The organism is Halalkalibacter sp. HAAS-P014, assembly GCF_056619965.1.
This window is the reverse complement of record NZ_JBWQTV010000029.1, coordinates 1-55,563: the sequence shown is the minus strand read 5'-3', so window position 1 is coordinate 55,563 and position 55,563 is coordinate 1. Positions and strand designations below refer to the sequence as shown.

48 protein-coding genes, 2 tRNA genes, 1 riboswitch and 2 other annotated features are annotated in these 55,563 nt (G+C 38.6%); of the genes, 5 read left to right on the top strand and 45 right to left on the bottom strand.

Going from position 1 to position 55,563, the window contains the following annotated elements; all coding sequences use genetic code 11:
- Window positions 1-164: 164 nt before the first annotated feature.
- Window positions 165-2,807 (bottom strand): valine--tRNA ligase, encoded by a 2,643-nt coding sequence (locus AC1FXZ_RS20720; protein ID WP_480057214.1) that lies wholly within the window; start codon window positions 2,805-2,807, stop codon window positions 165-167.
- Window positions 2,808-2,853: 46 nt separating this feature from the next.
- Window positions 2,854-3,097: a binding site (T-box leader), on the bottom strand.
- A gap of 222 nt (window positions 3,098-3,319) precedes the next feature.
- On the opposite strand from AC1FXZ_RS20720, the gene AC1FXZ_RS20715 reads away from it, so the two are divergent.
- Window positions 3,320-3,532 carry a hypothetical protein gene (locus AC1FXZ_RS20715; RefSeq protein ID WP_480057212.1) on the top strand — a complete coding sequence of 71 codons (213 nt, stop codon included), beginning with the start codon at window positions 3,320-3,322 and terminating at the stop codon, window positions 3,530-3,532.
- A 90-nt stretch (window positions 3,533-3,622) separates the two neighbouring features.
- On the opposite strand, the gene ysxE is transcribed toward AC1FXZ_RS20715, so the two are convergent.
- From ysxE to hemA, 9 genes are all read right to left on the bottom strand, one after another.
- On the bottom strand, window positions 3,623-4,642 hold the full coding sequence (gene ysxE / locus AC1FXZ_RS20710; protein WP_480057210.1) for a spore coat protein YsxE: 1,020 nt from the start codon (window positions 4,640-4,642) through the stop codon (window positions 3,623-3,625).
- On the bottom strand, window positions 4,639-5,547 hold the full coding sequence (locus AC1FXZ_RS20705) for a hypothetical protein (protein WP_480057208.1): 909 nt from the start codon (window positions 5,545-5,547) through the stop codon (window positions 4,639-4,641). Before AC1FXZ_RS20705 ends, ysxE begins: the two co-directional genes overlap by 4 nt.
- A gap of 16 nt (window positions 5,548-5,563) precedes the next feature.
- A complete protein-coding gene (spoVID, locus tag AC1FXZ_RS20700; RefSeq protein WP_480057206.1) occupies window positions 5,564-7,006 on the bottom strand; it encodes a stage VI sporulation protein D in 1,443 nt (480 codons plus the stop codon).
- 227 nt (window positions 7,007-7,233) lie between these two features.
- A complete protein-coding gene (gene hemL / locus AC1FXZ_RS20695; protein WP_480057204.1) occupies window positions 7,234-8,520 on the bottom strand; it encodes a glutamate-1-semialdehyde 2,1-aminomutase in 1,287 nt (428 codons plus the stop codon).
- Between the two features lie 14 nt (window positions 8,521-8,534).
- Entirely contained in the window at window positions 8,535-9,518 is a 984-nt protein-coding gene (gene hemB / locus AC1FXZ_RS20690; protein WP_480057202.1) for a porphobilinogen synthase, read from the bottom strand.
- Window positions 9,518-10,306: a uroporphyrinogen-III synthase gene (locus AC1FXZ_RS20685; RefSeq protein ID WP_480057200.1), complete on the bottom strand. Its 789-nt coding sequence runs from the start codon at window positions 10,304-10,306 to the stop codon at window positions 9,518-9,520. Before AC1FXZ_RS20685 ends, hemB begins: the two co-directional genes overlap by 1 nt.
- Window positions 10,303-11,238 carry a hydroxymethylbilane synthase gene (gene hemC, locus AC1FXZ_RS20680; RefSeq protein WP_480057198.1) on the bottom strand — a complete coding sequence of 312 codons (936 nt, stop codon included), beginning with the start codon at window positions 11,236-11,238 and terminating at the stop codon, window positions 10,303-10,305. Before hemC ends, AC1FXZ_RS20685 begins: the two co-directional genes overlap by 4 nt.
- A 270-nt stretch (window positions 11,239-11,508) precedes the next feature.
- The gene (locus tag AC1FXZ_RS20675; RefSeq protein WP_480057196.1) at window positions 11,509-12,324 is read right to left on the bottom strand and encodes a cytochrome C assembly family protein; all 816 of its coding nucleotides are present in this window, start codon (window positions 12,322-12,324) and stop codon (window positions 11,509-11,511) included.
- An 18-nt stretch (window positions 12,325-12,342) separates the two neighbouring features.
- Entirely contained in the window at window positions 12,343-13,722 is a 1,380-nt protein-coding gene (hemA, locus tag AC1FXZ_RS20670; RefSeq protein ID WP_480057194.1) for a glutamyl-tRNA reductase, read from the bottom strand.
- Between the two features lie 320 nt (window positions 13,723-14,042).
- Here hemA and AC1FXZ_RS20665 point away from each other — a divergent pair, with 320 nt between their 5' ends.
- Entirely contained in the window at window positions 14,043-14,519 is a 477-nt protein-coding gene (locus tag AC1FXZ_RS20665; RefSeq protein WP_480057192.1) for a LiaF transmembrane domain-containing protein, read from the top strand.
- Window positions 14,520-14,590: 71 nt separating this feature from the next.
- Here AC1FXZ_RS20665 and yihA read toward each other — a convergent pair whose 3' ends face one another.
- The 15 genes from yihA to ilvE form a co-directional block, all read right to left on the bottom strand.
- Complete coding sequence (gene yihA, locus AC1FXZ_RS20660) at window positions 14,591-15,196, bottom strand: ribosome biogenesis GTP-binding protein YihA/YsxC (protein WP_480057190.1); 606 nt, start codon at window positions 15,194-15,196, stop codon at window positions 14,591-14,593.
- 1 nt (window position 15,197) lies between these two features.
- Window positions 15,198-17,519, bottom strand: a complete 2,322-nt coding sequence (gene lon, locus AC1FXZ_RS20655) for an endopeptidase La (RefSeq protein ID WP_480057188.1) — start codon at window positions 17,517-17,519, stop codon at window positions 15,198-15,200.
- 123 nt (window positions 17,520-17,642) lie between these two features.
- Window positions 17,643-19,307 (bottom strand): ATP-dependent protease LonB, encoded by a 1,665-nt coding sequence (gene lonB / locus AC1FXZ_RS20650; protein WP_480057186.1) that lies wholly within the window; start codon window positions 19,305-19,307, stop codon window positions 17,643-17,645.
- 179 nt (window positions 19,308-19,486) lie between these two features.
- Window positions 19,487-20,761, bottom strand: a complete 1,275-nt coding sequence (clpX, locus tag AC1FXZ_RS20645) for an ATP-dependent protease ATP-binding subunit ClpX (RefSeq protein WP_480057184.1) — start codon at window positions 20,759-20,761, stop codon at window positions 19,487-19,489.
- 586 nt (window positions 20,762-21,347) lie between these two features.
- Window positions 21,348-22,640 carry a trigger factor gene (gene tig, locus AC1FXZ_RS20640; protein ID WP_480057182.1) on the bottom strand — a complete coding sequence of 431 codons (1,293 nt, stop codon included), beginning with the start codon at window positions 22,638-22,640 and terminating at the stop codon, window positions 21,348-21,350.
- 124 nt (window positions 22,641-22,764) lie between these two features.
- The gene (locus AC1FXZ_RS20635) at window positions 22,765-23,823 is read right to left on the bottom strand and encodes a tetratricopeptide repeat protein (RefSeq protein WP_480057180.1); all 1,059 of its coding nucleotides are present in this window, start codon (window positions 23,821-23,823) and stop codon (window positions 22,765-22,767) included.
- 359 nt (window positions 23,824-24,182) lie between these two features.
- Entirely contained in the window at window positions 24,183-24,761 is a 579-nt protein-coding gene (leuD, locus tag AC1FXZ_RS20630; RefSeq protein WP_480057178.1) for a 3-isopropylmalate dehydratase small subunit, read from the bottom strand.
- An 11-nt stretch (window positions 24,762-24,772) separates the two neighbouring features.
- Window positions 24,773-26,191 carry a 3-isopropylmalate dehydratase large subunit gene (gene leuC, locus AC1FXZ_RS20625; RefSeq protein ID WP_480057176.1) on the bottom strand — a complete coding sequence of 473 codons (1,419 nt, stop codon included), beginning with the start codon at window positions 26,189-26,191 and terminating at the stop codon, window positions 24,773-24,775.
- 163 nt (window positions 26,192-26,354) lie between these two features.
- Entirely contained in the window at window positions 26,355-27,446 is a 1,092-nt protein-coding gene (gene leuB, locus AC1FXZ_RS20620; protein ID WP_480057174.1) for a 3-isopropylmalate dehydrogenase, read from the bottom strand.
- A gap of 13 nt (window positions 27,447-27,459) precedes the next feature.
- Window positions 27,460-29,007, bottom strand: a complete 1,548-nt coding sequence (locus AC1FXZ_RS20615; RefSeq protein ID WP_480057172.1) for a 2-isopropylmalate synthase — start codon at window positions 29,005-29,007, stop codon at window positions 27,460-27,462.
- 12 nt (window positions 29,008-29,019) lie between these two features.
- Complete coding sequence (gene ilvC / locus AC1FXZ_RS20610; protein ID WP_480057170.1) at window positions 29,020-30,021, bottom strand: ketol-acid reductoisomerase; 1,002 nt, start codon at window positions 30,019-30,021, stop codon at window positions 29,020-29,022.
- 57 nt (window positions 30,022-30,078) lie between these two features.
- Complete coding sequence (ilvN, locus tag AC1FXZ_RS20605; RefSeq protein ID WP_480057168.1) at window positions 30,079-30,600, bottom strand: acetolactate synthase small subunit; 522 nt, start codon at window positions 30,598-30,600, stop codon at window positions 30,079-30,081.
- Window positions 30,597-32,327 carry an acetolactate synthase large subunit gene (ilvB, locus tag AC1FXZ_RS20600; protein WP_480057166.1) on the bottom strand — a complete coding sequence of 577 codons (1,731 nt, stop codon included), beginning with the start codon at window positions 32,325-32,327 and terminating at the stop codon, window positions 30,597-30,599. Before ilvB ends, ilvN begins: the two co-directional genes overlap by 4 nt.
- Before the next feature lie 114 nt (window positions 32,328-32,441).
- Window positions 32,442-32,681: a binding site (T-box leader), on the bottom strand.
- Window positions 32,682-32,684: 3 nt separating this feature from the next.
- Window positions 32,685-34,352 carry a dihydroxy-acid dehydratase gene (gene ilvD, locus AC1FXZ_RS20595; RefSeq protein ID WP_480057164.1) on the bottom strand — a complete coding sequence of 556 codons (1,668 nt, stop codon included), beginning with the start codon at window positions 34,350-34,352 and terminating at the stop codon, window positions 32,685-32,687.
- Between the two features lie 67 nt (window positions 34,353-34,419).
- Window positions 34,420-35,310, bottom strand: a complete 891-nt coding sequence (ilvE, locus tag AC1FXZ_RS20590; protein WP_480057162.1) for a branched-chain-amino-acid transaminase — start codon at window positions 35,308-35,310, stop codon at window positions 34,420-34,422.
- A gap of 298 nt (window positions 35,311-35,608) precedes the next feature.
- On the opposite strand from ilvE, the gene AC1FXZ_RS20585 reads away from it, so the two are divergent.
- The gene (locus AC1FXZ_RS20585) at window positions 35,609-36,019 is read left to right on the top strand and encodes a hypothetical protein (RefSeq protein ID WP_480057160.1); all 411 of its coding nucleotides are present in this window, start codon (window positions 35,609-35,611) and stop codon (window positions 36,017-36,019) included.
- 28 nt (window positions 36,020-36,047) lie between these two features.
- Here AC1FXZ_RS20585 and AC1FXZ_RS20580 read toward each other — a convergent pair.
- From AC1FXZ_RS20580 to AC1FXZ_RS20535, 10 genes are all read right to left on the bottom strand, one after another.
- Window positions 36,048-36,124 (bottom strand) — tRNA-Arg (locus tag AC1FXZ_RS20580).
- A 3-nt stretch (window positions 36,125-36,127) separates the two neighbouring features.
- A tRNA-Gly gene (locus tag AC1FXZ_RS20575) sits at window positions 36,128-36,198 on the bottom strand.
- A 150-nt stretch (window positions 36,199-36,348) separates the two neighbouring features.
- Window positions 36,349-36,861, bottom strand: a complete 513-nt coding sequence (locus AC1FXZ_RS20570; RefSeq protein WP_480057158.1) for a metallophosphoesterase family protein — start codon at window positions 36,859-36,861, stop codon at window positions 36,349-36,351.
- A 12-nt stretch (window positions 36,862-36,873) separates the two neighbouring features.
- Window positions 36,874-37,470 carry an XTP/dITP diphosphatase gene (locus AC1FXZ_RS20565; RefSeq protein WP_480057156.1) on the bottom strand — a complete coding sequence of 199 codons (597 nt, stop codon included), beginning with the start codon at window positions 37,468-37,470 and terminating at the stop codon, window positions 36,874-36,876.
- A gap of 11 nt (window positions 37,471-37,481) precedes the next feature.
- Window positions 37,482-38,231: a ribonuclease PH gene (gene rph / locus AC1FXZ_RS20560; RefSeq protein WP_480057154.1), complete on the bottom strand. Its 750-nt coding sequence runs from the start codon at window positions 38,229-38,231 to the stop codon at window positions 37,482-37,484.
- A gap of 158 nt (window positions 38,232-38,389) precedes the next feature.
- Window positions 38,390-39,481 carry a GerMN domain-containing protein gene (locus AC1FXZ_RS20555; protein ID WP_480057152.1) on the bottom strand — a complete coding sequence of 364 codons (1,092 nt, stop codon included), beginning with the start codon at window positions 39,479-39,481 and terminating at the stop codon, window positions 38,390-38,392.
- Between the two features lie 157 nt (window positions 39,482-39,638).
- Window positions 39,639-40,442 (bottom strand): glutamate racemase, encoded by an 804-nt coding sequence (gene racE / locus AC1FXZ_RS20550; protein ID WP_480057150.1) that lies wholly within the window; start codon window positions 40,440-40,442, stop codon window positions 39,639-39,641.
- A gap of 34 nt (window positions 40,443-40,476) precedes the next feature.
- Window positions 40,477-40,917 carry a MarR family winged helix-turn-helix transcriptional regulator gene (locus AC1FXZ_RS20545; RefSeq protein ID WP_480057148.1) on the bottom strand — a complete coding sequence of 147 codons (441 nt, stop codon included), beginning with the start codon at window positions 40,915-40,917 and terminating at the stop codon, window positions 40,477-40,479.
- 149 nt (window positions 40,918-41,066) lie between these two features.
- A complete protein-coding gene (gene ptsP, locus AC1FXZ_RS20540) occupies window positions 41,067-42,782 on the bottom strand; it encodes a phosphoenolpyruvate--protein phosphotransferase (RefSeq protein WP_480057146.1) in 1,716 nt (571 codons plus the stop codon).
- Window positions 42,782-43,045 carry a phosphocarrier protein HPr gene (locus tag AC1FXZ_RS20535; RefSeq protein ID WP_480057144.1) on the bottom strand — a complete coding sequence of 88 codons (264 nt, stop codon included), beginning with the start codon at window positions 43,043-43,045 and terminating at the stop codon, window positions 42,782-42,784. The genes ptsP and AC1FXZ_RS20535 overlap by 1 nt, the downstream gene beginning before the upstream one ends.
- A 551-nt stretch (window positions 43,046-43,596) precedes the next feature.
- Here AC1FXZ_RS20535 and AC1FXZ_RS20530 point away from each other — a divergent pair.
- Complete coding sequence (locus AC1FXZ_RS20530; RefSeq protein ID WP_480057143.1) at window positions 43,597-43,821, top strand: helix-turn-helix domain-containing protein; 225 nt, start codon at window positions 43,597-43,599, stop codon at window positions 43,819-43,821.
- Between the two features lie 120 nt (window positions 43,822-43,941).
- Here AC1FXZ_RS20530 and AC1FXZ_RS20525 read toward each other — a convergent pair whose 3' ends face one another.
- The 5 genes from AC1FXZ_RS20525 to AC1FXZ_RS20505 all read right to left on the bottom strand — a co-directional run bounded on the left by AC1FXZ_RS20525 (window position 43,942) and on the right by AC1FXZ_RS20505 (window position 49,257).
- Window positions 43,942-44,388, bottom strand: a complete 447-nt coding sequence (locus tag AC1FXZ_RS20525; protein WP_480057141.1) for an acyl-CoA thioesterase — start codon at window positions 44,386-44,388, stop codon at window positions 43,942-43,944.
- Window positions 44,389-44,454: 66 nt separating this feature from the next.
- Window positions 44,455-45,204, bottom strand: coding sequence for a succinate dehydrogenase iron-sulfur subunit (sdhB, locus tag AC1FXZ_RS20520; protein WP_480057139.1), 750 nt, complete (start codon window positions 45,202-45,204; stop codon window positions 44,455-44,457).
- The gene (sdhA, locus tag AC1FXZ_RS20515; RefSeq protein WP_480057137.1) at window positions 45,201-46,970 is read right to left on the bottom strand and encodes a succinate dehydrogenase flavoprotein subunit; all 1,770 of its coding nucleotides are present in this window, start codon (window positions 46,968-46,970) and stop codon (window positions 45,201-45,203) included. The genes sdhB and sdhA overlap by 4 nt, the downstream gene beginning before the upstream one ends.
- 14 nt (window positions 46,971-46,984) lie before the next feature.
- The gene (locus tag AC1FXZ_RS20510; RefSeq protein ID WP_480057135.1) at window positions 46,985-47,614 is read right to left on the bottom strand and encodes a succinate dehydrogenase cytochrome b558 subunit; all 630 of its coding nucleotides are present in this window, start codon (window positions 47,612-47,614) and stop codon (window positions 46,985-46,987) included.
- Between the two features lie 293 nt (window positions 47,615-47,907).
- A complete protein-coding gene (locus AC1FXZ_RS20505) occupies window positions 47,908-49,257 on the bottom strand; it encodes a TrkH family potassium uptake protein (RefSeq protein WP_480057133.1) in 1,350 nt (449 codons plus the stop codon).
- A gap of 269 nt (window positions 49,258-49,526) precedes the next feature.
- Here AC1FXZ_RS20505 and AC1FXZ_RS20500 point away from each other — a divergent pair, with 269 nt between their 5' ends.
- Window positions 49,527-49,931: a YslB family protein gene (locus AC1FXZ_RS20500; RefSeq protein ID WP_480057131.1), complete on the top strand. Its 405-nt coding sequence runs from the start codon at window positions 49,527-49,529 to the stop codon at window positions 49,929-49,931.
- Window positions 49,932-50,030: 99 nt separating this feature from the next.
- Here the strand turns inward: AC1FXZ_RS20500 and AC1FXZ_RS20495 are convergent, their stop codons facing one another.
- The 5 genes from AC1FXZ_RS20495 to AC1FXZ_RS20475 all read right to left on the bottom strand — a co-directional run.
- The gene (locus AC1FXZ_RS20495) at window positions 50,031-51,272 is read right to left on the bottom strand and encodes an aspartate kinase (RefSeq protein WP_480057129.1); all 1,242 of its coding nucleotides are present in this window, start codon (window positions 51,270-51,272) and stop codon (window positions 50,031-50,033) included.
- 119 nt (window positions 51,273-51,391) lie between these two features.
- Window positions 51,392-51,580: riboswitch (Lysine riboswitch) on the bottom strand.
- Between the two features lie 257 nt (window positions 51,581-51,837).
- Window positions 51,838-53,613: an excinuclease ABC subunit UvrC gene (gene uvrC, locus AC1FXZ_RS20490; protein WP_480057127.1), complete on the bottom strand. Its 1,776-nt coding sequence runs from the start codon at window positions 53,611-53,613 to the stop codon at window positions 51,838-51,840.
- Between the two features lie 165 nt (window positions 53,614-53,778).
- Window positions 53,779-54,093: a thioredoxin gene (trxA, locus tag AC1FXZ_RS20485; RefSeq protein WP_034745400.1), complete on the bottom strand. Its 315-nt coding sequence runs from the start codon at window positions 54,091-54,093 to the stop codon at window positions 53,779-53,781.
- Between the two features lie 166 nt (window positions 54,094-54,259).
- Entirely contained in the window at window positions 54,260-55,237 is a 978-nt protein-coding gene (locus AC1FXZ_RS20480) for an electron transfer flavoprotein subunit alpha/FixB family protein (RefSeq protein WP_480057125.1), read from the bottom strand.
- 41 nt (window positions 55,238-55,278) lie between these two features.
- Window positions 55,279-55,563, bottom strand: a 285-nt coding sequence (locus AC1FXZ_RS20475) for an electron transfer flavoprotein subunit beta/FixA family protein (protein WP_480057123.1), incomplete at its 5' end; no start/stop codon positions are given.

Here is a 55,563-nt window from a genome sequence, read left to right as displayed (position 1 = left end):
ACCAGAGGGTGAGGTGGTTGGCAATCTTCCATTTATGATTTATTTCTTAACCCTTAGAGAGAAAATAATGTAAAAAGAGAAACCCCACTAAAAAAAGTGGGGTTTCTCGACAATCTGAGACCCCAATATATTGGGGCCTTTTTCTATCCATTTCATTTACCCTATTACGCTTTTAACTCTGCAATGCGAGCTTGTACAGCTTCTCGTTTCGACGCATAGTCTGCTTGCTTTGCTTTTTCTTCTTCAATTACTTTTTCTGGTGCTTTGGCAATAAAGCCTTGGTTGCCGAGTTTTTTCTCAACTCTTTCTACTTCTTTATTGAGTTTTTCTAGCTCTTTTTCTAAACGGGCAATCTCAGCATCCAAATCTAGTAAGCCAGCTAGTGGCATATATAATTCAACACCAGATAAAACTTGTGACATCGACTTCTCTGGCGCCTTAACATTTGTGCCTACTTCAAGTTTGCTTGGATTACAGAACTTTTCAATATAACTTTGTCCTCGAGTGACTTGCTCTAGTACACGATCGTCTTTTGCATTTACTAATAACTCAATTTGTTTACTCATTGGTACATTCAACTCTGCTCTTGTGTTACGTACAGAACGAATCATCTCTTTTAAAAGCTCCATATCTGCAACTGCGTCTTCAAAGATGAATGCTTCATTTTTCTCTGGCCAAGCTGCTACAGTGATTGATTCGCCATGATGCGGCAAATGTTGCCAAATTTCCTCGGTAATAAAAGGCATCATCGGATGAAGCAAGCGCATCGTTTGATCTAACACATAAGCTAATACAGACCTTGTCGTTTTCTTTGCCTCTTCATCTTCACCATATAAAGGAAGCTTCGCCATTTCAATATACCAATCACAAAAATCATCCCAGATGAAATTATAAAGGAGACGTCCAACTTCACCGAACTCATAAGAATCTATTAAGCGTGTCACATCAGCAATTGTTTCTTGAAGACGTGTTAAAATCCACTTATCGGCAATCGTTTTCTCCCCAGTTAGATCAATCTCATCATATTTTAAACCTTCCATATTCATTAAGGCAAAACGTGAGGCATTCCAAATCTTATTCCCGAAGTTCCATGTTGATTCGACTTTTTCCCAGTAAAAACGCAGGTCATTTCCCGGGGAACTGCCGGTAGATAAGAAGAAGCGCAATGAATCTGCACCGTATTTGTCGATAACATCCATAGGGTCGACGCCATTGCCAAGAGATTTACTCATTTTTCTTCCTTCAGAGTCTCGGACAAGCCCATGAATCAGGACATCATCAAATGGTCTCTTGCCTGTAAACTCTAGTCCTTGGAAGATCATTCTTGATACCCAAAAGAAAATGATGTCATAACCAGTCACCAACACGTTCGTAGAGTAAAAACGCTCGTAATCTGGCGCTGCTTCATCCGGCCAGCCCATCGTTGAAAATGGCCAAAGTGCTGAACTGAACCACGTATCAAGTACATCTTCATCTTGCTTCCAATTCTCTACATCTTCCGGTGCCTCATGCCCTACATACACTTCACCTGTTTCTTTGTGATACCAAGCAGGAATGCGATGGCCCCACCATAATTGTCTAGAAATACACCAGTCACGGATATTTTCCATCCAACGTAAATATGTTTTTTCAAAGCGATCTGGAACAAAGTTTACTTTTTCCTCTGATTTTTGCAAATCAATCGCCGCATCTGCCAGTGGCTGCATTTTAACAAACCATTGTGTAGATAAATAAGGTTCAACGACAGCTCCACTACGCTCAGAGTGGCCAACTGAATGCATATGTTCTTCGATTTTGAAAAGGATTCCCTCGTCTTGCAAATCTTTAACAAGCTGCTTTCGGCATGCAAAACGATCCATCCCTTGATACTTTCCAGCCTTCGCATTCATTGTTCCATCTTCATTCATAACAAGAATTCGCTCTAGATTATGGCGATTCCCAATTTCAAAGTCATTCGGGTCATGGGCAGGCGTAATTTTCACTGCACCAGAACCAAACTCCATATCAACATAATCATCAGCTACAATTGGAATTTCGCGACCAGTTATCGGTAGGGTCACCGTTTTGCCAATTAAATGCTTATAGCGTTCATCCTCTGGGTGAACAGCAACAGCTGTATCCCCGAGCATCGTTTCAGGACGGGTTGTAGCCACTTCAATTTGACCACTTCCATCTGTTAAAGGGTAATTCATATGATAGAACGCCCCTTGAACATCTTGATAGATCACTTCAATGTCTGATAGAGCCGTCTTTGTATCTGGGTCCCAGTTAATTATGTACTCTCCACGGTAGATTAAGCCTTTTTCGTATAGTTTTACAAATACTTCACGTACTGCTTTTGATAAACCTTCGTCTAACGTAAAACGCTCACGAGAATAATCAAGTGATAAGCCCATTTTTGACCATTGATTGCGAATAAAACTAGCGTATTCTTCTTTCCATTCCCATGATTTCTCTAAAAACTTTTCACGACCCAAATCGTAGCGACTTAGTCCTTCTTCTTTTAATTTCCCTTCAACTTTTGCTTGAGTGGCAATCCCTGCGTGGTCCATTCCCGGCAGCCAAAGCGTATCATACCCTTGCATTCGCTTCACTCTAGCAAGGATATCTTGTAACGTCGTATCCCAAGCATGTCCAAGATGTAATTTTCCTGTTACATTTGGAGGTGGAATAACGATCGAATATGGTTGTTTTGATTCGTCTCCAGTTGCCTCAAAAAATTTGCCATCTTTCCAAAATGAATACCACTTCGCTTCTGTTTCTTGTGGATTGTATTTCGTTGGCATCGTTAGCTTTTCTTCACTCATCTTTAAATCCTCCTTAAAATAGAACAAATAAAAAAAACTCCTCCATCCAAAGGACGAAGAAAGTTCACTCGCGGTACCACCTTTGTTTGCAGCGCAAAAACAACATATGCACTACACACTTAAACTGATAACGGTCAGTCTCCGACCTAGCTTACTTTTAGTATGATTATACTATTTCAGCTAAGCTGCTCCTAGGCGACATTCAAATCGTACATCTTAAGAAATCTCTCAGCTATTGATTTCTCTCTCTTAAAGGTTCCGACTTTACTCTTCCTAATCTGCGCTTTCATTTATTGTGTCTATATTTTAGCTCGAATCGTGCGTATTCGTCAATAACAGCATCGTCCATTTTTTTCAATTGTATACTAAAGGGAACTAAATAAAGGGCTCTTTTCCCTTTATCAGTTCCTTTTTTCGATGGACTCTTTTCAGCTGCCTACTAGTTTGTAGTATCACATCAGTTACACTCCTGCATATCGTAATATATGGAATCTAGAAAGTGAGGTGTCACGATGCGTCGGCGTTTCAGGCGTTATCATAATCATTTCCACCATCATAATCGTCCACGTTGGTGGTTGAAAATACGAGCGATCTTCGCTCAAATACTCATTCCCCTCATCTGCTTTCAATTATTGCGTACACTTCTTCTACCAACAACGTTTGATGTTATATTGTTAACGATTATGATTGTTATGTACTTCTCAATTAGCTTACGGCTAATCTAAATAAAAAAGAGCCAGACTCACAAGAATCTGACCCCAAAAACAGTGCTATACGTGAAGCAGGGGCAGATTCTTCGTTTTGAGACAACCCCTCTAAGATTGTTCTGGTTGTTGTTCCAACGTGGCCATAAGCTTTTGCGTCAATCGTTGTACTCTACGCATTGCCGTTAGGCGCTTTTCAAGTCGTTGGACATGCTCAAATTCTCTCATACTGCCTTGCCTTCCAATATAGGCATCAACGGCAAATGCAATTGGCTCAGGAAAGTTTAGATAGGCGCAAATCAAGTGTTTCTCTTCTTCAAGAAGCGGAAGATGCCGTTCGTAATTGACAAACCATTGCAATATTTCTTCTTCTACCCAATATGCGTGTTTGAAGCTATACCTACAGAAACTAGCCAGTTCACGTGAAGGTGTATCAATGGCAGCTCTCTCGAAATTGAGTAAAAGTGGCTCGTTATCATGAGTGAAATGCGCATGTGTGCGATTAACGCGACCATGACAAAGTACTGTACGGTACTTTCCTTTTTCCAAGCAACGTTCATACCATTTTGTTAGATGATTCGCTCCTGCTTCAGCCATTTGATCAAGCATATAAGCATGAGTTAAAAAAGTGAGTTCAAAGGGAGACATATAAGTCTTTCGTTCCGCCTGGTCAGCAAATTTCCTTAACTCAAGCCTCCTCATTTCCCACCGTCTGAGTAACTGATTATAGGCTTCTTCAACTTGCTCTTTTAAAAATGGCTGTGTGTTCACCGTTAAGTGATGAATAATGCCTAGTTGGGAAGCTAACTTTTGTTCTTTTGTTTCTTTTGCTCTATACTCTCCAGCTTCCATCCATGGCATAAGGTAATACGTATGCGTTCCTGTAAATAACGTATATTCACCATACTTTGTTGGAATAACAGGAACAGTTTTATTATAGCCCAGTTTGGTAAGCTTTCTTAAAGCTTGAATGAATTCATCGGCTTGTTGAGGTCCCATCCTAGTTTCTTTTAAAGCATAGACTCCGTGATGCGTTATGATTTTTTTTATCTTTCCGAAATCTTCAACCGACTGTGGATAAAGATCATAATAAAAGAGCACAGAATCATACGGCGATTGTGCTTGGATCATGGAGTTAACACCTTCTTCTTATCAATTGTTTCACTAACGATTTGAACTAACTCTTTAGAGAGTTCCCACTCATTCGTTATTTTCTTCAATGTTACGTCAACCTGTCGATTCGTTGGGTTCTCTTCAACTAATGTAACAAGAGCATCAAGTTCGTACGCCTTTAGACATTCGGTTAAGATGAGGATCGCTTGTTCTTTTGTCATGTGTTCACTTTCAAACAATCCAGATAATAACCGTTCAAGTGATTCTTTTCCATATTCATCAAGCCAATTTAGGAGAAACTGGCGCAAAGAATAGTAGCCTCGCTCTGGATAGTTCTCCGATCCAATCCAAACAATGACCTCATACACCTTCTTAGCTTGTGTAGGTGACGTAATGGGATCAAGCATTGGAGTTTTCTCATTTTTTACGTTTTCTCGCAGTGCGTTTACCTTTTCCATCCGGTGATTGGATTCACTCAACAATGAACGTACAAATTGCCTTTTGCTTTCTTCTAGGTAAGACAAGTTCGGATAAAGATTGCGAAACTGAGGCTCCTTTTCAGGAATCGTATCAACCATGGTCCGGGACTGGGTTCCAAATTCAATCATCTTTGCAATTAGCATCCCAATTTTCTCTTCCGACTTATTTACTTGGACCGGTTCTTCAACTTCATCATGAACACTCACCCAACCATCTTTCCAAGTAAGTACAGGTTCCTGCTCCTTACTCCTTATCATGCGGTCGGCTAGCATATACGGCGTAACACTCACATGGTCACGCCATTTAATATGCCAATCAAGGAGGGCTTTATCGGACCAATAGCGCAACCTTTTTCGACCTTGTTCCGTCTCGATTAATGCTTCATTTACAAATGTAATGTTTCGCCATTGATAGTTCTCCTTTAGCCAATCCAACAATTCCATACCGCTTCTCCTTTATTTAAGAGTCTGTACCTGTACTAACTGGAATATAAAGTATTTGCCCTTCTTCTATTTGCTCGCCTTGCAAGCGATTCATACGCATAATTTGACTCGTACTAATTTCGTAACGATCAGCAATTGTGTCAAGAGATTCATTTTCTTGGATAATGCACATTCTCCATTTTGAAAATCTCTCTTCACCTTTTGAGAGCATTTTTGTTAAATATAGGGCATTTTCTTCACGAGGGGTTGGGGCCTTCTCTTCTGCCTCAGCTGCTCCCTCATTTTCTGAACTAGTTTCTAAAATCGCTTCATTAACAACTTCTTTTTGGGCCCCCAAATTAATCTTCGTTTCTCGTTGAGTTTGGACCTCTTGAACCTCTTCTACATTTTCTGTAGTTTCCAGAACCGGTTCTTCTGTTTCAGCAGAACTAGCAGTAGGTTCATTTGCTTTTACCTCTTCTACTTCTTCTACTTTTTCAGTTTCTTCTGCAGTTTCGGTTTCAGATGCAGCTTTTGCATATACATCTTCACGCGATTCATTTGAAGTCACTTTTGTTTCCTCCTCTTCCTGTTGCGTAAATCTTGGTGTTGGTGGAGCTTCTGCAAAAGCAGGTTGTGCAGTGGTCGGCTGATGAATTTCCTCTACTTGGCTAGTTTCAGGTACAACCTTTTCTGCTTGTAAATCAACTTCAGGACGCTTTTTTGCTTCGAATGTAAAAGCTGTTGATACTTGTTCTTCCTTTGAAGCTTGATTTTGTTCTAAAGACTCTAGTTCTTCTATAGTTTCTTCCTTTTGAATTGTAACTTCTTTGTTCGGTGCAGTTTGAGCGAGTATGTCTACTTCACTTTTACGAAATTCATATTGTTTGTTCGTATCCACTTCTCTAGTACTCAGTTCAGGCTGTTCAATCGGAGTAGCATCTCGTTCTGGCACTTCCGGTTGTCTACTACTTAGTTCATCTCTTTGTGCTGCTTCTTCTATTTCCTTCTCCACTCTTTTTTCATACGTTTCTTGTTGTTGAGTCATACCTGAAATACTTATATCTGCTGTTAATTGTATGCAACTCTTTTCTGGAAGGTCATAGTCAAAAGAATCTACTTCAACATAGACATCATCCAAATTTTGAATTCGACTGAGTGGAATGGTAACATCGATTGGGAAAAAGTGTTTAATTTGCCCAGATCCATCATCTGATATCGTCACATCTCCTGCAGAACGAAAAGATACTTGCTCCATTAGCGATTGCGTAGGATTAACTGATGATTCTTTCGTACCAGTAGGACGATATTCTCCAACGAGACGTAAGCCCCCTCTAATGTAAACATGATGATCTTTCTCTTCAATAACAATTTCAGGCTCAAGAGACATACCTAAAATCTCTTCTACTTCTTGACCTTTATTTAACCAAACCGATTCCTCAATCGAAAATGATAACTTAGACGGGTGTTCTTGTGTCACGCTGCATTCCTCCTCAACATATTCTCTATCTTCTGTTACGGTCATAGTCAGTACAATACCAATCTATGACAAGTTCCCTTTCAATATGCAAAAAAAGAAAAAGAATCAAACCAAAAACCGATCATGAGTACCTTGCGATTAAAGCCATAACGGATGGTTTATAGTCATAACAAAAAAGCCTATTCACTACTAGGCTCATGGCATAGTAAGCAAACAGGCTTTTCAAGTTATTTTAATTTCGAAAAAGCAACTTCTGCTGCTGCAATCGTTTGATCAATATCTTCTTCTGTATGTTTCGTTGATAAAAACATTCCTTCAAATTGAGAAGGTGGAAGAGAAATTCCTTGATTTAGCATTTCTCGGAAATATTGAGCAAAGTAATCAAGGTTTGACGTTGATGCTTTTTCAAAATTTGTTACCTTCTCATCCGTGAAAAAGAACCCAACCATCGATCCAGCACGATTAATTGTATGTGGTATTTCATATTTTTTTGCAGCGTTCGATAAACCAGTTGCTAACCGATCAGCAAGCAGTTCAAACCGATCATAATCTGCTTCCGTTAATTGTGATAAGGTTTCGTATCCAGCTGTCATTGCAAGTGGGTTTCCGGAAAGGGTACCAGCTTGATAAATAGGACCACTTGGTGCAATTTGTTCCATGATTTCACGTTTTCCACCATATGCACCTACAGGTAACCCACCACCAATCACTTTACCAAGACATGTTAAGTCTGGAGTTACTCCAAGAGTACCTTGAGCACAATTGTAGCCAACACGGAATCCTGTCATTACTTCATCAAAAATAAGCAGTGTTCCGTTTTCTTCTGTAATCTTTCGAAGTTCTTCTAGGAAACCTGGCTCTGGAGGAACAACCCCCATGTTGCCAGCTACTGGTTCCACAATAACACCAGCAATGTCATCACCAAATTCTTTAAACGCATAACGAACACTTTCTAAATCATTGTAAGGGACCGTTAATGTGTTTTGGGCAACCGTTTCAGGTACACCTGGGCTATCTGGCAAACCAAGTGTTGCAACTCCTGATCCAGCTTTAATTAACAAAGAGTCACCATGGCCATGATAACAACCAACAAACTTCAAAATTTTATTGCGACCAGTATATCCTCTAGCAAGACGCAGTGCACTCATAGTCGCCTCAGTTCCTGAGTTGACCATTCGTACTACTTCAATAGAAGGTACACGCTCAATGACAAGTTCAGCAAGTTTCGTTTCAAGCTCACTTGGCGCACCGAAACTTGTTCCTTTTTCTGCAACTTCCTTCAATGCAGCAACTACTTTCCGATCAGCATGTCCTAAAACAAGAGGGCCCCACGATAAAACGTAGTCAATGTATTCATTTCCGTCGATATCATAAATCTTTGCCCCCTCACCTCGTTCCATATAAACCGGATCCATTTTTACCGATTTAAACGCACGCACTGGACTGTTTACTCCACCTGGCATTAATGGCTTTGCTTTTGCAAATGCTTCCTTAGACTTTGTATATGTACGCATGTCGTTCTCCCTTCTTATCTATCTTCTAGTAACCAACGAACAGCATCTTTGGCATGATACGTTAAAATTAAATCTGCACCGGCACGTTTCATGCTTGTCAATTTTTCAAGGACGATTTCTTTTTCATTAACCCAGCCATTTTCACTCGCTGCTTTTACCATTGAGTATTCACCACTCACGTTATAAGCGACAATGGGCAAACCAGAAAAATCCTTAACTTCTCGAATAACATCTAGATAAGAAAGTGCTGGTTTTACAATTAAAAAGTCAGCACCCTCTTCCATGTCAGATTCAGCTTCACGCAATGCTTCCAAACGATTTGCTGGATCCATTTGGTATGTTTTGCGATCACCAAACTTTGGTGAACTATGAGCTGCGTCACGAAACGGACCGTAAAAAGCAGATGAATATTTCACTGCATAAGACATGATCGGTATATCAGTAAAGCCAGCTTCATCCAAACCATGACGAATCGCTGCAACGAACCCGTCCATCATATTGGATGGTGCAATAATATCCGCTCCTGCTTTTGCTTGCGAAACGGCAGTTTTTGCAAGTAAATCAAGAGTTGGATCATTTAGCACTTGGCCCTCTTCAATTACTCCACAGTGACCATGATCAGTAAACTGACATAGACACGTATCTGCAATCACAGTTAAATCAGGTTGTTTCTCTTTAATTTGGTGTATTGCCTTTTGGACAATGCCATGATCGTGATAAGCTGACGAGCCAACTTCATCTTTTGTATCTGGCACGCCGAAAACAATTATAGAAGGAATTCCAAGTTGTACTACTTCTTCAACCTCTTGATCAAGTAAATCTAGAGACCATTGATATACACCTGGCATTGAAGGAACTTCATTTTTTACATTCGTCCCTTCTGTCACAAAAATTGGATAGATAAAATCTTCTTTATGTAGCTGTGTTTCTCTTACCATATTGCGAATACTTGTACTCTTACGCAGTCTACGATGACGACGAAACGTTAAATCTTTCATTAGTCTTTTCCTCCTCCTGCGTGTTTTTCAATTTCTGTTACTAAATGTTCAATCGTATATGTATGTGGAACAATCGATACGTTAAGTCCGTACTGCACTGCAGTTTGAGCAGCAATTGGGCCTATGCACGCAATCACTGAATGCGATTTAGTTGGGTCTTCTTTTAATAAAGGAAGTAAGTTCATATAATGATGAACGGTCGATGAACTAGTAAACGTAACATAATCTATGTTTTCATATGTTTGACAAACAGTTTCCAGTTGCTCTTTGGCTCCTTCAGGAAAAACGGTTTTATAAATGGGTAAATCTACTACATCTGCACCTTGATCAACCAATTGGTCAATTAGTTTCTTTCGACCTAAGTTTCCACGTGCGACGATTATCTTATCCCCTTGTCTAATTTCCCCGATCAGGGCATCAATTAATCCTTCAGCAACATATTCTTTTGGAACAATATCTGCTTTTAGCCCAAAGCGATTAAGCTCCTCTTCTGTTTTCTCACCAACAACCGCTATTTTCAAAGAAGAATGATCTAACTCTTGTTCTGACTTTTGCACTTGCTTCATAAAGAAGCGAACTCCATTTGAACTAGTAAAAATAAGCCAATGATAGTCTTTGATTTGATCTATGACTTTTTGCATTTGCTCAGTACTATTTGATTGAAAAGCAATCAGTGGGACTTCAATTGCTTGTCCACCATGCTTTTCAATCAATTCTGTTAAGTCATGGGCTTGTTCCTTTGCTCGCGTAACGAGAACCGTTTTACCAGCTAAAGGCCCTGTATTCATCCCTCATCCAGCTCTTTCTTCACCTGATCAAGAATTTCTTTTGCACCTTGGTCTAGAAGCAGTTGTGACGCTTTCTCACCAACAGTAACTGGGTCTTCTCCACTCACTTTTTCTTTAAGCAATACCTTACCGTCAGGAGAGCCTACTAAAGCTGTTAATTCTACCTCATTGCGATCATTTATAACTGCATATCCAGCAATTGGAACTTGACATCCACCTTCCATACGGCTTAAAAATGTTCGCTCAGCAGTGACAGTACGAGCTGTATAATCATTGTTGATGTGCTGTAAAAGTTGAATTAGATCCTCATCATCTGAACGACATTCTAAACCAAGTGCACCTTGCCCAACAGCAGGAACACACAACGTTTCATCTAGATATTCTGTAATTAAATCTTCAGGAAATCCTAAGCGCTTAATCCCTGCTACTGCTAAGATGATTGCATCAAACTCTTCTTCCTTGAGCTTTCTTAGCCTGGTTTCTACGTTTCCACGAATCCATTTCACCTCAAGATCAGGTCGTGCAGCTAAGATTTGAGAAGAACGCCTTAAACTGCTTGTACCTACAATTGCACCAGCCGGTAGGTCAGCAAGCTTAACGTGATTATTGGAAATAAACGCATCACGAGGATCCTCACGTTCAGTAATCGCTGCAAGCGCAAACCCCTCTTGTAATACTGATGGGACATCCTTCATACTATGGACAGCTAAATCGATTTCACCATCGGCAAGTGCTTGCTCAATCTCTTTCACAAACAATCCCTTACCTCCAACTTTCGAAAGAGTTACATCGAGGATTTTATCTCCTTTTGTTACGATTTTCTTCACTTCAAACTCATAAGGCAAACCTGTTTTTTTCAGTTGATCAATAACCCAATCTGTTTGCACAAGAGCTAAGTTGCTTTTTCTTGAACCAATCACAATTTTACGCATAACTTCCTCCTAGTTATTATTACAAAGTATCAGATAGTATCAGAAAAAGGGTAAACCGTCCTTTTTCATTAAACTCGCAATGGCTCCTCTCATTGCTTAGAAGTATCAGAAAAAGGGTAAACCGTCCTTTTTCATTTAAACTCGCAATGGTTCCTCTCACCGGGCGCCTTTTTGACAAAACCAGTCAAAAACGCTTAACTTCTTTACGGTGGTTCCACTCATTGCTTAGAAGTATCAGAAAAAGGGTAAACCGTCCTTTTTCTGATACTTCTAATACCATATATGGAAGGTGGAGTATTGGCTGGATAGGAAGTAGTTGATTAGAAGGATAAGGAATCCTGCTATTCCTAGTAAAGCCATATTGTATCCTCTCACATACTTAACGACCCTTTGATAAATATATACTGCATAGATTAATAAGACAATTAATGAGCTTATTATTTTTGTATCATACAATGGTACATATGTAAGTTGGCTATGGGCCCAAATGAATCCAAGGATGAGCCCTATGAATAAAAAGGGCCAAGCAATGATAATTGCGACAAATGAAAATCTGTCTAATTTTGACAGTGCTCCAAATCGAGGCAATCTTTTTCCGAACGTCTTTCGCTTTAACATTTGGTGTTGGATTACATACATAAGTTGACAGGCAAACGAAAATGTAAAGGCAACATATGAGAGCATTATAAATGATATGTGGATAACAAGTAGTTCTGAAGCAAGTAAAGCAGAGAGCGCTTCAGGTACATCGCCATCTGGGGTAAATAAACTAAAGGCCATCATACTATACCCTACTACATTTGTAAAAAATACGAGAAAATCCACTCTAAAAAACCAGTTAATCGCAAGAGAAAGAGTGACAACTAACCATGCATAGAAAAACAATCCTTCAAAAGGCGTCAATAATGGTACGCGATCTAATTCTAATGCTCGAACAACAAAAAACACCGTTTGCAAGACCCAAACAATAGAAAGCAACCAGAAAGCCATTATATTGACCTTCCGGTTGTGCTGTAAGAAGTCAACGAAGTACCCAATCAAACTAATACTGTACAAAACAATCGTAATAGGATAAATCCAGTTCATTCCTACGCCCCTTCTTTCTTAAGAACGGACAACAGCTTTACGTTGTCTTGATACGTTTACGTATTCTTGTTTTTGATTCTCCCATTGCTTCTCGGCTTTTTCAATTCGAACTTCTTCTTCTTGTGAAGCTAACTCATCTTCTAGTGCAAAAATCTTCGTAAACATTTCCAACGCTTCATCAGCATCTTTGTCGGCTGCTAACTCTTTAACTTTTGTAATTGGGTCACGTAATAGCTGATTGACAATACTTTTTGTATGCTTTCGTAACACTTTCATTTCGCGCTCTGATAAATTAGGAAGCTTTCGTTCAATGCTTTCCATTGTTTCAGCTTGTACAGTAAGTGCTTTTGTGCGAAGGGCCGTTATAATTGGCACAACTCCAAGTGTATTCAGCCACTGTTGAAATTCATCAATTTCTACTTCGACCATAATCTCAATTTTCTCAGCTTCACGCTTACGTTCAGCTAGATTTGCTTCAACAATATTTTGTAAGTCATCAATATCATAGACATATACATCATCGAATTCAGCTAACGCTGGATCTAGATCGCGAGGCACAGCGATGTCAACCATAAAGAGTGGACGCCCTTTACGTTTTTTCATTGCACCAGCCATAGAATCCTTCGTGATCACAAAATCTCGAGCACCCGTTGAACTAATCAATACATCTGCTTCTACTAACACCTGCTCTAATTCAGCAAAAGGACGCGCTTGTCCGAGGAATCGTGCTGCTAGTTCAGCAGCCTTAGCTTCAGTACGATTAATAACTGTGATCTGATCTGCTCCATTTGCATGTAAATGCTTTGCTGTTAATTCACTCATTTTACCTGCACCTAGAATCACAACATGTTTACCTGAAAAGTCACCGAAAATGTTCTTTCCAAGTTCAACTGCCGCATAACTTACTGATACAGCATGAGCACCAATCTCTGTACCTGTATGGGCTTTCTTAGCGAGCGTAACAGCCTGCTTAAATAACTGATTAAAAATAGTGCCTGTTGCCTTTTGTTCTTGTGCTAATAAAAAGGAATCTCTAACTTGTCCTAGAATTTGTGTTTCTCCTAAAATCATTGAATCCAATCCACAAGCAACACGGAACAAGTGCTCAATTGCATGATGATCTTCACGAATATCTAAATAAGGGATGAACTCGTCCTTAGGCAGATTAAACCAATCTGCTAAAAAAGATTTCGTAAAATGACGACCTGTATGCAATTGATCCGCGACAACATAAATTTCTGTCCGATTACAGGTCGAAATAATTGTACACTCTAAAATACTTTTCATTTTGCGCAATTTTGCCAGCGCATCTGGTAGTTCTCCTTCTTGGAAAGAGAACCTCTCTCTTAATTCGACAGGAGCCGTTTTATAGTTGAAGCCTACAACAAGAATGTGCATCCTGACGTTCACCCCCAAGTTAAAATATCCGTTATTCTTTCTATATCTAAATAAATATCACAATTACTAAACCAACTATAGAATTTCTATCATTATAACTTAGTACATTATAACATGTCTAATGTAGCAGTCCAAAATAAATTGTGAACAGATCTTGAAGCATGTGCTATCATGTTATTATTCCTTAAATGTATTAGTTGACAAAACCATACTATTCCGTTATTTGCTATTCTAACCAAACGATTAACGAAGTATGAAATCTTGTTTAAATTTGGTATTTTTAAATGATTATTTAACGAGTATATAACAAGGAGGGACATATGAGGACACAACGTATCTTTCCTGGCGTTTTGCTTATTGGTGTTGGGTGTTATTATCTTCTTCAGCAATTTTCTATACCGTTTCAAGAACAACTTCTTAGCTGGCCATCTATTTTGTTCGTGTTGGGAGTTGCCTTTCTATTACAAGGTTATGTAGGTCGAGAATATTCAATGATTTTTCCAGGTGTTTTGTTATTTGGATTAGCTATACAATTACACCTTCATTCAATCCTTAGTTTTTGGCCCAATCATTGGGGCATATACTTAATTATCGTAGGTCTTGCTTTTATTCTTTCAGCTAAAAAACTTAAAAATGAAGGTATGATTCTTGGCATTTTATTTATTATCTTTTCCATTCTTAGTTTTGCTTCTATTAATCCATTTATTTGGTTGTATGATGCCTACACCTTTCTAAGCTCTCTCTGGCCTATTTTGCTCATTGGCATTGGGATCTTTCTTCTTTTCAAAAGAAAATAAGCTCGATGAAAAAGAAAAAGGAGCAGTATCAAAAGGGTAAAAACCAACCTTTTGATACTGCTCTTAAGACTTTACTCTGAAACACTTTCCTTCTTGGAGACATAATGCAAAATAGTCTTCCATACCTGTTCTTTACCGTGTGCAGTTTCCGAAGAAAAGAGCAACAATGGGTCAGATTCTTCTTTCTCTAACTCTTGTTTAATAATTTTTAAATGTTTTTGCCATTTTCCTTTTGGGATCTTATCGCTTTTTGTCGCTACAACAATGACCGGAATGTCAAAATGTTTTAGCCAATTGTACATCATTTTATCGTCGGCTGATGGTGGGTGGCGAACATCAATAATTTGAACGACCGCTTTTAACTGATTACGATCTTGTAAATACGTCTCAATCATTCGTCCCCATGCATCTCGCTCTGATTTGGGTACTTTAGCAAACCCATATCCTGGTACATCGACAAAGTATAGCATCTCATTAATTTCATAAAAATTTAAAGTCTGAGTCTTACCTGGTCGTTGCGACGTACGAGCTAAGCCTTTTCGATTAATCATTTTATTAATAAACGATGACTTCCCTACATTCGAACGGCCAGATAAGGCAATTTCCGGCAGTTGTGATGTGGGATATTGTTCTGGTTTTACTGCAACATGTGCTAACTCTGATTTCGTTACTTTCATTCTACTCTCCTAACGCATGCTCTAAGACTTCATCTAGGTGAGACACAAGAATGAATTGTAAGTCATTTCGCACGCTTTCTGGAACATCTTCTAAATCTTTTTCATTTTCTCTTGGAATAAGTATCGTAGTTAGGCCAGCACGGTGGGCACTCATAGACTTTTCTTTTAAACCACCAATCGGCAGAACACGACCACGGAGTGTAATTTCACCTGTCATCCCAACTTCTTTTCTCACCTTACGTCCAGTTAGGGCTGATACTAAAGCTGTTGCCATTGTAATCCCAGCCGATGGACCGTCTTTTGGCGTTGCCCCTTCAGGAACATGAATATGAATATCATTTGTCTCATTAAAATTAGGGTCAATGTTAAGTTCAGCAGAACGTGAGCGAATATAACTAAAAGCAGCTTGTGCTGACTCCTTCATGACATCTCCTAACTTTCCTGTAAGAGTTAGCTTCCCTTTCCCCGGAGCAATAGACACCTCAATTGAAAGCGTGTCTCCTCCCACTGTAGTGTAAGCTAGTCCAGTTGCTGCCCCAACCTGATCTTCTTTTTCTGCAAGTCCATATCTAAATCTTGGTTTTCCAAGCATTTCTTCTACCGTTTTTTCTGTCAGAATTACTTTTTTCTTTTCAGCCGTTACTATCTTCTTCGCTGTTTTCCGGCAAAGGTTTGCTAACTGGCGTTCAAGATTTCTAACACCAGCTTCACGAGTATAATAGCGAACTACCTTTTTGATTGCCTCATCTTTCATTTGAAGCATCCCTTTTGTAAGACCATGATCCTTCATTTGTTTTGGCAGTAAGTAGTCTTTGGCAATATTGATTTTCTCAAGTTCTGTATAACCAGCAAGAGAAATAATTTCCATACGGTCAAGCAAAGGTCCTGGAATCGTCCCGATATTATTAGCCGTTGTAACAAACATTACCTTTGATAAATCGTATGGCTCCTCGATGTAATGATCACTAAACGTATTATTTTGTTCTGGATCCAATACTTCTAGCAGTGCCGAGGACGGATCACCTCTAAAGTCATTAGCCATTTTATCGATTTCATCTAATAAGAAAACAGGATTTATTGAACCTGCTTTTTTCATCCCTTGAATTAACCGGCCTGGCATCGCTCCTACATAAGTCCGTCTATGACCACGGATTTCCGCTTCGTCACGAACCCCTCCAAGAGAAATACGGACAAACTTTCGATTTAACGAGCGTGCAATTGACTTAGCTAATGATGTCTTTCCGACACCTGGAGGTCCCGCTAAACAAAGAATAGGCCCTTTTAACTCACGAGTTAATTGTTGTACAGCTAAATATTCAAGTATGCGCTCTTTCACTTTTTCAAGACCATAGTGATCCTCATCTAAGATCTCTTCAGCTCGAATCACATCTAATTGGTCTTCCGTTTCATACGTCCATGGTAGTTGAATTAGCCAATCTAAATAATTTCGTAACACCGAGCTTTCAGCTGAATTCGCTGGCATTTTCTCATACCTGTCCAGCTCCTTAAAGAATTTTTCTTTAACCGACTCTGGCATTTCGATTTCTTCAGCTTTTTCTCGTAACGTGGACACTTCTCCCGTACGACCTTCTTTATCACCAAGTTCTTTCTGAATGGCTTTCATCTGCTCGCGCAAGTAATATTCTTTTTGCGTTTTTTCCATCGATTTCTTAACGCGTTGACTAATTTTCTTCTCTAATCCAAGAATTTCTTGTTCGTTATTAAGTATTTCAATTAATTTTAAGAGCCGATCTTTAATCGAACTGATTTCAAGAATTTCTTGTTTTTGTGCTAACTTAAGTGGTAAATTGGCAGCAATAACATCTGCAAATTGTCCAGCTTCATTAATATCTTTCACACTTGCTAACGTTTCTGCAGACACTTTTTTCGATACCTTGGTATATTGTTCAAACATTGTAAGTAGGTTTCTCATCAACGCTTGTATTTCCGGTGTCAGTATAGCATCCTCTTCAGTAATTAATTCAGCTTCAACTTCTATAAAATCTTCCTGTTCTACAAAATGATCAATTCGAGCTCGCTGCAACCCCTCAACATGAATACGAACTGTTCCATTAGGAAGTTTTAATAGGCTTTTTACCTTTGCCAACGTTCCTATTTCGTAAATTTCTTCTTCAGTTGGGTCATCTATTGAAATTTCCTTCTGGGTTGCGAGCAGAATTTGATGATCTGTCTCCATCACCTGTTCTAACGCTTGAACGGATTTCGGTCTTCCCACATCTAAATGAAGAACCATTGCTGGAAAAACCAACAACCCGCGTAACGGTAGAAGCGGAATTTGTCGTCTCTCATTTGTTTCGACCATCCGCGTACACCTCCATCTCCAATACATCCTTATTCCTTCAACCAAATCAGTTAGTATAATCTGGCATTATTACCAAAATAACTTGAATGATTCAATTTTATCTTATCAACATATGTTTGTCTATTAAACAGGCGCGATAGATGTATTCAGTTCAGTACTTGCCGGAATCGTTTCTTCTTCTTCTTCCACAATGGCAAGTTTTAAAACATCATCTAAATGCTCTACTGCTATCACTTCTATACCTGAAATGGTCTGAAGTAATGCTTGTTCATTTTCTTTTGGAATAATGACTGTTTCAGCTCCAGCCAGCTTAGCAGCTTCCACTTTCGCAACGACACCACCAATTGGCTTTACTTTTGCGTGAATCCCTAATTCTCCTGTCATGGCAACTGTATTTTTTACTTTTTCTCCTCTGATCGCTGAATAAATACCCGTTGCAATTGCAATTCCTGCCGATGGCCCATCTACTGGTCCACCACCGGGGAAGTTTACATGAATATCATAATCTTGAGTTGGGATTCCCATACGTCTCAACACAGTTACTACGTTTTCAACAGAGCCTTTAGCCATACTTTTCCTTCGGATTGAACGCATTTGATTTCCCGTGCTTTCCTCTTCGGCAATACCAGTTATATTAACGGAACCTTTACCTGGATTCTCAATAACGTTTACTTCTATCTCCAATAAAGCACCTAAATTAGGACCATATACCGCTAATCCGTTAACAAGCCCAATTGCTGAATCATTGTGAATATTCTTTTCTGGTCTTGGAGCAATTTGGCTTGCATGAAGTACCCATTCGACGTCTGCTACTGTTATTTCCTCGCGCCCTTCTCCTGTTGCTACTCCTGCCGCAATTTGAACGATATTAACTGCTTCACGTCCATTCGTTGCGTATTTCGCAATTCGCTCGATCGCACCTTCTTCAGCTGAAAATTGTATTTTTTTCGTTGCCTTATCAGCAATTTTTATAATTTCTTCTGGCTTTAATGCACGGAAATATACCTCTAAACAACGAGAGCGTATTGCTGGTGGCAGTTCTTGAGGAGTTCTTGTTGTGGCGCCAATCAACCTAAAGTCAGCTGGCAATCCTTTTTGAAAAATCTCATGGATATGCCTTGGGATTTGTTGATTTTCTTCACTATAGTAGGCACTTTCAAGAAACACTTTACGGTCTTCTAGCACCTTTAATAATTTGTTTAGTTGAATTGAATGTAATTCACCAATTTCGTCAATAAAAAGCATGCCTCCATGAGCTTTTGTAACTGCACCATGTTTGGGTTGAGGAATTCCTGCTTGTCCCATCGCACCAGCACCTTGATAAATAGGATCGTGGACAGACCCAATTAATGGATCTGCAATCCCTCTTTCATCAAAACGTGCTGTTGTACCATCAAGTTCTACAAATACAGCATCGTGTGAAAATGGAGACTGCGCATTTCTTTTTGCTTCCTCTAAAACTAAACGAGCTGCAGCTGTTTTTCCAACACCTGGTGGTCCGTAAATAATAACATGCTGAGGATTAGGTCCACATAATGCCGCACGTAATGACCGGATCCCTTCTTCTTGTCCGACAATATCATCAAATGAGATTGGTCGAACTTTTTCAGACAGAGGTTCACTTAAAGATATAGACCTCATCTTTTTTAGTTCGTCCATCTCTTTTCTCGATTCGCGATCAATTGATACTTTTTGATTTCGCTGACTTTTTAATAAATTCCAAAAGTAGACACCAATGATAATACCAAAGAAAAGTTGTATCACCAAAGCAATTCCTGTCCAGTTCATGATGAAACCTCCCAGAAGTAGTCTTTTTGTTTCCCTTAGTATGACCGGGAAAAACAACACTAATCAAAGAAACTTTTGAGAATGATTGGAGAATTTCAACATGATTTTTGTTCGTATGCCTTATTAAAGGCCATTTACAACTGAAAGAGCGAATCCCCTTGGATTCGCTCTTTCCATTATTATGCACTTTCCTTTGGTTCTGTTTGAGACAAAGTAATTTCTTCACCGTCGGCTGATAATAATGTCGGTGGCTCCTCATCTGTAACACATTTGTCGTGAATAATACACTTCACAATATCTTCTCGTGACGGAAGATCAAACATAACATCAAGCATCAATGTTTCGATAATCGAACGCAGACCACGGGCACCCGTTTTGCGCTCAATTGCTTTATTAGCTATTTCACGTAAAGCTTGTTCTGTAAACTCAAGTTCTACATCATCAAGCTCTAATAATTTTTTATATTGTTTCACAAGTGCATTTTTGGGTTGTGTTAAAATTTCCACTAAAGTATCTACATCAAGTGGCTCTAAACTTGAGATAACTGGCAAACGACCGATAAATTCAGGAATTAAACCAAAACGCAATAGATCTTCCGGCAATACCTTACCTAAATATTCACCCGGTTTTAAATCATCTTGTTTCACTTCGGATCCAAAACCAATTACTTTTTTACCAAGACGACGCTTGATAATTTGTTCAATTCCATCGAAGGCTCCACCACAGATGAAGAGAACATTTGTTGTATCAATTTGAATAAATTCTTGATGTGGATGTTTACGTCCACCTTGAGGAGGGACGCTAGCACTTGTACCTTCTAAAATTTTCAGAAGGGCTTGTTGTACACCTTCACCCGAAACATCTCTTGTGATAGACGGGTTTTCAGATTTACGTGCTACTTTGTCAATCTCATCAATATAGATGATGCCTTTTTCTGCTTTTTCAACATCATAATCAGCTGCTTGGATTAGTTTTAAAAGAATGTTCTCAACATCCTCCCCAACATAACCAGCTTCTGTTAAAGATGTAGCATCAGCGATCGCAAATGGCACATTTAAAATACGAGCCAATGTCTGAGCAAGAAGTGTCTTTCCACTACCAGTAGGCCCAATCATACAAATATTACTTTTTGCTAATTCAACTTCATCCGATTTAGATAATGAGTTAATGCGTTTATAATGATTGTATACAGCAACTGATAATGACTTCTTCGCGCGATCCTGTCCAATAACATAGTCATTTAATATTTGTCTAATTTCATTTGGTTTCGGAACTTCTTGAAACTCTACTTCTTCTTCTGTACCTAATTCTTCTTCCACAATTTCCGTACATAGTTCAATACATTCATCACATATATACACGCCAGGTCCGGCGACTAGCTTGCGAACTTGATCTTGTGTTTTTCCACAAAAAGAACACTTAAGTTGTCCTTTTTCTTCATTAAACTTAAACATTCAATCTTCACCCCTTAGAAAATATTGTACCATCCTCATGCAAAGCTGCCTAAATATAGGCTATTTTCTGAATGGACACGACAATACATGATAACTACGATCAGATAAGTAAACAAGACTAAATAACCGTATGTCTCGTCATTGTATCATATAAACGCTTAGATCCCTAAAGATAACTCTTATTCTTCCGATTACGAGTATACTAAGAAACAATTATAATCTGATTTAAACTAGAAACTGAGCTAATTCTAGAATCTGCACCTCCAAGCCCTCAAAAGTAACGGAATCCTATGTACTAGTTATTCTGATTAGACATAGAAGACGAGCAATCAAGGTTGATTACTTCATTTTATGTATGGATTAGTTATACATTCAAGATTAAGCTATAAAAATCCTTTTTCTTGAACAAATTTCATTACATAGCTATTTTTGCCTGTATCCATTCTTTTAATAAGCTTGTTCAATTCTTGTACTCCCCATACATTTATATTGAACAAGTAGCATGCCCTTTCCTCAAGAAATCGAAAAACAAGGCACGATCAATTCGCACCTTGTTTCCAATAAAGTAACACTACTTATCAAATTCCTACGCTTTTTTGCTGTTATCGACAAGAAATTCAACAGCTTTTTGTACTTTAAGATCGCCTTTAAGACCTTCAAGACCACCTTGAGCTGCAAAAATATTTTTGATTTCTTCAGCAGAACGTTGGTACATTTCAGCCATTTTCTCAATTTCTTTGTCTACATCCTCATCACTAGCTTCGAGATTTTCTACATTTGCAATTGCTTCAAGGGTAAGATTTACACGCACACGCTTTTCTGCATCTGTCTTAAATTGCTCACGCATTGCTTCTTCATCTTGACCTGAGAATTGGAAGTACATCTCTAAGTTCATACCTTGTGTTTGAAGACGTTGTTCGAATTCCTGAAGCATACGATCAACCTCTGTAGTGATCATTGCTTCTGGAATATCTACTGTAGTATTTTCAGCTGCTTTTTCTACTACTGAATCACGAACAGCATGCTCAGCTTGGTGCTCTTTATCTTTTTGAAGTTTATCTTTTAGTTGAGTCTTAAGCTCATCTAACGTTTCTACTTCTTCATTTACATCTTTAGCAAACTCATCATCAAGCTCAGGTAATTCTTTACGCTTGATATCATGGATTTTCACTTTAAACGTTGCAGCCTTACCAGCTAAATTCTCTGCATGGTATTCCTCTGGGAATGTAACTTCTACGTCTTTTTCTTCTCCAGCTTTTAAGCCAACTAACTGCTCTTCAAAACCTGGAATGAATTGACCTGAACCGATTTCTAAAGAATAGTTCTCAGCTTGTCCACCTTCGAACGCTTCACCATCTACAAAGCCTTCAAAATCAAATACAGCAGTATCTCCGTTTTCGATTGCTCCATCTTCAACTACTACAAGTTCAGCTTGACGCTCTTGAAGTTGTTTTAGTTCTGCATCAACATCTTCATCTGTTACTGTTGTATCTTGTTCTTCTACTTCAAGACCTTTATATTCACCAAGCTCAACTTCTGGTTTCACGGTTACTTTTGCCGTAAATACTAAAGTAGCACCTTTTTCCATTGTTTCAATGTCAATTTCTGGACGGTCCACTGGCTCAATTCCAGCTTCCTCAACTGCACCAGCATATGCTTCTGGTAGTAAAATATCTAGGGCATCTTGATAAAGTGATTCAACACCATATTGCTTTTCGAATAAAGAGCGAGGTACCTTTCCTTTACGGAATCCTGGTACATTAACCTTTTTAACAACCTTTTTGAACGCTTGATCAAGAGCAGCGTCAACTTTCTCAGCTGCTACATCAACTGTAAGGACGCCTTCATTTCCTTCTAACTTTTCCCATTTTGTAGTCATATACTTTCCCTCCAACTTATACACATCTTCGTTTCCGAACGATAGATTTCTTCTATGATCTTTGACAACCACTCTAGTATAACATAACACTAGATCAATTCAAATAGTTGATCCAAGCCCAGGCCTACGTTTCATCCTGTTTATTTAAAGAATTATGAACATCAATTTGATAGACGGAAGTTTCTAATTTCTTCACTTCCTTGATTTTCTCTTCAAATAATTGATCTTTAAATTGATAACGCTCTATTAAATCTTCAACATCTTCTTCTAGACCGATCCGTTCGGCAGCACAAAAATAAAAAACGTCTCCCCATAGCATCTCATCATGTGGCTCTGGTAAAAATGGAAAGAGCGCCCAAAGGTGTGTCCAGCATAATTGCTTAGAGATTTCATATAAAAGAGGATCTTTATGCTCAAGTTTTTCGCTTATGTAATCTATTACCTTTTCATGAAATAATTGGAATGACTGACTGTTTAATTCATTAGGAATAACAGTCATCTTTCTTCCTTGTTTTTCAATATGTATGCTTTCCTTACAATCCTTTTCTTGTAACGCCTTCAATGCAATACTTTGGAGCACATAATCCCGTTTTTCTAGTTTAAGAAAACCAATTAATTCTCTAGCAGCACTCGGATGTTCAACATTTCGTAAATGCTGAAGCGCTTTTGACTGAAGCTCTAATGAATCAGAGTAAAGCATATTACTAATCTCTACTGGAACAGGTTCATCATGAGCATCATGCTGATTTCCCCAATCTTGATCACCTACCATCTGTCTGCTAAAATGCAAAAGTTGATAAAGAGATTCTGCATATTGAGAAGGAAACTGATTCTCTGAAAGCACTGCATCAAGCATATCCACTACTTCTTGATATTTTCCTAATTGTACAAGTAATGAGATGTGGACTTGCAGATTGTCAAAATAGTCTCCAATACCTTCTTTCAATAAACTATTTGTATGCTCCACAGCTTCTTCCAACCGACCTAATTCAACTAAGCTTAACATTTTACCAAACATAACTTGGGGATTATCTGGTTCATGTTCTTCTGCTGATAAAAAGAAGTCATAAGCTGATTTTCCATCCTTTTCTTTTAAAGCATCCATTCCTTTTTCAATCAGGCGCTTAACAAGACCAGGGTATAATATAACCTTCTTATCCTTTTTATGTTTTCGTTTATCCACTGGTACCGCCCCACTCTTTATATGAGTTATTTTGGCATGTTCAAAAAGCGGCTGACCTCTTTGTTACCTATAATAATGATACGCCTTAAATATTAGTCTCTTTTTGAACTCACAAAAAAATTCCTTCCATGCTTTCATTTAAGTGTAGCAGCTCCAGCCATTCATTACAATCTATCGTATAATACTGCATTACAAGTATAACCGTTAATTTCAGCTCATAAAATTGGGATTCACGATAATCTATAAAAAATGACCTTCTTAAATCACAATCGCCACTTACAGAAAAAGGTAATTCAAGGCTGTACGAAGTTACGCTTTAACGGTTCGTTTTTTAGCCTAGAATTACCTAATTGATGAGATTATGCCTTCTGTTCAAATGCTAAGATGTCATCTTCGTACTTTAATGTTAGCCCGATTTCATCCCAACCATTTAAAAGCATTTCCTTCCAATATGGATCAATTTCAAATGTTGCTTCAAATCCATCCCCAGTTATCGTTTGATCCTCTAAACTCACACTCAGCTCAAAAGAACTGTCCACTCCTTTAGTTAGGAGTTGTTTCACCTTTTTCTCATCTAATCTAATTGGAAGCATTCCATTTTTTACACAGTTATTATAAAAAATATCAGCAAGACTCGGAGCAATAATGACTTTAAATCCATAATCTTGCAAAGCCCACGGTGCATGTTCACGAGAAGAACCACAACCAAAATTGTGTCCTGCTACTAAAATAGTTGCTCCTTGATTATGCTCCTGGTTCAACTCAAATTTCGGATTAGGTGAACCATCCGGAAGGAAGCGCCAGTCATAAAATAAAAACTGCCCAAAACCTGTTCGCTCTACTCGCTTTAAAAATTGCTTAGGAATAATCTGATCTGTATCAACATTTACTCGATTCATTGTCGCAACTGTACCTTTATGATTAACAATCGGTTCCATGTTACTCCCCCCTACTGTGTTACTTTTTGTTGCTTCCACTCACGGATATCTACAAAATGGCCAGCAATTGCTGCTGCAGCTGCCATCTCAGGGCTCACTAAATGAGTGCGTGATCCCTTACCTTGACGCCCTTCAAAGTTACGATTTGAAGTTGACGCACAACGTTCTCCTTCTGGAACAACGTCAGGGTTCATACTCAAACACATACTGCAACCTGAGCTACGCCATTCAAATCCAGCGTCAATGAAGATCTTATCAATTCCCTCTTCTTCTGCTCTTTGCTTAACTTTTTGTGAACCTGGTACAACAAGTGCACGTACATTCTCTGAAACTTTTTTGCCTTTTATGACATTAGCAGCAGCCCGAAGATCACTTAGTCGTGAATTCGTACAAGAGCCGATAAACACATGTTGAATTTGAATTGCTGAAATTGGCGTCCCAGGTGTAAGCTCCATATATTCCAAAGCTTGTTGAATAGCACGTTGGTCAGTTTCTGTTTCACCATCAGTTGGAGATGGAACAGTTTTTGAAATTCCAAGACCTTGTGATGGATTTGTACCCCAAGTTACCATTGGTTCAATTTCAGATGCATCAATTGTCACAACACGATCATATGTTGCTCCTTCGTCTGTCGCTAATTGTTTCCATTCTTCTACTTTTTTAACAAAAGCATCACCCGATGGAACATTCTCTCGACCTTCTAAATAATCAAATGTCACTTGGTCTGGACTAATTAAGCCAGCTTTAGCTCCAGCTTCTATTGACATGTTACAAATCGTCATACGTTCTTCCATCGTCATTCCACGGATGGCTTCGCCAGTGAATTCTACGACAGAACCTGTACCAATACCAACTCCAAATTTAGAAATAATCGCTAAAATCACATCTTTAGCAGAAATTTCTGGTGACAACTTACCTGTTACACGAATCTCTAATGTTTTCGGTTTAGCTTGCCAAAGCGTTTGAGTCGCTAAAACATGCTCCACTTCACTCGTTCCAATCCCAAAGGCAAGTGCTCCAAATGCTCCATGTGTAGACGTATGACTATCACCACAGACAATTGTTTTTCCTGGTTGAGTTAAGCCTAACTCCGGCCCAATCACATGAACAATACCATTTTCAGGATGTTCAAGGTCAGCAAGCTCAATACCAAATTGCTTACAGTTTGCCTCAAGTGTCTCCATTTGAGTTCTAGCAATTTGATCTGAAATATCATAACGATTTACCGTCGGAACATTATGGTCCATTGTAGCAAACGTCAAGTCTGGTCTTCTCACTTTTCGATTTGCTAGTCTCAATCCCTCAAATGCTTGTGGAGATGTTACTTCATGGACCATGTGTAAATCGATATAGAGTAGACTTGGCTTGCCTTCTTCTTTTAATACTTCATGCGATTCCCAAATTTTTTCTATTATCGTTTTAGGTGCCATTTGTTGCTCCCCCTGTCTCTCTATGAATTTTTTAGATTAGAAGCTGACTCATAAAACTCTAATCCTAGTTAACTTGTGAAAAACACTGTAGTATACTACCATGCTTTCGTAACTAGGATTAGATGTAAGGTTATGAGTCACTCCTCGTGCTATGTGACTAAATTTATGAAATAACTTCTTTTTTTGTTAGAGCAGAAATAACAAGCTTCGTCATCTCACTTGTTGATAAAGCCGAACTAGCATCATTCGTTAAGTCAGCAGTTCGATGACCATTCTCTAAAACCGTATTGATAGCACTCGAAAGTGTTGCGGCCTCTTCTGTCATGTCAAATGCATAAGTTAACATCATCGCAATGGAAGATAATGTAGCGAGTGGATTGGCGATTCCTTTGCCCGCTATATCTGGAGCTGATCCATGAATGGGCTCAAATAAACCAGGGCCATCTTGACTTAGACTAGCAGACGGCAACATCCCTAAAGAACCTGTAATCATAGACGCCTCATCGCTCAAAATATCTCCAAACATATTCTCAGTAACAATTACATCAAATTGTCTAGGATTTCGAACAAGTTGCATGGCAGCATTATCAACAAGCATGTGGCTATAAGTAACGTCAGGATAGTCTTTAGCAACTTCATCAACTACTTCACGCCATAAACGGCTTGATTCAAGTACATTTGCTTTATCTACAGACGTTAGTTCTCCACCACGAATTTTAGCAAATTCAAATCCCTTTCGAACAATACGCTCGATCTCTTTTCTCGAGTATAAAAGGGTATCAATAGCAAGCTCTTCAGCCCCTTCACCTCGACGTTCGCGAGGTTCACCAAAGTAAAGACCCCCAGTTAATTCACGGACGATAACAAGGTCAACCCCTTGGATAATTTCATCCTTAAGTGGGGAAGAATCTGCAAGAGCATCATAAATCGTGACAGGGCGTAGGTTTGCAAATAGGTCAAGTTCCTTTCTAAGACGAAGCAATCCTTTTTCTGGACGCTGATCTCCTGGAAGAGTATCCCATTTAGGGCCCCCTACTGCACCTAATAAAACAGCATCACTTTGTTTACAAATCGATAGAGTCCCATCTGGCAATGGATTCCCAACTTTATCAATTGCAACCCCACCAAGGTCCGCATACTTGAATTCAAAATCGTGATTATATAAACGACCAAGTTCTGTCAATACGTTTGTAGCAGCTTCACATACTTCTGGTCCGATCCCATCACCAGGGAGAATGGCAATACGTTTTTTCATGTTCCTTTCCCCCTTATACGTTTATTGGATTTGTACGTTGTTCATTAAATTGTTTTCTATTAATCGTACGATTAACGGCATTTATATAGGCTTTCGCTGAAGCTTCCAATACGTCATGAGCCGTTCCGCGCCCAGAAGATTCTGCACCATCATAATTAACCGTTACATACACTTCTGCTAATGAATCACGCCCAGCAGTTGTTGATTGAATACGATAATCCATTAATAGAATTGGCTCATTGATGACACGCTCAAGTGTATTGTAGATCGCTTCGACACTACCGGAGCCCGTTGCAGCTTCTTGAACAGTTTCACCAGTTGGCAATTTCATCGTGATTGTTGCCGTTGGAATATTCGTAGTGCCATAGTTAACTTGCAGTGTTTCAAGCTCGTAATGCGCAACTGCAGAACCAACTGTTGTTTCTGTCATAAGGGCAAATAAGTCATCCTCTGTAATGTCTTTTTTCTTATCTGCTAAATCTTTGAACGCAGTAAACGTTTTTTGTAGTTGTTCATCTGTTCCGTTAAAGCCTAATTCTGTTAGCTTTTCTTTAAATGCATGACGTCCTGAATGCTTTCCAAGAACCATTCTGTTAGAAGATACTCCGACCAACTCTGGTGTAATAATTTCATACGTTTCTTTGTTTTTCAAAACACCATCTTGATGGATACCTGATTCATGTGCAAACGCATTAGCGCCGACAACAGCTTTATTACTTGGAATCACCATACCAGTCAATTTGCTAACAAGAGAACTTGTTCTTTTAATTTCATTTAATACTAAACGAGTATCAGCTTGATAATGATCTTGACGAATATTTAAAGCAACAGCAATTTCCTCAAGCGCAGCATTACCAGCACGCTCGCCAATTCCATTTACCGTACACTCAACTTGGCCAGCACCATTTTGAATAGCAGCTAATGAGTTGGCAACGGCCATTCCAAGGTCATCATGGTTATGCGTTGACAAAATTGCACGGTCAATATTAGGCACATTTTCTGATACGTATTTAAACATTTGACCTATTTCGTAAGGTGTTGTGTAACCAACTGTATCAGGTAGGTTAATAACAGTTGCCCCCGCATCAATAACCTCTCTAATAATCTTTGCAAGGAAAGGTAGTTCCGTACGGCTAGCATCCTCTGCCGACCATTGGACTTGTGGGAATTTCTTCTTCGCAAATTTAACAGCTGCTACTGCATTTTCAATGACTTCATCTGGAGTCATCTTTAGCTTATATTCCATATGAATGGGAGATGTGGCAATGAAAACATGGATTCTTGGTTCTGCACTATCTTTCAGCGCTTCCCAAGTTGTCTCAATATCACGCTCAAGTGAACGGGCCAGACCAGTTACCGAACTACCTTTTACTGTTCGAGCAATTGCTTGAACAGAGGAAAAGTCACCTTGTGAGGAGGCTGGAAATCCAGCCTCAATAATATCTACACCCAAACGCTCTAGTTGTTTTGCTATTTCTAGCTTTTCTTGAAAGTTTAAGTTCACACCAGCAGACTGCTCTCCGTCTCGTAGCGTGGTATCGAAAACATTAATCTTCCGCACTACTACCACTCCTTAGATTTTTGATTTTGCCTTTACGAATGGCATCATTTCACGTAGTTCACGACCTACGACTTCAATTGGATGTTGACTCTCAGCTCTTGTAATTGCTGTAAACTCAGGACGGTTTGCTTGATTTTCAAGGATCCAACCTTTTGCAAATTTACCAGTTTGAATATCAGTAAGAACCTTTTTCATAGCTTTCTTCGTATCTTCAGTAACAATTTGAGGACCCGCTACATAATCTCCCCACTGAGCTGTATCTGAGATTGAATAACGCATTGTTTCAAGTCCACCTTCATACATTAAGTCTACAATTAATTTCAACTCATGTAGACACTCAAAGTAAGCAACTTCTGGTTGATAACCAGCTTCAACAAGTGTTTCAAAACCAGCTTTTACAAGCGCTGATGCTCCTCCACAAAGTACTGCTTGCTCACCGAATAAATCTGTTTCAGTTTCTTCTTGGAAAGTTGTTTCTAAAACGCCAGCACGCGCAGAACCAATTTGTTTAGCATAAGCTAGTGCAATGTCTTTAGCGTTACCAGTAGCATCTTGGTATACAGCGATTAATCCTGGTACACCACCACCTTCTTCAAATACACGACGTACTAAGTGTCCTGGTCCTTTTGGTGCAGCTAAAAACACATCTACATTACTAGGTGGCACGATTTGGTTAAAGTGAATATTGAAACCGTGTGCGAATGCAAGAGTTTTCCCTTCAGTTAATACTGGCTCAATTTCATTTTTATACACAACCGGTTGAAGCTCATCAGGAAGAAGAATCATGATAAGATCAGCTTGCTCTGCAGCTTCACGTACAGAATATACTTCAAATCCATCTTCTACAGCTTTATCCCAAGATTTTCCTGGACGTAGACCGATGATTACATCTTGACCACTTTCACGCATATTTAGAGAGTGAGCATGACCTTGTGAGCCATATCCGATGACTGCAACCTTTTTCCCTTGTAATACTCCCTCATTAACATCTGAATTGTAATAAACTTTTGCCATTATAAATCTCTCCTCTAATAAGTGTTTTACTATATTTGAATTTATGAATTCACTATTTTAGTTGATAAGTGTCAATCGATACGGATCATTTACCGGAAGTTTTGTACTACGATTAAATGCAGTTATCCCAGTACGAGCAATATCTTTAATTCCATACGGTCGAAGCAATTCTATAAATGCTTCGACTTTTGGATGATCGCCTGTAATCTGAATTGTCATGGATTCACGACCTACATCGATAATTGTTGCTCTAAATGGATTTACAAGGGCAGCAACTTCTCCACGTTGCTGTGGAGTTGCTGCAATTTTAATAAGAGCTAATTCCCTTGCAACAATTGACTCATCAGTTATATCTTTTACTTTTAAAACATCTATTTGTTTATTTAATTGCTTAATTACTTGTTCTATATTCTCCATACTATCTGCTGCAACTACAAACGTCATCCTAGAGATTGATGGGTTTTCAGTCACTCCAACGGTAATACTTTCAATGTTGTAATGACGTCTAGCAAACAGACCGGTAATTCTATTTAATACACCTGAGGTATTATTTACGAGTGCTGTAATTGTTCGTTTCATAATGGCTTAACCCCCTCCATCTGATGTTGCCCTTTACCTGGTGCGATCATTGGATATACGTTTTCGTCTTTCGCTACCCGAACATCCATTAAAACTGGTCCTGGGTGGGCTAACATTTCTTCTAATGCACCCTTAAGATCTGACAGGTTATCAACTCTCATCCCTTTAATGTCATAAGCCTCTGCAAGCTTTACAAAGTTCGGTTGAATAGGGAACAACGAATTAGAATAACGTTCACCATGGAATAGTTGTTGCCATTGTCTAACCATTCCCAATGATGCATTATTTAGAATGACAACTTTGACTGGAATATTAAGTTCTTGTAAGATGGAAAGCTCTTGCGCTGTCATTTGAAATCCAGCATCTCCAATTACAGCAACTACAGGTGACTTGGGCTCTGCAAACTGAGCTCCAATCGCAGCTGGGAAACCAAAGCCCATTGTTCCAAGTCCTCCGGAAGTTACCCAGCGATTTGGTTTTGTAAAGCGATAGAACTGAGCTGACCACATTTGATGCTGGCCAACATCTGTCGTTACAATTGCATCGCCTTTTGTTACTTCATGGATCAATTCAATCAGTTTTTGTGGCTTAATAACATCGCCATCTTCCTGATACCATAGTGGAAATTCTTGCTTTCTTTCCATTTGCTTATTACACCATTCAGTAGTATTACCAGGAACTTCTGTTTCTTCTAAAACCATTTTCAATGCATGCTTTGCATCACCAACTACTGGGATATCTGTTTTAACATTTTTTCCAATCTCAGCCGGATCAATATCAATATGAACGACTCGAGCATTAGGAGCAAAATGAGCAAGACTTCCTGTAAGGCGATCATCAAATCTGGCACCAATACTTATCAACAAATCAGATTCGTAAATTGCCATGTTAGCTGTGTATGTCCCATGCATTCCACCCATACCTAGAAATAAATCGTGGTCTCCTGGAAAACTTCCTAGGCCAAGTAATGTATTAACAACAGGAACTTTCGTTTTTTCAACATATTCTAGCAATTCATCTGCAGCTTTCCCATGTAAAACTCCAGCACCTGCTAATATAACTGGACGCTTAGCCTCTTCAACGGCCTCAACTACTTTGCGGATTTGCAAACGATTTGGAATGATAGTTGGTTGATATCCTGGGATATTAACTTCTTTATCATAATCAAATGTTCCAGTTGTAAGTGAAATATCTTTTGGTAAATCGATTAGAACTGGACCAGGTCTTCCTGTTGTAGCAATATGGAAAGCTTCCTTGATGATTCTTGGAAATTCTTCAACAGAACGAACTTGGTAATTATGCTTTGTGATAGGCATTGTTATCCCAATCATATCAGCTTCTTGGAATGCATCCGTTCCGATTAAAGACGTTGCTACTTGACCTGTAATGACCACTAATGGCAACGAATCTATCATCGCATCTGCAATACCTGTTACAACATTTGTTGCTCCTGGACCTGATGTTACAACACAGACACCAGGTTTACCAGATACTCTTGCATACCCTTCTGCAGCATGTATAGCTCCTTGTTCATGTCTTGCTAGAACATGATGGATACCCGTTTTATAAATTTCGTCATATGTTGGTAGGATAGCACCACCGGGATAGCCAAAAATAACGTCAACACCCTCTTTGGCTAAGGCCTCCATTAACATACTTGAACCTGACATTTGTTTGGGTGTTTCACTAGCTTGTTGTTGCTCTTGTTTTTTTACCTTTGTACTCATCTCTTAATGCCTCCTTACATAGTCTCTCGTTAACTATCCCATTGAAAAACAGTGAACATTCTGCAATTTAACAATAAAAAAATCTCTCCACCCCATAGAAGCCACAGCTGCGGCTAAAGGGGCGAAAAGATTTTCTTTCCACGGTACCACCCTTATTCATTGAACAAAAAACATATGTTCAATCTTAATTGTTTTGATAACGAGTGTTTGGTACACTCGACCAACCCTAATAGATATTCGTTCAGGCTGATACTCAGAGGCGAGCTTCGTCAATGGTAACAACACCGCATCTCAGCACCACGGCTCTCTGTTGAAGTTACATCATTGAGTACTTTTCCTCTTCTTCGCTTTGTATTATTAAATTTTCATTACTCCACCTGTATTAGCAGACGTTACAAGTTTTGAATATCTTGCTAAGTACCCTTTTTTCACTTTAGGTTCAGGTTCAACCCATCCCTCTTTACGCTTAGCATGCTCTTCATCAGAAACTAGCCATTCGATCGTTCTATTTGTTAAGTCAATTCGAATCCGATCACCATTTTCAACAAACGCAATCGGACCTCCATCTGCAGCTTCTGGTGAAATATGTCCTATTGAAATCCCTCTAGATGCACCTGAGAAACGCCCGTCTGTAATTAATGCAACTTTTGTTGATAACCCTCTTCCTGCAATTGCAGATGTTGGAGCTAACATTTCAGGCATTCCTGGTCCACCCTTAGGTCCTTCATAACGGATAACTACAACATGGCCTTCACGGACTTGCCCTTCATCAATTGCCTTTTGAGCTTCTTCTTGAGAATCAAAAACAATTGCTTCTCCGTCAAATACTTTAATCGATGGATCGACAGCCCCTACTTTAATAACGGAACCATCTGGTGCAATGTTACCATATAACACTGATAATCCACCTACTGGACTATAAGGATTATCTTTTCTTCTAATAACATCATCGTTAGTAATTTCTGCATCTTTTACATTTTCATACAAACTTTTTCCAGTAATCGTAATTCGATCTGGGTGAATTGCACCCTCGATATTACATAATTCTTTTATAATTGCACTTACACCACCTGCTTGATGGACATCATCCATCGAGTAGTCAGATGCCGGCATTATTTTTGATAGGTATGGTACTCGCTCAGCTACTTTATTAATTCGATTTAAGTCATATTCAATTTCAGCTTCATTTGCAATCGCTAAAGTGTGAAGTACTGTGTTAGTTGACCCACCCATTGCCATATCTAGTGCAAATGCATCATCTATCGTTTCTTTAGTGATAATATCTCGTGGTTTAATATCTTTTTCAATTAGATTCATAAGATGTTTTGCAGCATCTTTAATTAGTTGGTGACGATCATCCGATGTAGCAACTAGTGTCCCATTTCCAGGTAAAGCCACTCCTAGCATTTCCATTAATGAGTTCATTGAGTTAGCCGTAAACATTCCTGAACATGAACCACAAGTAGGACAAGCAGTTTGTTCAATTTCAAGCAATTCTTCTCTGGTCATATTACCTGATGTAAATGCTCCTACACCTTCAAATACAGATGTTAAAGATAAGTTTTGTCCATCTTTTGTTTTCCCTGCTTCCATTGGACCACCTGAAACAAAAACAGAAGGGACATTTGTTCTAACTGATGCCATCAACATTCCTGGAGTGATTTTGTCGCAGTTTGGAATATAAAAAACCCCATCAAACCAATGTGCATTAATAACAGTTTCTGCAGCGTCACAAATAATTTCTCGGCTAGGAAGTGAATATCTCATTCCGATGTGCCCCATTGCGATCCCATCATCTACACCAATAGTGTTGAATTCAAATGGAATGCCTCCAGCTTCACGAATTGCTTGCTTAGCTACTTCAGCAAACTTATTTAAATGCATATGACCAGGAATGATATCGATGTACGAATTACAAACACCAATGAATGGTTTATCCATTTCATCTTCTTTTACCCCTGCTGCTCGAAGTAAACTTCGGTGGGGAGCTCGATCGATCCCCTTTTTTATCATGTTACTCCTCATACTACCCGCTCCCTATTCTACAAATGCTTTTTACTCATCTCAGCTGTCTCTTCTATCTATAAAGGCTTTAAAAGCTTTCTGTATAAACCTTTTCCCCTTCTACTACTACTCTTTCTCTAAATGCTTCTAGTAATGTTTTCGTTTCTTTTCCGGGTTTCCCCTCACCGATGAGGCGACCATCAACTTTTACAACTGCTATAACTTCTGCAGCCGTACCAGTTAAGAATACTTCATCCGCAACGTAAACATCATGTCTAGTAAACGGCTCTTCTTTAACCGTATATCCAAGGTCTTTCGCAAATTCTATCAGAGCATTTCTCGTTATCCCTTCAAGAGCACCAACATAACCTGGTGGAGTGAACAATACTTTATCCTTTACAATAAATACATTATCAGCTGAACCCTCTGCTACATAACCTTGATCGTTAAGCATTAGCGCTTCACTTACGCCTGCTAAACTAGCCTCAATTTTAACAAGTATATTGTTCAAATAATTCAGTGACTTCACCTTAGGACTAAGTACATCTGGTCGGTTCCTTCTAGTAGCTACTGTGACAATGTCCAAACCAGTTTCATATAGTTCTTTTGGAAATATCGCTAATTCTTCTGCGATAATAATCACTTGAGGCGCTGCACATGATGAAGGGTCAAGTCCAAGATTTCCTACCCCTCTCGAGACGACAAGACGTATATATGCATTACTTAATTTATTTTTCTTTAAGGTTGCTACAACTAGCTCTTTCATCTCTTCTTTTGAATGTGGGATCGAAAGCATAATAGACTTTGCAGAATTATAAAGCCTATCTAAGTGCTCCTTTAGTCTGAAGACATTTCCCTCATAGACACGTATCCCTTCAAAGACGCCATCACCATATAAAAATCCATGGTCATAAACTGAAATTTTCGCTTCGTGTTTCTCTACGAATTCTCCATTTAAGTATATCCATTGTTCACTCATGACGTTTTAACTCTCCTCATGTATCATATACGATTTCAAGCTAAAATCGCAGATGATTTTATCTCTCTAGAGCGGACATTTGTTTTTTAATATATTGTTATTTGAGATTTATCATACGCTCATTCAGCAATATGGTCAACCACTTTTTTAAAATAATTTGACAATTTCGATTTGTTGTTGAAATTGTATACGCTTACACCGCTGTCAATACTAATTCGCTAAAAATATAATTCCATTAATTCCTATATTGAGCATATTCCTAGTCGGTTCGGACATCCTATTTATTGGGTGATAATAAATGTTAAAAAAATACAAAAACTACATGCAGCTCACAAGAAAATTTCCTTATGTAAAATTCAGAAAAAGAAAACGTGCCTCTCTAGTCTTAGTTGAAGAATTGGCGCAGATTTGTAGTACGGAAGGAGAGAAACTTCTTTATCAGCAATTGCGAGCAAATATGTATTATCCTACTCCTCACTACTGGGTCGAAAATGTTCGGTGCAATTTAGCTCTTGTTCCTTATAGGTTAGCTTTAATTGAGCAAAGGCCAACATTAAATGAGAAGAAGATTGTGCGTCAATTAAAAAAACACGGCTGGTCTGTAATGTTTTATGAACCGGAAAAATTATTACAAAATTACGAACTCTTCGTAAATAAAGTGTTTCAGCAAGCACCGACACAAACCAAAAACGTCTCCACCTCATCGTAGGTGGAGACGTTGTTATGTATAAAAATAATGGCGTCCCAGGAGAGATTCGAACTCCCGACCGACGGCTTAGAAGGCCGTTGCTCTATCCTGCTGAGCTACTGGGACAAAAGCGGGTGATGAGAATCGAACTCACGACATCAGCTTGGAAGGCTGAGGTTTTACCACTAAACTACACCCGCATAATATGTTGTTTCATTCAAATTTCTATGTTAAAAAAACAATAACTTGTGACGACATTTATTACTATAAAACATCCATAACCAAATGTCAACAGTTTCAAAAGATTTTTCTCTCCTTGCTAAGGAATTCTTAGCAAGGAGAGAAAAGTACTATTTTTTTTCAAAGTGAAATACCATATCAGATACAATTTTGCCATGAACATCATAATATGTAACAGTTATTTTCTTTTGGCTATATTCACATATACAATATGTTTTTTCCACACGATTGCGTGGAAGTCTCACACTTCCTGGATTTATATAAACGATGTTATTCTCCATAAAAGCTGTTGCAATGTGTGAATGTCCAAAACAAACAAGTTGAGCCCCAACTTCCTCAGCACGATAGCTTAATGGAACATATGTCATTTTCACATTGTAATGATGCCCGTGAGTCACATAAATGACGATATCATCCACATTTTCAGTACGTTCTTCAGGAAAATCATCACCAAAGTCACAATTCCCTTTAACAACCTTCAATTCACTGAGAGATGCATCTTCGGCTTTCAATTCAGAATCGCCACAATGGATCATGATATCAACTTCACCCTTATGCCTATCAACGACTTTCTTTAATTCACCTTTCCAACCGTGACTATCACTTATGATAAAAGCCCTCATTAGATTTCCCTCCTACGAGCTCCATCGTCCTTTATCCTCTAGCATTTTCGCAATGGCATTCGCTCGATGACTACGGTTATTTTTTTCTTCAGCAGTCAATTGTGCCATCGTCTTTCCAAGCTCTGGTATTAAAAAAATAGGGTCATAACCAAATCCATTTGTACCACGTGCTTCCATCGCAATCGAACCTTCGCAAGTTCCCTCATAGAATAGCGTAGTTTCATTCGGCCTAGCGATTGCCATCACACAAACAAAGCGAGCGCCCCTGTCTTCATTTGGTACATCAAGTAACTCTGATAGTACTTTATCCATATTAGCTGCATCACTTTTCATTAGTCCTGCATATCGGGCAGAAAAGACACCGGGACGTCCATCCAATGCATCAACTACTAATCCTGAATCATCGGCAATGACCATATAATTTAAATATTTCGCTAAAGTTTCTGCTTTTTTCGCTGCATTTTCCGAAAATGTTTTACCATCTTCAACGATTTCAGGGATATTAGGAAAATCAAGTAATGAGCGAACATTCCATCCTTTATTACCTAATAATTGTTTGAACTCTGCTACCTTCCCTTTATTCTGTGTCGCAATGACAATTTCCTTCATTGTTTTCTCCTTTAAGCCTTTTTCTCACTCATTCGTTTAACAATTTCTCCTAACGCTTCCTTCTGTTTTACAACAAGGCTGTCAATTCCTATTTCCGCCAAATCAAGGAGCTTATTCAATTGATCACGGGAAAATGTCGCTTCCTCACCTGTTCCTTGCAATTCAACAAATTGATGTTCTCCTGTCATTACTACGTTCATATCAACTTCGGCAGCTGCGTCTTCTACATAACACAAATCAAGTAGCTCACCTTTTTTTGTATCAATTCCAACAGAAATAGCTGCTAGATAATCTCGAATAGGCCACTCTTTGACCTTACCTTTTATCATCACTTTTTCCATCGCGAGTGCTAATGCTACAAACGCTCCGGTAATGGAGGCCGTTCTTGTTCCCCCATCTGCTTGTATCACATCACAATCAATCCATATTGTACGCTCTCCAATTTTTTCAAGATCAATAACTGAACGTAGAGAACGTCCAATTAACCTTTGAATTTCCATCGTTCTTCCTGAAACTTTCCCTTTTGAAGACTCCCGGATATTTCTCGTTTCAGTTGCTCTAGGTAACATAGCATACTCTGCAGCAATCCACCCTTTGCCTTGCCCCCTTAAAAACGGTGGCACACGCTCTTCTACGGTTGCATTGCATATCACTTTGGTATCTCCCATTGAAATAAGGACAGATCCTTCTGGATGTTTTACATAATCCGTTTCAATCGTTACGTTTCTTATTTGATCTGCCGTACGTCCATCTACTCTCATATAAAATGCCTCCTTGATTATGATACTCACTTAGTTTCTTGAGTTTATGTAAGGTTATGTAAGTATTCTTTTCCACAGAAAAGGAGGTAGCACAAAGCTCCTCCTTTTCACTACATCTAATTATAACTGAATTTTATCGGTATAGTCCAATTCTCAAACTAATAACTACCTGTATTAACAAGAGTTGGTCTTGAAACAGCCTCTGCAACTTCGCCAGATTCTGTCAGGACATCCGCCTCACCGTTCACTTTAACCGCTACTTTTTCAATACCTTCCTGTTCAGTCAATGTCAGCACTAACATATCTAGTGCCTCTGCAGATACTGCTGTAGACTGATTTTGAGAAAGTAATGATTCATTAAAATTAACTGTTACCATTCCATTTTCATACATCGGCTCTTCAATTAGTTCTACTTCATTACGAAAATCTGTTAGAAGCTGAGATTCAGGTGATGGTCCTCTTAACAACTCTTGCACTGCAGCTGTTGTTAATTCCTCCCCTATCGCAACACGGCGAGTCACCGGAACATAATATGTTTCTTCTCCATTTTGTGCTAGGAAGTAAAGAGTCACAGCCTTACTGTTCACAACATCAGTTACTGTACCCGTCTCTAAGTTAATACCGTTTTCACGGCTAACTCCTTCACCAATCGGTGTTCCATCTACAGGCATCGTATCTTGTTTATAACCATTTATGTTGATTTGAACACTATCAACGTTTTCAAATTGAGTTAATGTCCACGTAATAGATTCTAAAATTTGTTTTTCTTGACTCGGGTCATACTCTTTGAATTCTTTTGAAAAGTCCGCTATCGCCATCCCATTCTCAAGCTTAACATCAACTTCTGTTCCTGAAGGAATTACAGCCCTAAAACCATTTGGGAGCATATTCGTTACAGGACCACCATCAACTAAATATTCTAAAGACTGTCTTAAAACACTTTCTGTTCTAGGAAGATCTAATGTTTGGGGGACAACCAAACCGTTTGAATCAATTAAGTATAATTCACGCTGAACATAATCTTCAACTGCCTCTTCCCCATTCTCCACTTCTTCATCCTTACCTTCTTCCTCGTCTACTTCCTCTCCGGATTCCTCTTCTAATCCAAGAGATTCATTTTCATCTACGTAATTCATAGGTGGTGTATCCATCTCATTTGTCGCTTCGTTCGAACCAAATGAACAAGCTGTCATTGTTAAAAGTGTAGTAAAAGCAAGAATGGGAACCCCTTTTCGTAAAACTTTGCGCATTGTTTTCCCTCCTAAGATAGTTTGTACTACATGTATACGAGCCTTCAAGAATAATAGACCACCTTTGTCTTATTTTCCTCGTAATTTTTTTAAAAAAAGAAAAAAACGCAAAAGAACCGTTAAGAGAATTTAGTCTCCTAACGGCCCTCATTTCATACTAGTTTGTAGCTAACTGGAGTGTAGCTACATGTTCCACATTCATTTCCAACCATTTATCAGCCAGAATTTTAAAACTTGAAGCATCTCCTGTTGTAAAAAATCGATGAACCGGTTTTCTATCTTTCGTATAAAGCAAATTTTTATGATAAAGTAAACTACTTACTTCGCGAGCCGTTTCATCCCCCGAAGATATTAAATGAATACCCTCACCAAGACGTTTCCCTATTACTTCTTTAAGCAAAGGATAATGAGTGCATCCGAGAATAAGTGTATCAAAATGTAAATGATCTAATGGCATCAATGTCTCATCTACGACTTGTTCAGCCTCTGGTCCATCAAATATTCCCCGTTCCACTAACGGTACAAATGGAGGGCATGCAAGACTTTCAACCTTCACTTCACTATTAATTGCCATTAGCGCTTTCTCATAGGCTTTGCTTCTTATCGTCCCCATTGTACCTATAATAGCAACATGGTCTCTTTTTGTTACTTTTAAGGCACTTATGGCTCCAGGATGAATGACACCCACAACAGGAATGTCGAGTTCATCTTTTACTTCTTCAAGGACAACTGCAGTAGCAGTATTACAAGCAACTACTAGCATTTTCATGTTCACTGATAATAAGTGATCTATCATCTCCCATGTGAATTTCCTAACTTCCTCTTCTGATCTAGGGCCATAAGGGCACCGTGCTGAGTCACCTATATAAACTATTTCCTCTTTCGGTAACTGCCTGATAATTTCTTTTGCAACTGTAAGGCCACCTAAGCCCGAATCAATAACTCCAATCGGTCTATCCAACGATTACCCCTCATTCATGTTCAATTAATCTCTACTAGTTCGTACGAGTTGCTTTTATTTTTTCATGCAGAACATGTAAACTCTTTTCAAGAGTATCAACTTCTTCTTGAGAAAAATCGGTTAAGATATTCTCTAGATAGTCTTGACGTTTTTTAATGACCTCTTCAATAATGGTTCGGCCTTTATTTAACAAATGAATTCGTACTACACGTCTGTCATTTTTATCTTTCACTCGTTCAACTAAGTCATTTTTTTCCATTCTATCCACTAAATCTGTTGTCGTGCTACATGCAAGATACATTTTGGTCGATAGTTCACCTATAGTCATATCACCATATTCATTTAACCATTGTAATGCTATAAATTGTGGTGGAGTAATGGGAAATTGCGTTAGGATTTCTCGCCCCTTTTGTTTAACCATTTCTGAAACCCTTCGTAATGAACGTTCTATTTCTTCAATCTGGCGATGATCCACTATTACGCACCTCCTAAACTTATTTCCACCTTCAATTTTCTCTTGTTTTTCTATGAAAAGCAAGTTAATTATTTATTATAAACTAGTAATACAAGAGAAATACTTTATCCAAACAAAAGAGGCTGACCGGAAGTCAACCCCTTTTGTTTTTATTTCATATAAGTTTCTCTTACACGTTTTTCTACTTCGTCTGCAGTGCTTAGGGAAAGCATTTCAGTAACAAACCCAGCTAGTTCCTCTTTTGATAGAGAAAGCATTTGATTACGAGCAGGCAAAATTGATGTAGCACTCATGCTAAACTCATCGAGACCAAGGCCAAGAAGCAGTGGAATTGCTATTTCATCTCCTGCCATCTCTCCACACATTCCTGCCCACTTCCCTTCTTTATGAGCAGCATCTATTACCATTTTTACTAGTCGTAAAATAGCAGGATGGTATGGCTGATATAGATAAGAAACTTGTTCATTCATACGATCGGCTGCCATGGTGTACTGAATTAAATCATTCGTACCAATACTGAAAAAATCTACTTCCTTAGCAAATAAATCAGCTGCTACTGCTGTGGATGGAATTTCGACCATTATGCCAATTTCAATCGAATCTGATATTTTGACTCCATCTGCCTGTAATTTGTCCTTTTCTTCAAATAGCATAGCTTTTGCTTGACGAAATTCTTCAAGAGTTGCAATCATTGGAAACATGACTTTTAAATTACCAAACGCACTTGCACGTAAGAGAGCACGTAATTGAGTACGGAAGATCTGTTGTTCTTCTAGACATAAACGTATTGCTCTATAACCTAAAAATGGATTCATTTCTTTTGGTAAATCTAAGTAAGGTAACTCTTTATCTCCACCGATATCCAACGTACGAATCACAACTGGTTTGCCTTCCATACGTTCGAGCACTTCTTTATATGCCTCATATTGTTCTTCTTCAGATGGAAGTTCTGTTCGTCCCATATAAAGAAATTCTGTACGGTAAAGGCCAATACCCTCAGCTCCATTGTTCATAACACCTTCCAAATCTTTAGGTGTTCCGATATTAGCTGCAAGTTCAACATGGCTGCCGTCTTTGGTTCGTGTTTGTTCACCTACAAGCTTTGCCCATTCTGCTTTCTGTTTCGCATAGTCATCACGTTTCTTTTTATATGCTGCAATTTCATCTACAGTTGGCTCAATGATGACAACTCCCTCTAATCCATCAACTATAATCGTCATCCCCGTCTGTATTTGAGCAGTTACTTGTTTAGCACCCACTACAGCAGGAATTTCTAAAGACCTAGACATAATGGCTGAATGTGAAGTGCGACCACCAATATCAGTTGCAAAACCTTTAATAAAATCAGGATTCAACTGTGCTGTATCAGAAGGGGTTAAATCCTCAGCAATGATCACTGTCTCCTCAGAAATCGTTGCCAAAGATTGTAGCTCAATTCCGAGTAAATGTCCTAAAACACGTTTAGAGACATCACGAATATCAGCTGCACGTTCCTTCATATACTCATTATCCATGTTTTCAAACATTGTGATGAACATCGTAGAAACTTCATTCATTGCATATTCAGCATTTTGTTTCTCATCCGTGATCTTGGCTTTAACAGCATCAACTAATTCCGGATCACTAAGTACTAATAAATGAGCTGCGAAAATTTCAGCTTTATCTGGTCCGAGTTCTTTTTCTGTTTTATCCTTGATTACCGCTAACTCTTCTTTCGACTTCGAGAGCGCTTCATCAAAACGTTTTACTTCATTGGTCGAATCCTCAATCACGTTTAGTTCAATTGTCATATCAGGCTCCTCATGAACAAAAGCCTTCGCAATCGCCACACCAGCTGAAGCAGCGATACCAGTTAATTTCTGCATTATTCCCCTAGCCCTTCCTTAATTAGGTCTTCAATCGCTTGAAGAGCCTCATCAGCATCAGAACCTTCAGCCTTTACGGTGATCTCAGCCCCTTTTCCTACACCTAATGACATTACACCCATTATTGATTTCAGGTTTACTGTTTTCCCTTTATGCTCAAGTGAAATATCTGAAGTGAATTGCCCTGCCTTATTAACTAATTGTGTTGCTGGACGTGCATGAATTCCCGTATCTGCTGTAATTTTAAATGTTTTTTCCGCCATCTTAATCGACCTCTTTCTTTTCATTAATAGTAAATAATAATTTAGAAAAAAGAATAAATCTTTTTCTTACTGATAAACCTTATTGTCTTCTACAATTGCACATTTAAACAATGATAACAAAAAAGAATACTAAAAAAGACATAAGCACAGAAGCAAAAAGCAGACGTCAAATAGGTTACACTAGAAGTATACCCTTTTTGTATCCCATTTACTCTTCTATACTCATGCCTGATCGAGTCAGTAACACGTAAATAGTACCTTTTATTTTATTTAATTTACAGTACATTATAGTATTAGTATAAGGCTATCACCTTGAAATCAAAATTAGTATAGCATAAGCAAATTGTTCTTATCAACAATTTCACTTCTTCGACATACCTTTAAAAAATAACTGTAAAAATTGATTATTTTTTTTAAAAGCAGAATAAATCTCAGAAAAAAAACACGTAGATCCTGTGTGTCACATATACTATCGAGACTAAAACCCTTCAAATAAGTGGGAATGAGTCCCCACTATTCGCTCTCAGCCCGAGCAAGAAGGAGTGAACTCATTGAAAGGAGCAGAATTTGGACCTAAACCCTTACTTACGAAGAGGGAACGTGAAGTTTTCGAATTGTTAGTTCAAGACAAAACAACAAGAGAAATCGCACAAGAACTTTTCATAAGTGAGAAAACCGTAAGAAATCACATTTCTAATACGATGCAAAAGCTGGGAGTTAAGGGGCGCTCTCAAGCAGTTATCGAATTGGTACGACTAGGAGAACTTGAAATATAGGTACGCTAAAATTCAAAGCTCATCCACTATTCGTGCTCACCTGAGTTTTAGTCGTCTAATATTTTAAATGATGAGGGACAAAAAGGATACCCTTAAATGTCCCTCATCCCTTCAAATCGCTTATTTATTCAAGAGTTCTATCTCTTCACTGTCCCAAGCAAACCCTCTTCCTGTTTCCACGCTAACTTGAACCATTGTCCCTCTCCCTGTAAGACAAATATCGCCATTTTCCAACATTGCTACATAATGAAGTTCAACTGATGATTTACCGACATCATGTACTTTCACACCAACTAATAGCTTTTCATCATATTGTATTTGCCTTAAATAATCACATTGTAGATCAGCAACAACAATAATTACTTTCGTTGACTTGCTTTGCCATTTTTGTAACATACCGATATTCTTAAAAAACGCTAACCTCGCATCTTCAAAATAGACAAATGCATTTGTATTATTCATATGACCAAAAGAATCTGTCTCTGAAAACCTAACATTCATAGAAGTAAAAAACTGAAACGCTTCTTTCCATTTATCAATATCTTCAATATATGATGGGACTCTCAATTCCTCACTTCCTTTTTTCGATTTTAAAAAAGGCCCAATCGTAAGCGATCAGGCCTTTTTTCATTATTATGCTCCAAAAAAGTTTTTGAAGGATTGTAATGTAGTCGCACGGTTTAAAGCAGCAATCGATGTTGTAAGTGGAATTCCTTTTGGACATGACTGCACGCAGTTTTGTGAGTTACCACAATTTGCAAGCCCACCTTCACCCATAATTGTTTCTAAACGTTCTTCTTTATTCATCTCTCCAGTTGGATGAGCATTAAATAAACGAACTTGTGAAAGAGGAGCTGGTCCAATAAATTCAGAATTACTATTAACATTTGGACAAGACTCTAAGCAAACACCACATGTCATACATTTTGAAAGCTCATATGCCCACTGGCGCTTTGTCTCAGCCATACGAGGCCCAGGTCCAAGGTCATATGTTCCATCGATTGGAATCCATGCTTTAACTTTCTTAAGTGAATCAAACATTCTACTACGGTCAACCATAAGGTCACGCACAACTGGGAACGTCTTCATCGGCTCAAGGCGAATCGGTTGCTCCAATTGGTCAACTAATGCCGTACATGATTGACGGGGTTTCCCATTAATAACCATTGAACATGCACCACAAACTTCCTCAAGACAGTTCATATCCCAAGCAATTGGTGTAGTAGTTTTACCACTTGACGTTACAGGGTTACGACGGAATTCCATTAAAGCTGAGATTACATTCATATTTTGACGATATGGTACCTCAAAATCCTCCACATAAGGAGCACTGTTTGGATCATCTTGACGTGTTACTTTGAATTTAATTGTTTTTTCACTCATGATTTAGCAGCTCCTTGTTTTTTTTGTGAGTAGTCACGTTTACGTGGCTTAATAAGCGACGTATCAACCTCTTCCCATGAAAAGTCAGGACCATTTTTCGAAGCGTTGTACTTCGCCTTCGTAGTCTTTAAGAATTCCTCATCGTTACGTTCTGGGAACTCAGGCTTATAATGCGCTCCACGACTTTCATTACGGTTGTATGCACCAAGGGTAATAACTCGCGCTAGATTTAACATACCTTTTAACTGACGCGTAAATGAAGCACCTTGGTTACTCCATTTTGCCGTATCGTTGATATTAATATTTTCGTAACGCTCCATTAATTCTTGAATTTTCTCGTCTGTTTTCAACAGTTTGTCGTTGTAACGAACCACTGTTACATTGTCTGTCATCCACTCACCAAGCTCTTTATGAAGGACATATGCATTCTCTGTTCCATCCATCTTCATAATATCATCATATGCTTGTTGCTCTTTCTTCACTTCATTCTCATATAAAGATGAAGGCATTGCATCAGCAGTTTTTTCTAATCCGTTCATGTATTCTACCGCTTTAGGTCCTGCAACCATCCCACCGTATATAGCAGAAAGAAGAGAGTTAGCTCCTAATCTATTTCCACCATGTTGAGAATAATCACATTCTCCAGCAGCAAATAATCCAGGAATGTTCGTCATTTGATCGTAATCAACCCACATACCACCCATTGAATAGTGCACAGCAGGGAAGATCTTCATCGGTACTTTACGAGGGTCATCACCCATGAATTTTTCATAGATTTCAATGATTCCTCCAAGTTTAATGTCTAATTCTTTTGGATCTTTATGAGAAAGGTCAAGATAAACCATGTTCTCACCGTTAATTCCAAGCTTTTGCACAACGCAGACATCAAAGATTTCACGTGTAGCAATATCACGCGGCACAAGGTTACCATAAGCTGGATATTTTTCTTCTAAGAAGTACCATGGCTTACCATCCTTATACGTCCAAACACGTCCACCTTCTCCACGTGCAGATTCACTCATTAGACGAAGTTTGTCATCGCCAGGAATCGCTGTTGGGTGAATTTGAATGAACTCACCGTTGGCATAATAAACACCTTGCTCATATAATTTCGCAGCAGCGTAACCAGTATTGATAACAGAGTTAGTAGATTTACCAAAGATAATTCCAGGTCCACCCGTAGCCATAATAACAGCATCAGCTTGGAAGCTGCGAATTTCAGATGATTTTAAATCTTGAGCTGTAATCCCACGACAAACACCATCATCATCAATAACTGCAGAAGTAAATTCCCAACCTTCATACTTCGTTACAAGTCCACTTACTTCATGACGACGAACTTGCTCATCTAATGCATAAAGTAATTGCTGACCAGTTGTTGCACCAGCAAAAGCTGTACGGTGATGTTGCGTTCCACCAAAACGACGGAAATCAAGTAAACCCTCAGGAGTACGGTTAAACATAACGCCCATACGGTCCATTAAGTGGATAATTCCAGGTGCTGCTTCTGTCATTGCTTTAACTGGAGGTTGGTTCGCTAAAAAGTCCCCTCCATACACAGTATCATCAAAGTGTTCCCATGGAGAGTCCCCTTCCCCTTTTGTATTTACTGCTCCATTTATTCCACCTTGTGCACAAACAGAGTGTGAACGCTTAACTGGAACTAAAGAGAAGAGGTCAACCGGAACCCCTTTTTCTGCTGCCTTGATTGTTGCCATCAGACCAGCTAGTCCACCTCCGACAACAATAATTCTACCTTTACTCATAATTGACCCACTCCTTAAATGTTTGCTAAGTCTGGATTAATAAATGCTAGAATCGCTCTGATTCCAACGAATGTTAGTGCAAAGAAAATCCCGATCGTTACATATGTTGCAATTTGTTGTGAGCGTGGTGTAACTGTAATCCCCCATGAAACTGCAAATGACCATAAACCATTCGCAAAGTGGAATGTAGCTGCGATTACCCCAACAATATAAAATGCGATCATAAATGGATTACTAAAAATATTGGCCATCATATCAAAGTTCACATCTGCACCAAATGCAGCTTGAACTCTTGTCTCCCAAACATGCCATGTAATCCAGATTACAAGGAATACCCCTGTCCAACGTTGAATCTTAAACATCCAGTTACGGAAGAAACCATATCTTGCTGTGTTGTTCTTTGCCTGGAATGCAATGTATAGACCATAAATTGCATGATAAAGCAACGGAATAAAAATTAAAAAGATTTCAAGAGCATAACGGAAAGGCAAATTTTCCATAAAATGAGCAGCTTGGTTAAAAGCACTCGCTCCTCGTGTAGCAAAATGATTGATGACAAAGTGCTGAACTAGAAATAGTCCAACTGGAATGACGCCAAGTAATGAATGTAACTTTCGATTAAAAAACTCCCGATTACCAGCCATACCTTTTTCCCCCCACTAATGATTTTGTTTCTGCATGGTTTAAAGCTATGATTTTTTTCTATGTACTCTATTATACTGTTACAGACAACCAAAGAAAACGAGATTGAAAGCAACAATATTATGAAACTTTTATTAAGTTTCTGTGAAAAAAATCTGACAAATTCATTGTACTCCCAACAGATATCCTCGTCAAGAAAACGTATTCACTTCTTTTTGGTATTAAATAGAGAAAAAAGCCCATAACGATGGGCTTTTCAACGAAAATACCTTTTTTGTCGAAATTTCTAGTAATTTTACCCGATTATGATTCTCTCAGTTGGATATTTGAAATGTGATTTGGTTTCTCGTTTTCTAATTGAGAACAAGAACGCAATTAAGCCTACTCGTCCAATAAACATTAAAACCATCAGGACAAATTGACTTGGTAATGATAGATCTGGTGTAATCCCCATTGATAAACCACATGTACCAAACGCCGAGGCTGTTTCAAAAATAATGGCCATTAAACTAATTTGATTTTTTGCTTCAAAAGAGGCAATCAATGTTATAGCCACAAATAACATGACAAGAAAGACAGATAATACGATTGAAGCTTTTTGACGATCTTCCGGATGAATTTCACGACCAAAAACTTTCACATCATCTTTCCCTAATGCGAAACTTCGAATTGTCAAGAACATAACGGCAACCGTTGTTGTTCGAATCCCCCCTCCAACACTAGATGGGCTGGCTCCAATAATCATAAGACCCGAAATAAAAAGTAACGTGCCAATATTTAGGTCAGATACGTCCATAATAGCAAGGCCCCCACTTCGAGCTGTAGCAGAGTTAAAGACCGAATAAAACAACTGTTGATGCCATTCTAAGCCAACATAATAGTTGCCTGTCTCCAAAGCCCAAATACCAACGATCCCGATGAAAAAGACTGCAAAATATGTAGTTACGGTTATTTTTGTAAAAAGACTAAATTTAAAATTATTGTTTTTCCTAGAAAAATACTCCCGTAGCTCCAACAGAACTGGAAAACCGATTGCACCTGCAAAGATTAGTAAAATCACGACAAATTGGACGTAATAATCATTTGCAAACGGAATAAGCGACTCTCCTGTAACATCAAAGCCAGCATTCGTAAATGCACTTAGTGAAGCAAATGCCCCTTGATAGTAAGCCTCCCCTACAGTATCAAAATATCGAATGAAATATGTACCTAAAATGAGGGCACCAATTAATTCAATAATTAAGGCAACAAATAAGATACCCCTCATTAAATTAACCAAACCTGAAAAATTAATTTGATTTTGGTCGACCATTATCAGCATTCGTTGTGAAAAATTAATTCTTCTTCCAAAAAGCATCCAGACAAACGTTCCCATCGTCATGATTCCAATCCCACCTAGCTGGATTGCTAATGCCAGAAAAATAATGCCAACACCACTATATGTTTCGGATACATTGACAACTGTTAATCCGGTGACACTAACAGCACTAACGGAAGTAAATAACGCTTCTGAATACGTAAGATTCACTTCAGGCTGATGAGAAATTGGCAAATATAATAAAATGCTAAAAAGGAACATTGCTACGATATATGAAATTATGATAACTCTAAATGGAGAGAGAAATTGTGTTAATCCTGATTTCATAAAATTAACCTCCAGATTATTCGGGGTTAAGTATACCACTTAAAAATAGTCATTGCTAGGAAGCATTCTATAGTTTACTTGTGAGAACAACGTTTAGGCTACGTTAGTATTGATACCTTCAGTTTTCAATGTAAAGTTAACTAAGAATTTTCTTGTATAGCGTTTCGACATCGTATATGATCAAAGATGTCCCGAAAAAAGATAGCAAGTACTATAAAGATTTAGGTAACATTAGCTTTGTGAGTAAAAGAGAGAGGTGCATTGTCCATATGGATGAAAAAACGAATCTTTTTGGTTATGACTTAATTCGTAATGAAGTATTAAGAGACTTATTAGGAAAGGATCATGACTCATTACTTTATTGGATCGGAAAATCTCTCGCGCGAAAGCACCCCATTTTAACCATTGAGGAGTTATATCTTTTTTTTGAAAATGCTAATTGGGGCACACTTTCATTAGTTTCAGAAAAAAAGAAGCTTCAAACATTTGAATTAAAAGGGCATTGGATAGATAAAAAAGATGAGCGCTGCTATCAGCTAGAAGCCGGCTTCCTTGCTCAACAATTAGAAACGTGGCACCAATGCATTACCGGAGCAACTTACAAACAAAAAAAGGACTCGATTATTATAACGGTTGAATTGGATCGACGCGATGAAGTAAAAGAAATGAAATAATCTAACATGAGCCTTATTCAACTTATGTAGATAAAAGATGGCATGAGATTTATAATCTCATGCCATCTTTTATCTTATTACTTAATTACACATTTTTATTTATGAAACACCCGCAACAACTTCTGCTTCTTCAGCTAATTGGAATTCAGCATGTAACATTTCAACAGCAAGAACCATATCAACTTCTTGCACTACTACTGATACTTTTATCTCTGAAGTGCTAACCATTTTAACAAAAATATCATTGTCTGCTATAACTTCAAACATTTTTGCCGCAACACCAGGATTAGAAACCATACCAGAACCTATAATTGAGACTTTAGCCAATTCTTCTTCAAAAATCACATCAGTAAACTGAAGATCATCCTGTGCTTTTTGTAACACAGCTAACGTTTCTTTTAATGAGCTTTGTGTGATCGTAAAAGAAATATTTACATGTTCATCGTCATATTGATTTTGAACTATAATGTCAACATTCACATCACTTTCTGATAATGTTGTAAATAATTTTGATAATGTTTCAAGTCGGTTCGGCAATCCTTTCACTGTTACCTTGGTCACATCATTCTCAAAAGCAATTCCTCGCACAACTAGGTTTTGTTCCACTGATACTTCCTCCTCAATCATTGTTCCTTCAGCATCTTCCATACTTGATGCAACCATTAATGGGACATTATAATTTTTGGCAAACTCAACAGCACGAGGATGCAACACGCCAGCTCCAAGATTTGCCATTTCAAGCATTTCATCGTAAGAAATTGAATGTAGTTTTCTTGCTTTTTTTACATAACGTGGATCCGTCGTAAATACACCTGTTACATCTGTGTAAATGTCACAACGATCTGCGTTTAATGATGCAGCAAGTGCAACTGCCGTTGTATCAGATCCTCCCCTGCCTAATGTTGTAATCTCTCCTTGTTCGCTTAAGCCCTGAAAACCAGCAACAACAATAACTTTTCCTTCCGCAAGTTCAGACCCCATGCGTTGGTTATTAATGGATCGAATTCTAGCGTTACCATGACTGGCTTCCGTTTCTATTCCAGCTTGCCATCCTGTCAAAGAAACAGTATCGATTCCTTTCTCTTGAAGAGCCATTGTTAATAAAGAAATCGTTACTTGCTCACCAGTGCTTAAAAGCATATCCATTTCCCTTTTATCTGGTGAATCCGTAATTTGAGATGCCAATGAGACAAGTTGATCAGTCGACTTCCCCATGGCTGAAACAACGATAACGAGCTCATTGCCTTCATTTACAGCACGCTCAATCCTCTTTGCGACATGTTGAATCCTTTCAACCGACCCTACTGATGTTCCACCGTATTTCTGTACAATTCTTGCCATATTTCCGTGTCCTCTCCTTATTCCTCACAGTTACAAGAGAATGCAAAAAAGCAACAATAAGGAAAACCCCTCACTGTTGCTTGTCATACCAATCCGGTACCACACTGCTCCCTTTTCTCTCGTGAGATAGTTCTCCACATACCCCTTGGGTGTAAGTATGTGACAGCCCTATGCTTATTCAACATAGGTCCAGCACAAGAAAGATGAGTCTTTTCTTGCACTTCGGCGAATTCCCCTTTCAACTTCCTTCAAACGGGCCTCATTCCCTTAGAAAGTATACTATTGGTTTTCGCTCCTCTACCAATCACTTCATTTGAAGCGTGGCATATTCAGTTGCTTATTATTGTAGCAGAGGATTTAAAAAGAATCAAGAGGCAACTGAAAAACGTACGACTTATGCCTTTTTCAGTTGCCTCTAAGCCATGTGTGGAGCTGCCGTTTTCTTTTAAGCTTTTTGAACGAATTTCTCAAAAAGCACACGGCGTGTGGAACCATGGCCTTCCTTAAATCTCAAAAGGTACGACTTATGCCTTTTTCAGTTGCCTTTTTTCAGTTGCCTCAAGTTTCACTCTTTTTCATTCAACGTCTTTACAATTGCTTCTGCCACTTTTTCAGGGATCGAGAGTTTTCTTAAATCTTCAACGGTTGCTTCTTTCATTTTTTTAACCGATCCAAAATATTTTAGTAGCTGACGTTTTCGTTTTTCCCCCACACCTGGTATATCATCAAGAGATGATTTGAAAAAAGTCTTTGAACGTGTTTGACGATGAAATGTAATCGCAAAACGGTGAACCTCATCTTGGATTCGCTGCAGTAAATAAAACTCATGACTATCGCGCTTTAGTGGAACTACAATAGGTGGATCTCCCATTAATAATTGGGATGTTCGATGCTTTTCGTCCTTGGCCAACCCACAAACAGGAATAGCTAAACCAAGTTCATCTATAATTACCTCTTGCGCAACAGCAATTTGCCCTTTTCCTCCATCAATTACAATTAAGTCAGGTAAAGGCAATGACTCTTTTAATAAGCGTACGTATCTCCTTCTTATCACTTCGCGCATGGAACCATAATCATCAGGCCCATCTACAGACTTAATTTTATATTTACGGTAATCTTTCCGACTTGGTTTCCCGTCTACAAAAGAGACCATTGCCGAGACTGGATCTGTTCCTTGGATATTCGAATTATCGAATGCCTCTATTCGATACGGTGTTCGAATCCCCATTGCCTCTCCTAAGCGTTCAACAGCCTTAACCGTCCTTTCTTCATCTCGTTCGATTAAAGCAAATTTATCTTTTAACGCGATCACTGCATTCTGATTAGCTAGGTCAAGTAAATCTTTTTTCTTTCCCCTTTTAGGATGATGAGTTTTCACCACTACGAGCTCCTCGATCAATTCACCATCCACTTCTTCAGGTAAGAGAATCTCGGCTGGCTTAATATGTTCTTTTTTCATATAAAATTGGCCAATAAACGTCATTAGATCTTCGGGCGCATCTTTATAAAATGGGAAAATAGAAACATCACGTTCAATTAGCTTTCCTTGACGGATAAAGAATACTTGAACACACATCCAGCCTTTATCATAAGCGAACCCAAATACATCTCGATCAACAAGGTCCCCAATCATCATCTTTTGCTTTTCAATTACCGTATCCATATGTTGTAATGTATCCCTAATTTCCTTTGCTCGTTCAAAGTCCATTTCTTCTGATGCTTTCATCATTTTCTCTGTTAACTGCCCCTTGATTTCCTCATGGCCTGAACGTAGAAATTTCGTAATTTCGTGAACCATTTTTTCATTTTGTTCTTTTGTAACATCAGCAACACAAGGCGCCAAACATTGACCAATATGATAATAAAGGCATACTTTGTCTGGAAGCGTCCGGCACTTTCTGAGTGGATAAAGGCGATCTAATAATTTTTTCGTTTCATTGGCTGCTCCAACATTTGGGTATGGACCAAAATACTTTCCCCCATCTTTTTTGACCTGACGTGTCGTAATCAATCGAGGATGTTCTTCGTTGGTAATTTTTAGATAAGGGTAGGATTTATCATCTTTTAACATGACGTTATATTTCGGATCATGTTTTTTTATTAAGTTCATTTCTAATATTAACGCTTCAATATTTGAAGATGTCACGATGTATTCAAAGTCAGCTATTTCACTTACAAGACGCTGCGTCTTCCCATCATGTGAACCAGTAAAATAGGACCTGACTCTATTCTTTAGAACCTTGGCTTTTCCAACATAAATGACCGTACCTTGACGATCTTTCATTAAATAACAACCAGGCTGATCTGGAAGAATCAATAATTTCTCTTTGATATTGCTCATCACACTCCACCTCTTCTTCTATTGTTAGCGAGAAGGCTAAGTTTTGCAAGCTAGAAAAACTGGAATATGGACAATAAAATTGTATTCGGGATGGCAAGGAGCTTTCAACTTCTTTATCTCTATATATAGAAAAAGTGACCCCATTCGAAGTGGAGTCACTTTTTATTAAAGGTGCTTATTTAAAAGCTCAGCTAGCGCTTCTTTTGGTTGGAAACCAACAACTTGATCAACCACTTCTCCATCCTTGAATACGAGAAGAGTCGGGATGCTCATTACACTGTACTTGCCAGCTGTTTCTTGATTTTCATCAACATCAAGCTTTGCAATTTTAACTTTATCGCCCATTTCAGAATCAAGTTCCTCAAGGACTGGTGCAATCATTTTACAAGGTCCACACCAAGGTGCCCAGAAATCAGCTAATACGACTCCTTCACTTGTTTCAGATGCGAAAGTTTGATCTGTAACATTTACAATTGCCATTAGTAAAACCTCCTTTTCCCATTACTTTGACTTCAGCATCATTATACCAAACACTTCCATAGCTTGCGAATAAGTTGCTCAAAATTATTGTATCCCTATTATTTTAAGTTACACAATCAAATCAAAAATCACTATTATTAATGATAGATGTAAAAAACTTTCACTGTTAGTTCGAAACTAACACATTTCTTAACTCTTCAGTTAAGATTGGTACAATTTCAAAAAGGTCTCCAACAATACCATAGTCTGCCACCTCAAAAATTGGTGCTTCAGGGTCTTTATTGATGGCGACAATTACTTTTGAGTTCGACATCCCAGCTAAGTGTTGAATTGCACCTGAAATCCCGATTGCAAAATAAAGATCCGGTGTAACAACTTTTCCTGTTTGCCCAATTTGAAGCCCGTAATCACAATACTCAGCATCACATGCACCACGTGAAGCCCCAATGGCTCCACCTAATAAATCAGCAAGCTCTTGTAACGGTCCAAATCCTTCTTTACTTTTCACCCCTCGGCCACCTGCCACAATGACGTTTGCTTCTGATAAATCAACGCCACCAGTAGACTTTTTGACAATATCTTTAATTGTTGTTCGAATATCTTTGATATCCACAGTAAGAGGAGAAACATCACCTTTCCGAGAGGAATCTGGCTCTAAAGTGGCAATATTATTCGGCCGAACCGTTGCAAAAATAATCCCTTCATTCACTTTCCTTTTTTCGAAAGCCTTCCCCGAATATATTGGACGAGTAAATACTATTTCATTTTCTTTGTTTTCAACTTTGACCACATCCGAAACTAGGCCTGTCTTAAGCTTCATCGCAAGACGTGGGGAAACATCCTTACCGATTGCTGTATGCCCCAAAATGACCGCTTCTGGATTTTCAAGATCAAACACTTGTAATAATGCCTGTTGATAGGCATCTGTTGTATAGTTTTTTAAAGTCTGATGTTCGACTATGACAACTCGATCTGCTCCATATTGTATAAAGGACTCAGTTAAAGCGTTTACATCATCACCAATAAGAACTCCTACTACTTCTCCTCCATCAGCAACCGTTCTTCCTGCAGCCAATGCTTCAAAAGATACATTGCGTAATTCACCTTCTCGAACTTCTCCAATAACAAGTACTTTTTTCCCCATTTGGTTCACTCCATTCTTATTTTTAAGGAAATAGGCCTAACTTAAATAACTTTCGCTTCTGATTTAAGTAAGGATACAAGCTCTTTTACTTGCGTAGCCGGATCTCCCTCTAACACTTTACCTGCTTGTTTTTCTGGTGGTAGGAAAACATCTATCGTTGTCGTTTTCGCTTCTACATCCTCTTCCTCTAAATCTAAATCATCTAGATCCAATGTTTCTAATGGCTTTTTCTTCGCTTTCATAATTCCTGGTAACGAAGGGTAACGTGGTTCATTTAGTCCTTGTTGTGCTGTTACAAGTACCGGGAGGGCAACTTCTACTGTTTC

Bases quoted from the DNA above. Each gene is read 5' to 3' on its own strand.
- AC1FXZ_RS20585 (WP_480057160.1), top strand. From the start codon at position 35,609: ATGTTAAAAAAATACAAAAACTACATGCAGCTCACAAGAAAATTTCCT.
- ilvB (WP_480057166.1), bottom strand. From the start codon at position 32,327: ATGAGTACAAAGGTAAAAAAACAAGAGCAACAACAAGCTAGTGAAACA.
- AC1FXZ_RS20570 (WP_480057158.1), bottom strand. From the start codon at position 36,861: ATGAGGGCTTTTATCATAAGTGATAGTCACGGTTGGAAAGGTGAATTA.
- AC1FXZ_RS20705 (WP_480057208.1), bottom strand. From the start codon at position 5,547: ATGGAATTGTTGGATTGGCTAAAGGAGAACTATCAATGGCGAAACATT.
- AC1FXZ_RS20720 (WP_480057214.1), bottom strand. From the start codon at position 2,807: ATGAGTGAAGAAAAGCTAACGATGCCAACGAAATACAATCCACAAGAA.
- ilvN (WP_480057168.1), bottom strand. From the start codon at position 30,600: ATGAAACGAACAATTACAGCACTCGTAAATAATACCTCAGGTGTATTA.
- lonB (WP_480057186.1), bottom strand. From the start codon at position 19,307: ATGAACTGGACAGGAATTGCTTTGGTGATACAACTTTTCTTTGGTATT.
- tig (WP_480057182.1), bottom strand. From the start codon at position 22,640: ATGACTACAAAATGGGAAAAGTTAGAAGGAAATGAAGGCGTCCTTACA.
- yihA (WP_480057190.1), bottom strand. From the start codon at position 15,196: ATGAAAGTAACGAAATCAGAGTTAGCACATGTTGCAGTAAAACCAGAA.
- AC1FXZ_RS20495 (WP_480057129.1), bottom strand. From the start codon at position 51,272: ATGGCAAGAATTGTACAGAAATACGGTGGAACATCAGTAGGGTCGGTT.
- ptsP (WP_480057146.1), bottom strand. From the start codon at position 42,782: ATGCAGAAATTAACTGGTATCGCTGCTTCAGCTGGTGTGGCGATTGCG.
- ilvE (WP_480057162.1), bottom strand. From the start codon at position 35,310: ATGAGTGAACAATGGATATACTTAAATGGAGAATTCGTAGAGAAACAC.
- AC1FXZ_RS20505 (WP_480057133.1), bottom strand. From the start codon at position 49,257: ATGAAATCAGGATTAACACAATTTCTCTCTCCATTTAGAGTTATCATA.
- uvrC (WP_480057127.1), bottom strand. From the start codon at position 53,613: ATGAGCAATATCAAAGAGAAATTATTGATTCTTCCAGATCAGCCTGGT.
- ysxE (WP_480057210.1), bottom strand. From the start codon at position 4,642: ATGATCCAAGCACAATCGCCGTATGATTCTGTGCTCTTTTATTATGAT.
- AC1FXZ_RS20555 (WP_480057152.1), bottom strand. From the start codon at position 39,481: ATGCGCAAAGTTTTACGAAAAGGGGTTCCCATTCTTGCTTTTACTACA.
- AC1FXZ_RS20500 (WP_480057131.1), top strand. From the start codon at position 49,527: ATGGATGAAAAAACGAATCTTTTTGGTTATGACTTAATTCGTAATGAA.
- AC1FXZ_RS20715 (WP_480057212.1), top strand. From the start codon at position 3,320: ATGCGTCGGCGTTTCAGGCGTTATCATAATCATTTCCACCATCATAAT.
- sdhB (WP_480057139.1), bottom strand. From the start codon at position 45,204: ATGAGTGAAAAAACAATTAAATTCAAAGTAACACGTCAAGATGATCCA.
- lon (WP_480057188.1), bottom strand. From the start codon at position 17,519: ATGGTCGAAACAAATGAGAGACGACAAATTCCGCTTCTACCGTTACGC.
- hemB (WP_480057202.1), bottom strand. From the start codon at position 9,518: ATGAAAGATTTAACGTTTCGTCGTCATCGTAGACTGCGTAAGAGTACA.
- AC1FXZ_RS20535 (WP_480057144.1), bottom strand. From the start codon at position 43,045: ATGGCGGAAAAAACATTTAAAATTACAGCAGATACGGGAATTCATGCA.
- leuC (WP_480057176.1), bottom strand. From the start codon at position 26,191: ATGGCACCTAAAACGATAATAGAAAAAATTTGGGAATCGCATGAAGTA.
- ilvD (WP_480057164.1), bottom strand. From the start codon at position 34,352: ATGAGGAGTAACATGATAAAAAAGGGGATCGATCGAGCTCCCCACCGA.
- ilvC (WP_480057170.1), bottom strand. From the start codon at position 30,021: ATGGCAAAAGTTTATTACAATTCAGATGTTAATGAGGGAGTATTACAA.
- AC1FXZ_RS20510 (WP_480057135.1), bottom strand. From the start codon at position 47,614: ATGGCTGGTAATCGGGAGTTTTTTAATCGAAAGTTACATTCATTACTT.
- AC1FXZ_RS20675 (WP_480057196.1), bottom strand. From the start codon at position 12,324: ATGAACTGGATTTATCCTATTACGATTGTTTTGTACAGTATTAGTTTG.
- leuB (WP_480057174.1), bottom strand. From the start codon at position 27,446: ATGAAAAAACGTATTGCCATTCTCCCTGGTGATGGGATCGGACCAGAA.
- AC1FXZ_RS20665 (WP_480057192.1), top strand. From the start codon at position 14,043: ATGAGGACACAACGTATCTTTCCTGGCGTTTTGCTTATTGGTGTTGGG.
- AC1FXZ_RS20685 (WP_480057200.1), bottom strand. From the start codon at position 10,306: ATGAATACAGGGCCTTTAGCTGGTAAAACGGTTCTCGTTACGCGAGCA.
- AC1FXZ_RS20480 (WP_480057125.1), bottom strand. From the start codon at position 55,237: ATGGGGAAAAAAGTACTTGTTATTGGAGAAGTTCGAGAAGGTGAATTA.
- hemC (WP_480057198.1), bottom strand. From the start codon at position 11,238: ATGCGTAAAATTGTGATTGGTTCAAGAAAAAGCAACTTAGCTCTTGTG.
- clpX (WP_480057184.1), bottom strand. From the start codon at position 20,761: ATGTTTAAGTTTAATGAAGAAAAAGGACAACTTAAGTGTTCTTTTTGT.
- hemL (WP_480057204.1), bottom strand. From the start codon at position 8,520: ATGCGTACATATACAAAGTCTAAGGAAGCATTTGCAAAAGCAAAGCCA.
- rph (WP_480057154.1), bottom strand. From the start codon at position 38,231: ATGAGAGTAGATGGACGTACGGCAGATCAAATAAGAAACGTAACGATT.
- trxA (WP_034745400.1), bottom strand. From the start codon at position 54,093: ATGGCAATTGTAAATGTTACAGATCAAACTTTCGCATCTGAAACAAGT.
- sdhA (WP_480057137.1), bottom strand. From the start codon at position 46,970: ATGAGTAAAGGTAGAATTATTGTTGTCGGAGGTGGACTAGCTGGTCTG.
- AC1FXZ_RS20565 (WP_480057156.1), bottom strand. From the start codon at position 37,470: ATGAAGGAAATTGTCATTGCGACACAGAATAAAGGGAAGGTAGCAGAG.
- leuD (WP_480057178.1), bottom strand. From the start codon at position 24,761: ATGGAACCGATTGTTAATCATAAAGGTACAGTTGCGACAATGAATCGA.
- hemA (WP_480057194.1), bottom strand. From the start codon at position 13,722: ATGCACATTCTTGTTGTAGGCTTCAACTATAAAACGGCTCCTGTCGAA.